General features: G+C 53.5%; 41 protein-coding genes and 1 pseudogene (1 of these 42 cut by a window edge). 32 read left to right on the plus strand and 10 right to left on the minus strand.

Annotation, left to right across the window (positions count from 1 at the left end):
* The first annotated feature begins 10 nt into the window (after nt 1-10).
* From WC772_08160 to WC772_08180, 5 genes are read left to right on the plus strand one after another with little or no spacing between them, the layout of a single operon-like run.
* The gene (locus WC772_08160) at nt 11-13153 is read left to right on the plus strand and encodes a DUF2341 domain-containing protein (GenBank protein MFA6170719.1); all 13143 of its coding nucleotides are present in this window, start codon (nt 11-13) and stop codon (nt 13151-13153) included.
* Between the two features lie 43 nt (nt 13154-13196).
* Nucleotides 13197-14330 (plus strand): hypothetical protein, encoded by a 1134-nt coding sequence (locus tag WC772_08165; GenBank protein ID MFA6170720.1) that lies wholly within the window; start codon nt 13197-13199, stop codon nt 14328-14330.
* Nucleotides 14327-15316 (plus strand): hypothetical protein, encoded by a 990-nt coding sequence (locus tag WC772_08170; protein MFA6170721.1) that lies wholly within the window; start codon nt 14327-14329, stop codon nt 15314-15316. Before WC772_08165 ends, WC772_08170 begins: the two co-directional genes overlap by 4 nt.
* Nucleotides 15313-16092 carry a hypothetical protein gene (locus WC772_08175; GenBank protein MFA6170722.1) on the plus strand — a complete coding sequence of 260 codons (780 nt, stop codon included), beginning with the start codon at nt 15313-15315 and terminating at the stop codon, nt 16090-16092. Before WC772_08170 ends, WC772_08175 begins: the two co-directional genes overlap by 4 nt.
* On the plus strand, nt 16085-17479 hold the full coding sequence (locus WC772_08180; protein MFA6170723.1) for an AAA family ATPase: 1395 nt from the start codon (nt 16085-16087) through the stop codon (nt 17477-17479). Before WC772_08175 ends, WC772_08180 begins: the two co-directional genes overlap by 8 nt.
* A 355-nt stretch (nt 17480-17834) precedes the next feature.
* Here WC772_08180 and WC772_08185 read toward each other — a convergent pair whose 3' ends face one another.
* Nucleotides 17835-18062 (minus strand): hypothetical protein, encoded by a 228-nt coding sequence (locus WC772_08185; protein ID MFA6170724.1) that lies wholly within the window; start codon nt 18060-18062, stop codon nt 17835-17837.
* Between the two features lie 506 nt (nt 18063-18568).
* On the opposite strand from WC772_08185, the gene WC772_08190 reads away from it, so the two are divergent.
* The 3 genes from WC772_08190 to WC772_08200 all read left to right on the plus strand — a co-directional run bounded on the left by WC772_08190 (nt 18569) and on the right by WC772_08200 (nt 21727).
* Nucleotides 18569-19849 (plus strand): hypothetical protein, encoded by a 1281-nt coding sequence (locus tag WC772_08190; GenBank protein MFA6170725.1) that lies wholly within the window; start codon nt 18569-18571, stop codon nt 19847-19849.
* A gap of 221 nt (nt 19850-20070) precedes the next feature.
* Nucleotides 20071-20973, plus strand: coding sequence for a hypothetical protein (locus WC772_08195; protein MFA6170726.1), 903 nt, complete (start codon nt 20071-20073; stop codon nt 20971-20973).
* Nucleotides 20974-21004: 31 nt separating this feature from the next.
* Nucleotides 21005-21727 carry an NUDIX domain-containing protein gene (locus WC772_08200; GenBank protein MFA6170727.1) on the plus strand — a complete coding sequence of 241 codons (723 nt, stop codon included), beginning with the start codon at nt 21005-21007 and terminating at the stop codon, nt 21725-21727.
* Here WC772_08200 and WC772_08205 read toward each other — a convergent pair.
* On the minus strand, nt 21680-21964 hold the full coding sequence (locus tag WC772_08205; protein MFA6170728.1) for a hypothetical protein: 285 nt from the start codon (nt 21962-21964) through the stop codon (nt 21680-21682). The genes WC772_08200 and WC772_08205 overlap by 48 nt on opposite strands.
* 154 nt (nt 21965-22118) lie before the next feature.
* Between WC772_08205 and WC772_08210 the strand changes: the two genes are divergently transcribed.
* The 9 genes and pseudogenes from WC772_08210 to WC772_08250 all read left to right on the plus strand — a co-directional run bounded on the left by WC772_08210 (nt 22119) and on the right by WC772_08250 (nt 33028).
* The gene (locus tag WC772_08210) at nt 22119-24104 is read left to right on the plus strand and encodes a protein phosphatase 2C domain-containing protein (GenBank protein ID MFA6170729.1); all 1986 of its coding nucleotides are present in this window, start codon (nt 22119-22121) and stop codon (nt 24102-24104) included.
* An 85-nt stretch (nt 24105-24189) separates the two neighbouring features.
* The gene (locus WC772_08215) at nt 24190-24834 is read left to right on the plus strand and encodes a redox-sensing transcriptional repressor Rex (protein ID MFA6170730.1); all 645 of its coding nucleotides are present in this window, start codon (nt 24190-24192) and stop codon (nt 24832-24834) included.
* Between the two features lie 292 nt (nt 24835-25126).
* Nucleotides 25127-26738, plus strand: a pseudogene (locus tag WC772_08220) (NADH-ubiquinone oxidoreductase-F iron-sulfur binding region domain-containing protein).
* 1 nt (nt 26739) lies between these two features.
* Nucleotides 26740-28512, plus strand: a complete 1773-nt coding sequence (locus tag WC772_08225; GenBank protein ID MFA6170731.1) for an NADH-dependent [FeFe] hydrogenase, group A6 — start codon at nt 26740-26742, stop codon at nt 28510-28512.
* Nucleotides 28513-28523: 11 nt separating this feature from the next.
* Nucleotides 28524-29009 (plus strand): NADH-quinone oxidoreductase subunit NuoE, encoded by a 486-nt coding sequence (nuoE, locus tag WC772_08230; protein ID MFA6170732.1) that lies wholly within the window; start codon nt 28524-28526, stop codon nt 29007-29009.
* On the plus strand, nt 29006-30385 hold the full coding sequence (gene hydG / locus WC772_08235) for a [FeFe] hydrogenase H-cluster radical SAM maturase HydG (GenBank protein ID MFA6170733.1): 1380 nt from the start codon (nt 29006-29008) through the stop codon (nt 30383-30385). The genes nuoE and hydG overlap by 4 nt, the downstream gene beginning before the upstream one ends.
* Complete coding sequence (gene hydE / locus WC772_08240; GenBank protein MFA6170734.1) at nt 30372-31355, plus strand: [FeFe] hydrogenase H-cluster radical SAM maturase HydE; 984 nt, start codon at nt 30372-30374, stop codon at nt 31353-31355. Before hydG ends, hydE begins: the two co-directional genes overlap by 14 nt.
* Nucleotides 31348-32565, plus strand: coding sequence for a [FeFe] hydrogenase H-cluster maturation GTPase HydF (hydF, locus tag WC772_08245; protein ID MFA6170735.1), 1218 nt, complete (start codon nt 31348-31350; stop codon nt 32563-32565). The genes hydE and hydF overlap by 8 nt, the downstream gene beginning before the upstream one ends.
* Before the next feature lie 178 nt (nt 32566-32743).
* Nucleotides 32744-33028 carry a DUF3467 domain-containing protein gene (locus WC772_08250; GenBank protein ID MFA6170736.1) on the plus strand — a complete coding sequence of 95 codons (285 nt, stop codon included), beginning with the start codon at nt 32744-32746 and terminating at the stop codon, nt 33026-33028.
* 82 nt (nt 33029-33110) lie between these two features.
* Here WC772_08250 and WC772_08255 read toward each other — a convergent pair whose 3' ends face one another.
* Nucleotides 33111-33533 carry a peptide chain release factor-like protein gene (locus WC772_08255; protein ID MFA6170737.1) on the minus strand — a complete coding sequence of 141 codons (423 nt, stop codon included), beginning with the start codon at nt 33531-33533 and terminating at the stop codon, nt 33111-33113.
* Nucleotides 33534-33641: 108 nt separating this feature from the next.
* Here WC772_08255 and dnaB point away from each other — a divergent pair, with 108 nt between their 5' ends.
* The 6 genes from dnaB to mltG all read left to right on the plus strand — a co-directional run bounded on the left by dnaB (nt 33642) and on the right by mltG (nt 41400).
* Nucleotides 33642-34982 (plus strand): replicative DNA helicase, encoded by a 1341-nt coding sequence (gene dnaB, locus WC772_08260; GenBank protein MFA6170738.1) that lies wholly within the window; start codon nt 33642-33644, stop codon nt 34980-34982.
* A gap of 149 nt (nt 34983-35131) precedes the next feature.
* Nucleotides 35132-36685, plus strand: a complete 1554-nt coding sequence (locus tag WC772_08265) for a hypothetical protein (GenBank protein MFA6170739.1) — start codon at nt 35132-35134, stop codon at nt 36683-36685.
* Nucleotides 36685-37299, plus strand: coding sequence for a dTMP kinase (gene tmk, locus WC772_08270; GenBank protein MFA6170740.1), 615 nt, complete (start codon nt 36685-36687; stop codon nt 37297-37299). Before WC772_08265 ends, tmk begins: the two co-directional genes overlap by 1 nt.
* Complete coding sequence (alaS, locus tag WC772_08275) at nt 37280-39979, plus strand: alanine--tRNA ligase (GenBank protein ID MFA6170741.1); 2700 nt, start codon at nt 37280-37282, stop codon at nt 39977-39979. The genes tmk and alaS overlap by 20 nt, the downstream gene beginning before the upstream one ends.
* Nucleotides 39976-40395 (plus strand): Holliday junction resolvase RuvX, encoded by a 420-nt coding sequence (gene ruvX, locus WC772_08280; GenBank protein MFA6170742.1) that lies wholly within the window; start codon nt 39976-39978, stop codon nt 40393-40395. The genes alaS and ruvX overlap by 4 nt, the downstream gene beginning before the upstream one ends.
* Before the next feature lie 6 nt (nt 40396-40401).
* Nucleotides 40402-41400, plus strand: coding sequence for an endolytic transglycosylase MltG (mltG, locus tag WC772_08285; protein MFA6170743.1), 999 nt, complete (start codon nt 40402-40404; stop codon nt 41398-41400).
* Nucleotides 41401-41427: 27 nt separating this feature from the next.
* Here mltG and WC772_08290 read toward each other — a convergent pair whose 3' ends face one another.
* From WC772_08290 to WC772_08310, 5 genes are all read right to left on the minus strand, one after another.
* The gene (locus WC772_08290; protein ID MFA6170744.1) at nt 41428-42255 is read right to left on the minus strand and encodes a hypothetical protein; all 828 of its coding nucleotides are present in this window, start codon (nt 42253-42255) and stop codon (nt 41428-41430) included.
* Between the two features lie 65 nt (nt 42256-42320).
* Nucleotides 42321-43055 carry a hypothetical protein gene (locus tag WC772_08295; GenBank protein ID MFA6170745.1) on the minus strand — a complete coding sequence of 245 codons (735 nt, stop codon included), beginning with the start codon at nt 43053-43055 and terminating at the stop codon, nt 42321-42323.
* Between the two features lie 100 nt (nt 43056-43155).
* Nucleotides 43156-44715 (minus strand): glutamine-hydrolyzing GMP synthase, encoded by a 1560-nt coding sequence (gene guaA / locus WC772_08300; protein MFA6170746.1) that lies wholly within the window; start codon nt 44713-44715, stop codon nt 43156-43158.
* Between the two features lie 129 nt (nt 44716-44844).
* Entirely contained in the window at nt 44845-46005 is a 1161-nt protein-coding gene (locus WC772_08305) for a GuaB3 family IMP dehydrogenase-related protein (GenBank protein MFA6170747.1), read from the minus strand.
* A 3-nt stretch (nt 46006-46008) separates the two neighbouring features.
* Entirely contained in the window at nt 46009-46305 is a 297-nt protein-coding gene (locus tag WC772_08310) for a YgiT-type zinc finger protein (protein ID MFA6170748.1), read from the minus strand.
* 100 nt (nt 46306-46405) lie between these two features.
* Here WC772_08310 and glyA point away from each other — a divergent pair, with 100 nt between their 5' ends.
* The 4 genes from glyA to WC772_08330 all read left to right on the plus strand — a co-directional run bounded on the left by glyA (nt 46406) and on the right by WC772_08330 (nt 50651).
* The gene (gene glyA, locus WC772_08315) at nt 46406-47653 is read left to right on the plus strand and encodes a serine hydroxymethyltransferase (protein MFA6170749.1); all 1248 of its coding nucleotides are present in this window, start codon (nt 46406-46408) and stop codon (nt 47651-47653) included.
* On the plus strand, nt 47653-48336 hold the full coding sequence (gene ftsE, locus WC772_08320; protein ID MFA6170750.1) for a cell division ATP-binding protein FtsE: 684 nt from the start codon (nt 47653-47655) through the stop codon (nt 48334-48336). Before glyA ends, ftsE begins: the two co-directional genes overlap by 1 nt.
* On the plus strand, nt 48326-49216 hold the full coding sequence (ftsX, locus tag WC772_08325) for a permease-like cell division protein FtsX (GenBank protein ID MFA6170751.1): 891 nt from the start codon (nt 48326-48328) through the stop codon (nt 49214-49216). The genes ftsE and ftsX overlap by 11 nt, the downstream gene beginning before the upstream one ends.
* 85 nt (nt 49217-49301) lie before the next feature.
* Complete coding sequence (locus WC772_08330) at nt 49302-50651, plus strand: peptidylprolyl isomerase (GenBank protein ID MFA6170752.1); 1350 nt, start codon at nt 49302-49304, stop codon at nt 50649-50651.
* Here WC772_08330 and WC772_08335 read toward each other — a convergent pair whose 3' ends face one another.
* Nucleotides 50652-52034, minus strand: a complete 1383-nt coding sequence (locus WC772_08335) for a phosphoglucomutase/phosphomannomutase family protein (GenBank protein ID MFA6170753.1) — start codon at nt 52032-52034, stop codon at nt 50652-50654. It lies immediately after the preceding gene.
* Entirely contained in the window at nt 52024-54036 is a 2013-nt protein-coding gene (locus WC772_08340; GenBank protein MFA6170754.1) for a penicillin-binding protein 1A, read from the minus strand. The genes WC772_08335 and WC772_08340 overlap by 11 nt, the downstream gene beginning before the upstream one ends.
* 131 nt (nt 54037-54167) lie before the next feature.
* Here WC772_08340 and aroQ point away from each other — a divergent pair, with 131 nt between their 5' ends.
* The 5 genes in view from aroQ to dxs are tightly spaced (at most 23 nt apart) and all read left to right on the plus strand, a layout consistent with a single transcriptional unit that may run on beyond the window.
* A complete protein-coding gene (gene aroQ, locus WC772_08345) occupies nt 54168-54602 on the plus strand; it encodes a type II 3-dehydroquinate dehydratase (GenBank protein MFA6170755.1) in 435 nt (144 codons plus the stop codon).
* Entirely contained in the window at nt 54599-55267 is a 669-nt protein-coding gene (locus tag WC772_08350; GenBank protein ID MFA6170756.1) for a M24 family metallopeptidase, read from the plus strand. The genes aroQ and WC772_08350 overlap by 4 nt, the downstream gene beginning before the upstream one ends.
* 23 nt (nt 55268-55290) lie before the next feature.
* On the plus strand, nt 55291-55992 hold the full coding sequence (gene ispD / locus WC772_08355) for a 2-C-methyl-D-erythritol 4-phosphate cytidylyltransferase (GenBank protein ID MFA6170757.1): 702 nt from the start codon (nt 55291-55293) through the stop codon (nt 55990-55992).
* Between the two features lies 1 nt (nt 55993).
* Complete coding sequence (locus tag WC772_08360; GenBank protein ID MFA6170758.1) at nt 55994-56467, plus strand: divergent PAP2 family protein; 474 nt, start codon at nt 55994-55996, stop codon at nt 56465-56467.
* Nucleotides 56448-57671, plus strand: the 5' portion of a protein-coding gene (gene dxs / locus WC772_08365) for a 1-deoxy-D-xylulose-5-phosphate synthase (protein ID MFA6170759.1). It continues 654 nt past the right edge of the window; the window shows 1224 of its 1878 coding nt (coding positions 1-1224); the start codon lies at nt 56448-56450; its stop codon lies off the right edge, out of view. The genes WC772_08360 and dxs overlap by 20 nt, the downstream gene beginning before the upstream one ends.

The raw sequence follows: 57671 nt of genomic DNA on the forward strand, positions 1-57671 counted from the left end.
GACGAAGCTCTTGAATTCACAGCTGATCGGCGGGGGAAAGGCGGCCAGCCGGGGGACCGCGGTCTTCTACGACGGGCAATTTGGGACTAACACCGGCGGCTTGATCAGCGGCTGTGATATTAACAATGGCACTTACGGAATCTATCTTTATTATATGACCTCCAACAGCAACGTGACGATCGAAAGCTCAACCATCAGGAGCAATTATTACCATGGGATCTGGCTCGATAGCTGGGGGCAGAGCGGCGGCGGGAAGCTGGTCGATATTCACAACAACGTGATCAGAGACAATAGTACCAGCAACGGTTACGCCGGAGTTTATCTCAATACTTACTACACCGGCAATCCGGTTAAGATAATTAACAATACCATTGTCTTGAATTATGTTGGGTTATATTCGGTTTCCGCCAATAATTCCATCAGTTCCTATAATAATATAATATCAAACAAGCCGGATGGTTCTACCCCTGCCACCGGCAGTTACGGCATTTATCGGACAAATGGAACAGTCAGCTCCACTTACGACGACATCTGGAATAATGTCACCAACTGGTCGCCGGCGACGATTTCCGGGGTCGGGACGATCTCGGCCGATCCGCTGTTTTATGATGTCGCCGGCAGTGATTTTCATTTGACCGGGACTTCCCCTTGTATCGGGACCGGTACCCCGGAAGGGACCGATATGGGAGCTTTTCCGTTTAATGCCCCTTCCATAATCCTTTATTCTCCCAACGGCGGCGAAACCTGGAACGGCTTGAATTATTACAATATAACCTGGGAAACGACCGGCGTGATCGACACCGTCGATCTCTATTATTCCATTGATAACGGGTCGTCCTATAGTTTAATCGCCTCCGGCGAAACAAACGACGGCCTTTATCAGTGGTCCGTTCCGCCCGTTTCCACGACCGAAGCTAAGGTTGAAGTCTTCGGCTTTGGCGCGGCGACGGTCAGCGACGAATCGGATGCCGTTTTTATCCTGACCACGCCGCTGGCTCCGTCGATCGGTTCGATCACGCCCAATATCGGAAATAATAACCAGGCCATCGGGGTGACGATCTATGGCGCCGATTTTGTGAACGGCGCAACCGTTAAATTAGTAAAAGACGGCCAAACCGATATCAATGCGACCGCGGTCAGTGTTGTCAGCGCCGCGCAAATCACCTGTAATTTCGATCTTAACGGTGCGGCGACCGGCGCCTGGACTCTCGTTGTCACCAATCCTGACACCCAGACCGGGACCGGCAGTTTCACTATTAAATACCCGCCGCCGACCGTTTCTTCACTTTCGCCTGATAATGGGCCGGTGGCCGGTGGGATAGGGGTGACGATTAGCGGCGCTAATTTTTTGCCGGGAACATACAGCCGGGCGATCGCCATTAATAATGGCGGGGCAACTTTAACTAACTATCAACTCCTGGTCACCATGGAGACGGATTCGCTGATTGCCGCCAACAAGATGCGCTCCGATCGCGGCGACATCCGCTTCCTGGCCGATGACGAAGCGGTCATTCCGTACTGGTTGGCAACGACGGAAACCGGCGTGTCCAGTTTCTGGGTCAAAGTGGCGTCGATCCCGGCCGGCAGCAGCACGATCCACGTCACGTACGGCGACCTATCGCTGGTCAGCCAGAGCAGCGCCGCCGATACTTTTGACTTTTATGACGATTTTGACTCCGGCGCTCTGGATACCACAACCAAATGGAACTATGACGAGTCGGGGCCGGCAACGGTCGAATCATACGACGGCAGCAATCGGTTGAAGGTTTATCAGCGGACCGCCCTGATCACCAAAACGAGATCCTGGTCGAGTTATATTTACGAAGGAGATATGAGGATAAATACCTTCAGTTATCCGGGGTTGATCTATAATTCCTATCAAACAAATTATTATTATGACGTCTACTGGAGCAACGGCGAAAGGTGGCGGCATTACGGCGGGATCGATTCGCGGGCGTCGGAAACCGGCTATGGTTGGACCCCGACAGGCAACACCTGGTATAACTTTAAGATCTTAAGCAATGGCAACGACGTTACGATCAACTACTATCTAAAATCTACCGGCGCTCTGCAGAAAACGGCCAGCTTTACCTTGAATTCAAGTTATAATTCCGGAGGGGTCGGCTTTATTATGTATGGCAGCGCGCTCGCTTATTTCGACAATATCCGCGTCCGCAAATACGCGGCGACCGAGCCGACTGCGGCTGTCTCGGAAACCGAAACCGGCGCCGGCGGGTTGTTAGCGGTTCGCTTTGGAACAGTTGAGGCGACCAACGTAAGCTATCTGAATTCTACGACAATGGTTGCCACTGCTCCGGCTCACTCTGCCGGAGTGGTCGAGGTTACGATAGTCAATGCGGACGGCCAGATAGCCACCAAAGAAAGCGCCTATACTTACAATCTTCCCCCGACAGTTAATTCGGTCGATCCGGCCATCGGGATCAACTACGGGACCCTGACCGGCGTCACAATCTTGGGAAATGATTTTGTTTCCGGAGCGACGGTCAAGCTGACCAAGTCCGGGCAGTCAGATATCAATGCGACCGACGTTTCCTTTGTGAGCTCTGCCCAGCTCACCTGTAACTTTGATTTGACCGGGGCGGCGGCCGGAGCCTGGACGGTTGTGGTGACCAACCCCGATTTACAAAGCGACAGTTTGCCGGGCGGTTTTACCGTTAAATATCCGCCGCCGACCGTTTCGGCGGTCTCGCCGGAATCAGGCAGGACCTTGGGTGGCACGGCGATCACGGTCAGCGGTCAATATTTTTTCGAGCCGTCCTATTCCCGGGCGGTCGCGATCAATAACAGCGGTTCGGAGCTGACCGATTTCCAGCTTCCGGTCACGTTGGAAACCGCTTCCCTGATCAGCGCCGGGAAGATGCTCTCGGACGGCGGCGATATCCGTTTTAAAGATTCAGATGGATTAACCGTTCTGGACTATTGGCTGGAGTCGGGGATCAATAGCGAAGCAACCCTTCTTTGGGTTAAAGTTCCGACCGTCCCGAACGGGAATAAGACGATCTACCTGACCTATGGTAATCCGGTCCTGACCTCGCAAAGCAATTTGAACAATGTCTTCCCGGTCCTGGCCGGATCGAGCAACCGAATGTGGCTGAAGGCAAATGACGGGACCGGGCAGACAGTCGACGGAACGGCAGTCAGCACTTGGACGGATAAAAGCGGCAATGACAATAATGCCGTCCAAGCCACCGGCTCCAAACAGCCGCTTTACAAAGTTAATATCCTTAACGGCCTGCCGGCAGTGCAATTTTCCGCCGCCACCTACCAAACGATGACCAACAGCACCAATTTTTCTCCCGCTTACACTTTAACTTACGTTTCCCGGCAGACCGGGGGGACTAATGACCGGGTCATCGCCAGCTTGAGCAACAATTGGCTGGCCGGTTATTATGGCGGGAATAAAGATCAATTCTATGCCGAGGGATGGGTCTATAATCCCTCGTCCGCGTCCGATACGAACTGGCATTTATATACCGCCCAGGGGACCGGTTCGTTGTCGACTATTTTCCATAACGGGACCTCCCTGGCCAGCAATGCCAACGGAGTGGCGGGCCCCAACGGGCTCTCGCTTAACGGCTATCAAGGGACCGCCCAATTCTCCAACGCGCAGATCACGGAATTACTGGTTTTTAATTCCGCTTTGTCCACCGACGACCGGCAGCAGGCGGAGCGGTATCTTAACAATAAGTATCGGCTTTACGGCACGGTCCCGACCGTCAGCGTCAGCGGGACCGAGACCGGACAGAGCGGCACGCTGGAGGTCAAGGTCGGCGGGCTGATAGCCGATGGAGTGACCTTTATCAGTTCAACCGAAATCCAGGCTACAACCCCGGCCCACGCGCTCGGAGCGGTTGCCGTTTCCGTGCAAAACCCGGACGGCCAGATCGGGACAAAAGAAAGCGGTTATACTTACACGGAATCGCTTGCCGTTGCCTTAAGAACACCCAACGGCGGGGAGAACTGGCTGGCCGGCGCCTGGCGGAACATCACCTGGGAAGCCAGCGGCACCCCGGAGAGCATTAACTTGTATTATTCGGTCAATAACGGCGGCAGTTACACTACGATCGTGACCGGGGAATCAAATGACGGGAGCTATGCCTGGTTCATCCCAAATATACCGACGACCGAAGCGAAGATCAAGATCGAAGCGGCCAAGTCGGGTGAGATCACGGCCGACGAATCGGCGGCCAAGTTTACCATTGGGCCGCCCTCTGATTATTACGTCGATCCGATCAATGGAAGCAATGCCTATAACGGGTTAACGGCCGAAGTTTTTGGCGCCGGCAACGGCCCGTGGAAAACACTTACCTGGGCGGCGACCCAGGCGGCGAGCGGGACCACGATCAAGGCCGCAGGCGGGACTTACAACGCCGCCGCCGGCGAATCGTTCCCGATCAATGTTCCGTCCAACCGGACCCTGAAGTCGATTGCGGCGCCCACGACTGCGGCGACGATCGACGCGGAGAATGCGGCGGCTAACGCAGTGGTCCTGCGGAGCCCGGCGACGCTGGACGGGTTCAGCATCAGGTCGGCCAATACCAATACTTCATACTATGCCGTGTATACAACGGCAGAGGGCGAAGTTAAAAATAATAAAATAACAGCCGCTTATAACGGGATTTGGCTCTATGGCTCGAACGGCCGAGCCAGCGGCAATACCATAAGCATCTCCGGCAATAATACGTACGGGATTCATTATGGCCACGACAGCGATGGCGATATTTTTCAAAACGCCACGATCACTGGCAACAATATTTCTATCAGCGGGACTGGGGCCAAGGGGATCGGCGCGGCAACTTATGGGATTGGCAGCGGTTGGTTCCCCGGCCTGAATTTGGCGCGAAATAATATCACCATGGAGGGGAATACCAGCACCGCGATCTATCTTTCTTTCGTGAACGGGGCGACCTGCGAAGGGAACACGATCACTTTAAAGAGCGGCGCGACTAGCAGTAACGGGATTAGTTCGGTCGTGGACTGGGCGAGCGGGACCTGTTTAATTAGCAGGAACACGATCGAAGCGCAGGGGAGCGGGAATTATAATTACGGGATATATTACTGCGGCAGCGACGTAGGATTTGTGGTCTCGATCGTTTCCAACGAGGTTTCCGGTCGGTTCGATACCGGCATTCGGCTGGCGAACGAATGGCACTCATATACGGTCAATGTTTTTAATAACACCGTTTCCGGCTTTATTAACTACGGTATTTACGGGTCGCAGGTGTTGACCATGGTGGTCAATATCAAGAATTGCATCGTTTGCGCCAATCCGACCCAGGAGACCAACGCAACCGGCAACGGCATCTATAAAGCCAGCGGAACGTTCACTGTCACTTATTCGGATGTCTACGGTAACGCGACCAATTACTATAACACGACCAGCGGTGTCGGAACGATCGCGGCGGTCGCCCAATTCGCTGATCCGGCCAACAATGATTTTCGCCTGCTCTCCAACTCGCCCTGTATCGGCGCCGGCACCCCGGAAGGAACAAATATGGGGTGTTATGGGGCGATTGCAGTGGCTCCGGCTACGGTAACGCTACGAACTCCCAACGGCGGCGAAACCTGGGAAGCCGGGACATCCCAAACCATAACCTGGGAAACGACCGGGACCGTCAGCTCGATCAATCTCTATTATTCGATCGATGGTGGTTCAACTTATACTTCGATCGTCACCAACGAAACTGATGACGGAACCTATTCCTGGCTGGTTCCCGACACGCCAACAACGGAAGCGAAGGTTAGAATTGAAGCAATCGGGGAAACGACCGCGACCGATGAGTCTGATTCGATCTTTACGATCGCTTCTCCGGCCTACCCGGCGAATGTCGTCTACGTCAATTCGGTCAGCGGCGACAACAGCCGGACGACCGCGGAAGCGAATAATCCGGCGACACCGTGGAAAACGATCACTAACGCCTCAACAATGTCGGCCAGCAGCTCAACTATCTACGTGGCGGCCGGAACCTACAACGCGGCGACCGGCGAATCCTTCCCGATCACCATAAACGGCGGACGTTATTTGATCGCCCAAGTAACCCGTCAGGCGACGATCGAGTGCGGCGCTAATGTGTACACGGTTGCCTTGGGCGCGAATTCCACGGTCGAAGGCTTCTCGATCAGGAATACCGGATCGGTCGCCTGCGTCAATCCGAATGGGGCGAACGCGACTTTTAAAAATTGCGATATCTTCAAGACGCTGAATTCCAATGTCTGCGTTTATTTCACGGCCAGCGGCGGTCGGCTGATCGACAACACGATCTATGGCGGCGATACGACTATATATTTCTCTGGAGCGGGGGTCAACGATTGTTATCTGGAGGGAAATACGATCACCAACGATTCTCACCTGTTCTACCTGAATTCCGGCGCGATCAGCGGCTTGTATCTAAAGAATAACATTATGACCATGCGCAATGGGGCTTCCGATTACGGCATATACTTGCCGAGCTCTTCGAATAATATGACCTTGGAGGGGAACACCCTCACTTCCGACTACGGCTTAGGGATGGCGGCCGCCTGTTCAAATTACAATATATTTAGCAATAAGTTTATTGCTTATGATGCTGCCGGGGTTTATGGCATTTACGCCAACGGCAACGGGTCAATTAGCTCTAATGAGGTCAGGGAATACCTGAACACCAGCTACGGCGGCATTGTTGTTGCGGCTGGCTCTGCGGTTGTTGACCACAACACTATAGTTAAAAATACGGTCGGCATCAGGGCGGGCGCCAATGCAACGATCAAGAACAATATCATCGCCAGCGGGGTAGGGCGTGCTTATCCGCTGACCAGTTACGGCATTTTACAAACAGCCGGTTCGGTTAGCTCCCGCTACAACACGTTCTACAACAACAGCTATCATTACTCGGGGACAGTCACTGATAAGGGCGGAGACGCGATCGCCGATCCATACTTTACCGGAGCGGCCGGTAATGAATATCAATTGTTCAATAACTCGTCCTGCCGCGCTGCCGCCGAGGATGGCGGCAACCGCGGGGCATATGCGGCGGTTGCTGGAAATATGACTGTCACCGCCGAATCATATGTCAGTCCGAACGGGAACGATGTGAGCGGGGTGGGGACATTGGTCAGCCCCTGGCGGACGATAGGTCGGGCGCTATCCTCCACCGAAGGGACGGTCTACGTTATGGCAGGGACTTACAATACCGAGACCTGGCCGATCGTGGTCGACGAACACAAAAAGGTCCGGGCGTATCTAACCGATGTCGCGACGATCGATTCCGGATCGAACGGGAATTATACAGTTATTATATATGCCGGATCCACGATCGAATCATTATATTTGAGAAATACTAACGGCAGCGTTAATACCGCGGTGGTTGTTTTGAACAGCACCGGTGCCCTGGCGCAAAATTGCAACATTTACAAGGCGCTGGATGCCAATGTCTGCGCTTTATTTGCTGCTAGCGGCGGTAAATTGATCGGCAATACTATTTATGGCGGCGACACGACAATCTATTTCTCCGGCGCCGGAATAAATGATTGCTATCTGGAAGGGAATATCATCACTAATGCTTCCCACTTGTTCTACTTGGGTACCGGGGCGATTAGCGGATTGTACTTAAAGAACAATATTATGACCATGACTAACGGGGCTTCCGATTACGGCATACACTTGCCGAGCTCTTCGAATAATATGACCTTGGAGGGGAATACCCTCACTTCCGACTACGGCTTAGGGATGGCGGCCGCCTGTTCAAATTACAATATATTTAGCAATAAGTTTATTGCCTATAATGCCGCCGGGGTATATGGCATTTACGCCAATGGCAACGGGTCAATTACTTCCAATGAAGTCAGAGGCTTTTATGACACCGGCAACGCCGGCATTGTTGTTGCCAGCGGGACGGTTGTCGCGGAGAAGAATACGATAGTCAAAAACTTTGTCGGTATGCGGCTGATCTCCGGCACGCTAAACGCAAAAAACAACATCATTGCTTCAGAGGTCGGCGGCTATTCCGCGACAGGCACGATTGGTTTGTATCGGACCGGCGGAACGCTGAATTCCTCCTATGACAATGATTATTCTAATGATACCAATTGGTCCGGTTGTGTTACGGGGGCGGGGACTAAATCGGCTGATGCAAAATTCCTGAATGCGACTGGTAACGATTACAACCTGATGTTTAATTCCCCCTGTATTGACGCCGGTGACCCGGCTTCAACGCCTGATCCTGACAGCTCCAGGGCGGATATGGGCGCTTATTATTTTAACCAAACAATTTCAGCCACGCCGGCGGTCTACGTTAAGCTGCCTAACGGTGGCGAAAGCCTGACCGGCAACTCCACTTACGAGATCACGTGGTATGCGACCAACGACGGCCGCGCGATCGACACTATCAAGCTGTATTACTCTGTTGATAACGGCGCAACTTACCCCAATTTGATCACGACCGAGGTTAATGACAGCTCCTATGTTTGGACGGTGCCCAATATTGCCACCACTGAAGTCAAGATTAGGATCGAAGCGGTTTCCGGTGAAGCGGTCGGGACGGCTGAGTCTGACAACAAATTCTCGATTACAGTCGGCCTGGCGGCCCCTCCGGTTATTGACTCAATTTCCCCCTCGAATGGACGGAATGATCAATCATTAATCGGGGTAGTGATTGGAGGGGGGGCTTTTTCCAGCGGGGCGACTGTCAAGCTGACAAAAAGCGGCGCGACGGACATTAACGCGACCGGGATTTCGGTTTCCGGCACTACGGAGATCACCTGTAATTTAGATCTGAACGGGGCGGCGGCCGGCAAATGGACGGTCACCGTCACTAACCCGGATACTCAATCGGGTTCTCTGGCTGGCGGTTTTACCGTCCTCTATCCTCCACCGATTGTTACGTCAGTTTCTCCGGAAAGCGGATCGACGGCCGGCGGGGACAGCGTAACCATTTACGGCAGCGGATTCTTGCCGAACGAATATACTCGGGAAGTAATAGTCGATAACACCGGCGGCTCGGCCCTGACCAATTATCAAGTTCTGGTAACCTTGGAGACCGCCTCACTGGTCGCTGGCGGTAAAATGCGTTCGGATTGCGGCGACGTCCGGTTTTATGACGCAGATAATGAAACGCTCCTTTCTTACTGGCTGGAGTCGGGGGCCGACAGCGCGTCGACCAGGTTCTGGGTTAAAGTCCCATCGATCGGCGGCAGTACCAATAAAACGATTTATCTTCATTACGGCGATCAAGCCGCCACATCCGAGAGCGATGGGGCGGCGACCTTCATGTATTATGATGATTTCAGCGACGGAAATTACAACGGCTGGACGGTCAGCAACACTTACGGTTCGGGCTCCAATGTCAGCGTGGCCGCTGGCTGGCTCGATCTGGTTTCCGTTGCCGGCAGCGTATATTATCTGGCTGCCGATTCCACCTCGGCCCTGAATGATTTTATTGCCGAAGCCGACGTTAAACCAGTGACCAATAATACCGTTAACGACATCGGTATGGCCTTCAGGGCTGCACCCGCGGCCGGTTCGGGGACTGGTTATACCGCTGGTTATGATCTTTGGGAATCGGGCGACACCGCGGTTATCGGCCGGCATGATGGCGGCACCAACTACACCCTGTTAAGCAGCGTGTCATTTACCAACGATAATTCCAAAACTTATAAATGGAAAATAGCCGCCGCCGATTCGAGCTTGAAGTTTTATGTGGATGACTCGCTTAAAAATAGCGTTACCGACGGCACTTATGCCAGCGGCAAGATTGGCTATGAAATGGATGGCAATTGGGGGACGCCCGGGACGGAAGTCAAAGTCGACAATGTCCGCGTCAGGAAATACGCGGCAGTTGAGCCGACGGCCGCTGTAGGTACGGAGAACAGCAACCTAATCAACGTTAAATTTGCCGCGTTATCGGCAACTAATATTAGTTATGTTAATTTGACCACTTTAACGGCGACTACGCCGGCCGGCGCTGCCGGTGTTGTCGCGGTGACGGTCGTCAATCCCGACGGCCAGGTCGGCACCAAAGAGAGCGGTTTCACATACCAGGTCCCCATTTCCGCCACTTTAATGACCCCCAACGGCGGTGAAACCTGGGAGGCCGGATCGACGCATAACATCACCTGGGAATCGACCGGTTCGCCGGGTTCATTTAATCTTTATTACACGACCAGTGAAGCGATTGGCTGGCAAACGATCTCGTCCGAAGTTTCGGGCGCGGCAACTTCATACGCCTGGCTGGCGCCGAATATTATCACGACCGAAGCCAGGGTCAGGATCGAAGCGGTTAGCGGAGAGACTTTCGTCACCGACGAATCGAACGCGGTGTTTTCGCTCGCCGATTTAACCGCGCCTTCCGCGCCGACCCTGGTGACGCCGGCTGACGGGGCGGTGATCAGCGGCGCTCTGACCCTGACCTGGGAGGCCGCGACGGACAACCTGTCGGGCATTGCCAGCTACGAAATCCATCTTGATACGACCCTCATCACCCAGGACGCGACAACCTCGTACGCCGCCGGTGTTTTAGCCGATGGCTTGCACGAGTGGGAAGTAAAGGCAAAAGATGGGGCGGGCAACTGGGGAAGCTACAGTGCCGCGCGAACATTTACGGTCGCGACGAATCCTACGGTCACGACCACTGCCGATTCCGGGGTCGGTTCGTTGCGCCAGGCGATCCTGGATGCTAATGCCAGGGCGGGGCGCGACATGATCGTCTTTAACATTCCCAGCGGAGAAGCGACGACCGAAGGCGGCGTGACTTTCTTTAGAATAGCGCCGCTGACGGTCCTGCCGACAATCACCGGAGACGGCGTTTACATTAACGGTGGTTCACAGACAAGCTATACCGGCGACACCAACGCCAGCGGGCCGGAGATCGAACTGCGCGGCCAGGGGACTGGCGGGATCAACGGTCTCGTTTTGGGAAGCGTTGGCAGTACGATCGAAGGGTTGGCGATCAATAACTTCCAATATGGTGTTTTTCTGAACGTGGTGGCCGGAATGCAAAACAATAAAATAAGCGGCTGTTACCTGGGCACAACAGTTACCGGTGAAGTGGCTAAAGCTAATAGTATAGGGATCTATTTTGGGAACGGCGCCAAATATAATATTATTGGCGGCACAACATCCGCCGAACGAAACATAATTTCCGGTAATACTCTCTACGGCGTGTATATCAACGGCGCTAATACAAACTCGAATGAAGTTACGGGCAACTATATCGGGCTGAACGCCGCCGGGTCTGCCGCAATTGCGAATGCTAACGGCGTGTTTATAAATTCCGGGGCGCGGTACAACGTCATAGCGGCAAACATTATCTCCGGTAATACGAGTAATGGCGTGTCTATTACTATTGCTGATACAAACTCCAACAAAGTCAAAGGGAACTATATCGGGCTTAATGCCGCCGGGACGGCCGCCATCGCTAACGGCAATGGGGTGTCTCTAGGTACCGGTGCGCAACATAATATCATCGGCACTGATGGCGACGGGGTGGCTGATACCGATGAACGTAATATCATTTCCGGCAATACGACTGGGGTTTATTTCAGCGGCACTAATACCAACTCTAACGAAGTCAAAGGCAATTATATTGGGCTCAACGCCGCTGGGACAGCCGCTGTGGCCAATTCCACCGGGGTGCTTTTAATTGACGCGGTCCAATACAACATCATTGGCACCGATGGTGATGGGGTGGCCGATGCTGATGAGCGCAATATTATTTCCGGAAATACTAATTACGGGGTTTATTTAAACGGCACTAATACCAATTCCAACGAAGTCAAAGGCAATTATATCGGGCTTAACCCTGACGGGACAGCCGCCGTCGCCAATAATACCGGGATATATTTATACGGCGGACCACAATATAATATCATCGGGACCGATGGGGACGGAGTGGCCGATGCCGCCGAACGAAATGCGATCTCCGGCAATACTAACGGCGTATATATGCGCAGTGTTACTACCAAGTTCAACAAAGTTATGGGGAATTATGTCGGTCTCAACGCCGCCGGGACCGGTGCCGTCGGTAATTCTGTCGGGATATATCTATACGTCGGACCGCAGTACAATATTATTGGCACCGACGGCAATGGAGTGGCCGATGCCGATGAGCGGAACATTATTTCCGGAAACAGTAGCCACGCCATTCAGCTTTACGGTACCGACACTAATTCCAACGAAGTCAAAGGCAACTATATCGGGCTCAATCCCGCCGGGACGGCTGCCGTTGCCAATGCCACCGGGATAGCAATTATGGGCGGTCAGTACAATATTGTTGGTACCAACAGTGACGGGGTGGCCGATGCTGATGAGCGCAATATTATTTCCGGTAATAATAATAATGGTGGAGTGTATATCGTCGGTAATTCAAATTTCAACAAAGTCAAAGGGAATTATATTGGTCTCAACGCCGCCGGGACGGCCGCCGTCGCCAATCTTGAAGGGATGTTAATAGCCGGTGGGGCGCAGTACAACATCATCGGCACTGACGGCGACGGGGTGGCTGATACTGACGAGCGAAACATTATTTCCGGTAATACTAGAAATGGAATATATGTTTACAATACTAATACTAATTCCAATGAAGTCATGGGCAACTATATTGGAGTTGCGCCAGGCGGGGCGGCGCTGGGCAATGGACAGCATGGCATTCGTCTAGCTACCGCTGCTTCATATAATGTTTTAGGCCCGCACAACCATATTGCCAATAACGGCACGGCGGCTTACCAGGGTATCCGCGTCGGCGCCGGATGTAATTATAACCTGATCACCCGGAATACGATGGAAGCCAATGTCGGCAAGGGGATCTCGCTGGAAGCCACCGGCAACAACGATATTCAAAAACCGGTGATCAGCTCGGCAAATTATTTGGCTGGGAATACCACTGTGACCGGGACCGCCGCCGCCGGGTCGGTCATAGAGATATTCAAAACCGAACCAACGCCCGGCGCGGACAACCAGGGTGAGGGAAAAGTTTATCTTGGCTCTACGGAAGCAAATGGGAGCGGAGCCTGGACCGTGGTTGTCAGCGGTCTTTCCCTTAGTGACAAGGTGACGGCAACCCAACACGACAGTTTGGGAGACACTTCGGAATTTGCGCTCAATTTTACGGTGGTTGCCGCCACAACGGCTAAACCTCAAATAATCATAATAAATGAATAAAATGCGTAAGCCATCGTTTAATGATATACTTTTCGGCATAATGGTGGGAAAAGGTAGAATCTTTCTGGCGTTGATAATTATCGGCTGTCTGTTGCTTTCAGAAAATAAAAGCCATTCGCAATATCAAATCACCGCGCGCGCGGTAAGCCTGGGATCCGCCGCGGGGATTTCAGCCTCTTATCGCGTCAGCGGCCTGGCCCGCTTTCTTTATCCGAGAATTCCCGCCGGCTCCGGGTTTTCGATCGGCGAAGGCTTTTTAAGAAGCGTTTACTTTGCCGGCGTAATTTTTAGGCCGATTGTGACCGGCATCATTCCCGATTCGGCGATCAGCGGGATGATTGTCAACATCACCAGCCTGTCGGGCGCTAATTTTCAAAGCGGCGCCGCCGTTAAATTGTCAAAAAGCGGGCATGACCTTGCCGCAACCGGCGTCACCGTCGTTAATTCCGGCAAGATTACCTGCGTCTTTGACCTGTCCGGGGCGACCGCCGGTTTTTGGGATTTGACCGTTACCAATCCCGACGGCCGGGCGGGAACTCTTCCCTCGGCGTTCAAAATATCTTATTCCGCTCCGACGGTAATTTCGATCGCGCCGGCAAGGGGGGTCAACGACCAGCAGTCTATCGATACGAAGATTACTGGCACGGCCTTCAGGTCCGGGCTGACGGTCCGCCTCTCCAAAACAGGCGAAACCGACATCAACGGCGAAGAAGTCGCCGCAACCTCCGCCGAAGAAATCAACTGTCGCTTTAATATTTTTAAAAAAGTGACGGGAATCTGGGACGTGAAAGTCATTAATGACGACGGCCAAAGCGGCCTGCTGGCCGCCGGCTTTAAAATCGAAGCGCCGGAAATTGAACTGACGGCGCCGGTGGAAACAAGGGTCGAACCCAATTCGCAAAATCCCTCTATTAAAATTGTTACCATCAAGTACAATTTAAGCAAGGATACCGATATCATCATCGATATCTTTAATATGCGCGGCGAAAAGATCTGGACGCGAACTTATCCGGCGGCTTCCTCGGGCGGCCAGGTCGGACAGAACGAAGTTGTTTGGAGCGGTATAACCGCTTTCAAATCGGTAGCCGGGGCCGGCGTTTATATTGTTTTCATTACCGCAAAAACGGAGGGCCGGGCTAAATTATTAAGCAAACTGAAATTAGGAATTTTAAAATGAAAACAATCGCAATCCCGCTGATTTGGCTGACAATCGCCGGTTCTTCTTTCGCGGCGACGATCGACGCGCAGACAACCGACGCGCTCCTCATCGGCGGCGGAGCGCGGCCGCTGGGTATGGGCCGGGCGTTTACCGCCGTGGTCGAAGACGCGGACGCCATTTTCATCAATCCGGCCGGGTTGGCCGGCCTAATGGCGCCTGAAGCCATGTCAATGTTTACCAATCTGCTCGGGGACATCTATTATTCGGAATTTTCCGGTATCATTCCTTCACGCTTCGGGACGTTCGGTCTCGGTTATGTAACCACCGGCGTAAACCAGGTTCTGATACCCATCGATCCGCCTGTCGTCACCGATTATTATGATAATCTCCTTATTGCCACCTATAGCGCTCCGCTGGCTTTGTTTTTCGATTACGGACGAGGGATATATTTCGGCCTTAACGCTAAAATTTTCAATCGCGGCTGGGTCGGCCTTTCGGACCAGTCCGCCACCGGATACAGCGCCGATTTTGGGCTTAAATACGTCGTTTCCCCATATTTAAGTTTTGGTTTCAATCGTCAAAATCTTTTGCCGGTCGATCTTGGCGGGGTCATAAAATATCGCAGCGGCGCGGAAGAAACGGTCGCGGGCATCAACAAGCTGGGGATCGCGATTCGGCCGAAGCCCTGGCGCAATGCTCTGCTACTGGCCGGCGACCTTGATATCCCCGCGCAAAGCGGCAGGGCGGTTACCGGCCACCTGGGCGCGGAATGGCAAATAAATAATTTTTTTATTGCCAGAACGGGGCTCGATCAGAGCCTCGATGCCTCAAGCCCGACGCTGACCAGCTGGAATCCGACCTTCGGGGTGTCCGTGCTCCTTTCCGGTTTTCGCGTTGATTACGCTTTTCATCCTTATTATAATAATCCTGATCTCGCGACAACCTATCTCTCCATTTCCTTCCGCGGTGAAAAATGGTCCGCGTTAACGGGAGAAACAATGTGACGAAAAAAATATTTTGCCTGCTTTTGGGCCTGCTTATTATTTCGCCGGCATTTTCAGCCGATAATTTTAACTTGCCGCAATCGAGCGCGCGGCCGAGGACCTATCTGCCCGGAGACCTGGTGCATCTTGTGGTCGGGGCCCCTGCCAACGTCGTTAAAGTTACGGCTTTAATGCCGGACGGAGAAACGCTGACGCTTGATTTTGAACGGCGCACTCATATCTGGCATGGGTTGTGGGAAGTGCCGTACGGTTTTAAAAAAGGGGGATACAGCGCCGGGCTGACAGCCACCGACGTGGAAGGCAAGACCTTTGAAGGCCAAACCAATTCTTTTTTCATCGGGGAACCGGCGCTGGTCACTCTGATCGGGCTGGAAATAACCAGAGAATCAGTCGTCCGGCCGCCTGCGCCGCCGGTGACAACGCTCCAAGAACTGCCGACCGTACGACCGGAACGGACGGTCCAAAAACCGCCGGCCGCGGCGAAAATAAAGCCGGCAAAAGCAAAGGCGCCCCAGCCAAAACGACAAATAAAAGCCAGGAAGCCCGCGGCCCCGGCCATACGGCCCAAACCGCCGGCCCTTAAAAAGGAGGACCTGCTGAAATTAAAGCTCAAGCTTTTCACCATGGCGCGGGTCCATCTGACCACCCAGCAATACGAGAAGGCAAAAGGGGACTTGCGGGAATTGTTGAGGCTCGATCCGAAAAACCGAGAAATCAAAGCGATGCTGGATCGGGTTGAAAAAGTGCTTAAAACCAAAGGAGGCGGCAATGACTAAACGAAGGGTCCTGATCTTATCTTTTATCTTTTTTATGATTTATTTTCAACTTATCTCTTTTGCCGCTAAACCCTCGGCTGTGGAACATTTCAATAAGGCTTCGGTGCAGTACATGTCCGGAAATTTTACGGACGCCTTGAAACAGCTGGAAGCCAGCCTGAAACTCGATCCAAAATATGAACCGGCCCTGGAATTAAAGCGCATTGTGTTGAAAGAAAGAGAAACCCTGCAGTTGATGCTTAAGCAAAAGCTTTCCGCCGGTAAAAATTTATACTATCACGGCGATTACGCGCAGGCCTTCAACTATTTTAATGAAGTTCTGATGATCTCGCCCGACAACCTCGAAGCCGCCTCATACCTCAAGCGGATCGAAGAAAAAGTCCGCGAAGAAAACCGGGCGGCCGAGCGGCGTTTCTGGATGTTTTTCGGCAGTTTGGCGATCGGCCTGGTCAGTCTGGCCTTCTTGCTCCGGCTGATATTCAAACCGATTATCGAGGCCGTTAGAAAAAGGATCTTTTATTCCCAAAACATCGGACACTGCTTTAACTGCCGGACAAAGATCTCGCCCAACACGGACCTTTGCCCGAATTGCGGCGCCTGGATCGGGTCAAAATTACGGGGAGAGATCTCCAAAGAACAAAAAATATGGTATCAGAAGACCGGCTGGCGCAAAAATCCTTTTACCCTGGACATTCATCCGGAATTGTTTACCGGCTATCGCGACGAGGTCAAACAGATCCTTGAAAAAGTGGCGGCAAAAAGCGGCCACATTCTGATCACCGGTCCGCTGGGTGTCGGTAAAACCACGCTTTTGCGCTGGTTGAGCAATTATCTGCGGCTTGAAGCGTATCCGATCTATATTCCCCGGCCGCCGCAATCGATCGTTCAAATCATCAAGGCCATATATTATAAACTCGGCGTAAATTCAACCGACTATGACATTTACAACCTCGATGCTTTAAGGAAAAAGCTGGGAAAAAGCCTGATCCTGCTGCTGGACGAAGCTCATGAATTCAGCGTTGAATTTGAGCGGCCGCTCCGGACCCTGGGCGATCTCGACGAAGTGAAACTGGTTATGGCCGGCCTGCCCGAAACCACCGAAAAGTTCAAAAATGAGATCAAGCCCCTTTATGAGCGCATTGTGCTGAACATCGGCCTGGAACGGCTGAACTTTGAAGATCTGAAAGCGCTGATAATCATCAGAATCGAAAATGCCGGCGGCAAAGGGATCCATCCCTTCACGGTCTCGGCTCTGGAAAAAATCCATGAGTTGTCGCAGGGCATTCCCAGATCGGCAATTAAGTTTTGCGACGCCGCCGTCACCAGAGCGATCGAGGTCGGCGAAGATAAAATTACACCCGAAATTGTCGAAGCGACAAAGAGGTGAAAAAAGTGAAAAAGACAATCATGTCCGTTGCCTGGGGAATATTATTGATCGGGATCGGCTGGGGAGCGGTCCCGGCCCAGATCGCCTATGAAGGCAGGATCACCGATTCCGGAGGCAGTCCCGTTGTCTCCTCCACGGCCTTAAAATTCAGTCTTTATGACGCCGAAACCGCCGGTAATTTGGTCTGGGGACCGGAGGAGCACGCGGTTGTGCCTGACAGCCAGGGAGTTTTTAGCGTTTTGCTCGGCACCTCTTCCGCGCTGAATCCCGCGCTCTTCAGCGGTCCGGTCCGCTATATTGAAATTTCCATCGCGGGCGAAATAATTTCTCCCCGCACGCCGATCGTTTCCGCTGCTTATGCTTTTCGTTCAGGCGTGGCGGAAACGGTCCTGGATAATTCGATCACCAGATCTTCGGCGGCGTCCGGCCAGTTTGTGAAACAAATCGTGGCCGGGTCGGGAGTTTCGGTTTCCGGAGACGAAGGGAGCGGGACCGGCATTGTTACGCTGACCGCCACCGGCACCGGCGGCGGGACCGTCAGCCAGGTCAATACCGGGACCGGTTTGTCAGGCGGGCCGATCACAACTACCGGTACAATTTCACTGGCGACGCCGGTAGCCGAAACCAGCGGCGGAACCGGCCAGACAGCTTATACGACCGGCGATATTATTTACGCGTCCGGAGCGAACACGCTTTCCAAGCTAACGATTGGCGCAAACGGACAAGTCTTACAAGTTAATAGCGGGCTTCCGGCTTGGGGAGCGGGCAGCGGCACCGGAACGGTTACCGAGGTCAATACCGGGAACGGCTTGACCGGCGGGCCGATCACAACCAGTGGCATTCTTTCCGTCGACGCCGGCACTACGGCCAATAAGATAGTTCAGCTCGACGCTTCAGCCAAACTGCCGGCCGTTGATGCGTCAGCCGTGACCGGATTAAACGCGTCTAATATTTCGAGCGGGACGTTAACGGAAGCCAGGGGTGGGACCAATCAGACTACTTACATTAAAGGAGATATTCTTTATTCCTCCAATACCAATACCATTTCTAAACTTTCGATCGGCACAACCGATCAGGTTTTAAAAGTTGATGCCGCCGGTGTTCCGGTCTGGGGGAGTGGAATCGTCGGACCGCAAGGTCCGACCGGTGAGGCCGGGCCTCAAGGAGAACAAGGCCTTCAAGGGCCGCAGGGGATTCAAGGAATCCAAGGTATCCAAGGAGCGACCGGCTCTCAAGGAGAGCAAGGAATTCAGGGAATTCAGGGAACCAAAGGAGATACTGGCGAGGCTGGTGCGACTGGCGCTACCGGTCCTCAAGGAGAGCAGGGCATTCAAGGAATCCAAGGTATCCAAGGAGCAACTGGCTCTACTGGTGCCACTGGACCAACCGGTGAAGCAGGAGCTACCGGCCCTCAAGGTGAGCAAGGTATCCAAGGCATTCAGGGAACTAAAGGAGATACTGGCGAGGCTGGTGCGACTGGCGCTACCGGTCCTCAAGGAGAACAAGGTATCCAGGGAATTCAAGGAGCAACTGGCTCTACTGGTGCGATTGGACCTACCGGTGAAGCAGGCGCTACCGGCCCTCAAGGAGAACAAGGTATTCAGGGGATCCAAGGAACTAAAGGCGACACTGGTGAAGCAGGAGCTACTGGCGCTACCGGTCCTCAAGGTGAACAGGGTATCCAGGGAATCCAGGGAATTCAAGGAGCGACTGGCTCTACTGGCGCTACCGGACCGACCGGTGAAGTTGGAGCGACTGGTCCTCAAGGTGAGCAAGGTATCCAAGGCATTCAGGGAACTAAAGGAGATACTGGCGAGGCTGGTGCGACTGGCGCTACCGGTCCTCAAGGAGAGCAGGGCATTCAAGGAATCCAAGGAATTCAAGGAGCAACTGGCGCTACTGGTGCCACCGGACCTACCGGCGAAGCAGGAGCTACTGGTCCTCAAGGAGAGCAAGGTCTTCAGGGAATTCAGGGAACTAAAGGAAATACTGGCGAAGCAGGAGCTACTGGCGCTACCGGTCCTCAAGGAGAACAAGGTATCCAGGGAATTCAAGGAGCAACTGGCTCTACTGGTGCGATTGGACCTACCGGTGAAGCAGGCGCTACCGGCGCTCAAGGAGAACAAGGTATTCAGGGGATCCAAGGAACTAAAGGCGACACTGGTGAAGCAGGAGCTACTGGCGCTACCGGTCCTCAAGGAGAACAAGGTATTCAGGGAATCCAGGGAATTCAAGGAGCAACTGGCTCTACTGGTGCCACTGGTCCAACCGGTGAAGCAGGAGCGACTGGCGCTCAAGGAGAGCAGGGCATTCAGGGAACTAAAGGAGATACTGGCGAGGCTGGAGCTGCCGCTGAAGTTGATAATCTGACTATTGTACGGAATGTAAATTCTTCACTCGAAGTCAAAGATTCCGGCATTGATTTAACGACCAAAGTTACCGGCTCCCTCCCTGATTCCAACTTAGCAACAATTACAACCGCTGGTAAAGTTTCCGGCAACGCCGTTACTTCCGGCACAATAGGGGGGACAACGGATATCAATACAACCGGAACTGTTACCGCCGCCGCTTTTTCAGGCGATGGGACGGGTTTGTCAAACATCACCGCCAGCGACAGCACAAAACTTCCGTTAGCCGGCGGGACCATGACCGGGACACTGACCAATTCGGCTAATGTGATCGTTAATGGGATTGTGAGAGCGGCCAGTTTTGAAGGCAGCGGCGGCGCCCTGACCGGCAATCTGTTCCTGACCAACGGCAACTTCTACTTGCAAACGGGCAACTTCTACCTGCAAACCTCCAGCAACGGTTCCGGCGTGGTTGTTAATGCTCAAACCAGCGGTTGGCCCGTGTATTCGCTTCGGATTGATGGAACTTTGAAAGGATTATTGGGAGCCGCCAGGAGCACTAATGACATTTTGACGGGAACCGCTGCCGGCGATCTGGTTTTGCGGGCCAATAATCAAAAGATCCTTTTTACGGCTGACAACGGCAATACTGCACATATGGCAATAGACACGGCCGGCCGCGTCGGTATCGGCACGACTACGGCCACTTCTAAATTAACCGTGGCCGGAACGGTCGAACTAACCGCCGGCAGTATCAAATTTCCGGACGGCTCAACGCTGACAACGGCGGCAAATCGTCATTTACGTTTTGTTGTAGTCGATCCCGCCGGCGTTTATGCCAAAGACAGCGAGTTCAGCATCTGGCCCCAAACTGACGCGGCCATAACCGTCACCCACCTGGAAGTAACCTGCGATACCGACCCGACAACGGAACCGGCCGGCAACATCAAATACGCCGACGCCTTTATCGGCCGCGCCAACCCGATTGTTATCAACGCTTTTGCCACGACCGGCGGAGTTTTATCGACCAGTGCCATAACCAATGCCGGCGTAGCCGCCGGCAAGTGCCTTTACGTTTCATTCGACGCGACCCCCGAAGCGGCCATGAAACAAATGTCTTTTGATATCACTTACCATTACAACTGAAATTTTCCCGGTTTTCCAGCTATATAGTCTTATGACTATCTTTGCCTCCGCGATCGGGAGAAAAACATCCAGTCTGATCGGTCACTTGCGCGCGGCTTATAACTGCGGGGATAATCTTCCCGGCCGGAAACAGTTCGACGGCCAGGTCCAGCGATTGGAAAATATTCTCCGACCGACGTGTTTTAGAGAAACGCTGCCGATCGTGGAATCGGCAGGGACGGAACTCGGCTACCAGGCGCCGCGGTGGTTCGTTCATTTGACCGGCTTAAGGCATCTTGTTTCCCGGGTTATTTTAATCGGCGACGCCGGGTTGCTGCTACAGCGCCGCAGCGGCGACCGGTTCGGGGTCAAAGGGACAGTCGACCTGACCGCCGGCGGGCATGTTTTAACCGGGGAAACGCCGCTGGAATCGGCTTATCGCGAAATGCAGGAAGAGATCGGGATCGGCCGGGAAAGTTTGATCGGCGGGGAACTGCGCCGGATCGGCAGGCCATATTTCGTTTCTTCCGCCAAGCCCGATGATTACACCCTCAACAAAGAAATAACGGTCTTATTCGGAGGACGGCTGCTCAACGGATCGACGAAATTCAGCTGTCAGAGAACGGAGGTTGAAGAGCTTTTTTTCAGCAGTCTGGAACAGGCCCAAGGCTTTATCGATCGGCAACTGGCCGCTTCCAGCCTTCGTTATTCACTGCCGATCTTAGAATCACTTCGCTTCGACGTACATTTCCCAAACCGCCCAAACGATCGATAGGGTCGCCAGGAAGAAAACGGTGTAGAGGAATTCTTTTGGAATGTCCATGAATGGAGCATACATGATCCCGGCATTGATCAGGAAATTGGAAATATCATAAAAAACGTAGATGACAAAAGTTAAAGAGATCAACCAACCGTAAAGTTTTTTCTTCTTGAGCGCCAGCATCAGGCCAAGAACAACCGCGACCATTTCCAGCATGATCGAAACTAAATGGAGAAAATAAGACAAATTCATAAAGGCCCCCTTCTTCTTCGAGAATGTCGGGGTAATAATAGCAACAATACGCCTTAATGACAAGGGTCTATTTACAGAGATATTTTGCGAAAATATGAAATTTTTAGTTGTTCTAAGCGATAATTAACCGGTAAGAGAAATTATAAGGAGAGGCATGGCTGAAACGATCAGGATCAATCATTTAAGCACGACGGGCTCTTTGCCCGCGACGGCTCAACCGGTCAGAAAAGACCTCTGTGTCTGCGCCAGGCTACAGCGTAATTGCGAACAGCTTAGGGGTTCAAAACGCAATCTTATCTTAGGGAGCGGACCGCAGGCCGATTTTTTATTGGATGGAACCCTTGCTGAACATCTGCTTTTCCGGTTCAATTATGAAGCTGAAGGGTGGGATGTCCGGAATGTTTCCGGAAAACCGGCGACCTTGATCCCGGCTATGAACGAAAAATATTCCTTTGCTCTTTCCGGTGAAAAGTGGTCCCCGATCGAGCGCGGCGATCTTCTCCGCCTGCCTAATGGGGATGAAATAACATTTGATTTAGTGCCGCCGGCCGGTCACCCCATGCCGGAGAGAGTTATGCTTTTAGGCGCCGAACGGAACCGGCCGGGCGAGCGGGTCGCTGCCCAACTGCGGATCGGCGATTATTTGCACCAAGGGGATGATTTCGCGCTGATCGATCGCCGGCCGATTGTTATTTGGGGAGAGCCGTTTGAGCTTTACGGTATTTTTGACGGGATCAGCGGCGGCCTTCCGGGGGGCGACGGGCGCAAAGCGTCGGAAGATGCCGCCAATTATTTCGCCGAATATTTCCAGCAAAATACTTTGCGTCTTAACTCGGCCGCCGCTGACTTGTCAAAACAAAGTCCCCTTGCTAAACGGGACGCGATGAGAGAGCTGGTCGAGGAGGCCTTTGAATATGTGGCTCAAGTGCTAAATTCTCAGGGGTATAATTGCGGGACGACCGCGGTGATCGTTTTAAGAAGCTTGACGCAAGGCAAGCTTAGTTATTGCGCTTCGGTCGGAGATAGCCGGGTCTATCAGCTAAAACCTGATGGCGCTTGTCTTCAATTAACCGAAGACGATACCATCGCTAACGTTATTAAACGGGAGTACAGAAAAAAGAACGGTAAAGAATATCCCAATCCGATCAATAACTTTGCGCTGGCCAAGCATTTGGGCGGGGGAGCGACAACTCCCGATTACTATTTGCCCTATAATTTTATTGAAGTAAAGCTCCAAGACATTGCCTATCTGATTCTGGTGACCGACGGCGTAATTGATCTGGCAAAGCTCGATCGTGAAGGACGGCGGGGTTTAGCGGCGCAAGAACCGCGGGCGGCCGCTAACTATCTGGTCGGCTATAATATCAGTAAAACTCCGGATTCATTTGACGATGCCGCCGCGCTGGTCGTTGAAGGCGGCGCCAGGCCGTGCTCCGAAACAAAGAGCCGGGCGGTAGCCAAAGAACCGGCGTTTAAACCAATCGTCTGCTCGTGTTTCACGACCCGGAACGGGGTTGACTATATTAACGCGAATAATCCGGAACGCTTGGATTATGGCGTCAATATTCCGGGGCAAAACGAGGGCGCGCGGGAAGTTATCGCTATCAGGCGCGATGAAGCGACCGAAGAATTCCTGGCCGAAATGACCAGGGCGATGGTGCCGAACAATAGTTTGGTACGAACGTTTTGGCAAAAGATAACCGGTCTTTTTGGCGGGGAACCGGCCAAGGCCATTGTTTCTCCGCAAAAACGGCTTTTTGCCCTGGTTCACGAATATTTTAATGAAGAATGGGACGATACGGAGACCGGCTGGCAAAGTTTCTGGCGGCGCGCGGAAGAAAGTTTTAAAGGAGAAAAATATTCTCTCGGTAATTTCCTTCAGGCTCATTCCGGCTGCGGTCGGCATCAGGCGGCGGCGCTTCAGCTTGCTTATCAGGAACTGGGCTATAACTCGCGGTTCAAGCGGGGACAAGTCAGCGGCCGGCGGCTAGCGTGGGTTGAGGTTGAAATAGACGGGCTTTGGTTTATTGCCGATCCTCAATCGGGCTTCTTTTTACGGCGGGATAGAGCCAGTAACTTGTATATTGAAGGCGAAAATATTGTCGAATTGCCGGCTAAAGGAACTATTCTGCCCCGATAATAATGTGATATTTATCACATATCGCTTGTCTTCTGTTGCATATATGTTATAATAATCACATTAGATGTGATGTAAGGAGCAACAGATGGCAGGAATGGTCACAAATAAAGCTTGTATTGTCCGCCTCTCGCGTTATAAAAACGCTTTGTACCGCTTAAAATCGCTTGGGTTTGTTAAAGTTTTCTCCGATAATCTGGCTGATGCGGCTGATGTGACTCCTTCCCAGGTTAGAAAAGATTTTTCGATCTTCGGGGTGACCGGCAATAAACGGGGCGGGTATGTGATCGACGACCTGATCGAGAGCCTCAACCGGATCCTGGGGAAAAATGTCACCCAAAACGTCATCATCATCGGCGCCGGCCACATCGGCGGCGCCCTTATGAATTACCAGGGTTTTGAAAAAGAGAACATCAAGATCCTGGCCGCGTTCGATATTGATCCGGCCAAACGGCAATCTACCGGGATCCCGATCTATCCACTGGAAGAGCTTGAACCATTTATTAAAAACAATAAAGTCAGGATCGGGATCGTTGCCGTGCCGGATGTCGCCGCGCCGCGGGTCATGGAGATCCTGGTCAATAACGGCGTGAAAGGGATCCTTAATTTCGCGCCGATCCGCTTAAAAGGTAAAGATGACACGGTGATCAGCAACGTTAACCTGGTGATGGAACTGGAAAACGTCATCTATTTCGTCAACGCGCAAGAGAAAACTTCAAAAGGAAGGGGATAAAATGGTCACACCGTTAGAGATCGTCAAGAAAAAGAAAGAAGAAGCCATCGATCGGATCATGAGCAAAGGATATCTTACCAAAAAGCGGGTCTATGTCGGCATGGCGACCTGCGAGATCGCGGCCGGGTCCAAAGACGCAATGGCTGTTTTCCAGGCAGCTAAAGACAAAGGGCTCAATATTTACATCAGCCAAAAAGGGTGCGCCGGCCGCTGCAACCTGGAACCGACGGTTGAAGTCGTGGAAGAAGGGAAAGCTCCGGTCAAATACGGCAAAGTTACCAAAGAGGTCGCCCAAAAGATCGTCGACCAGCATTTAAAGAAAGACGAGATCGTTAAAGAAGTGGTCATTAACTAAAATTAAGGAGAAAAACATGGCAGCGAAAAGGATCTATCCCAAAGAACATTTACATGACCGGTCGCAGCATATCTTCGGTGACGTTAATTTTTTCAGCAAACAAATGCGGATCACGCTCCGCAATTGCGGAATCATCGACCCGGAAAACGTCGATGATTATCTCTCCGTTCGCGGGTTCGAAGCGCTGGCCAAAGTTCTTACTGAAATGAAGCCGGCGGACGTGATCGCCGAGATCAAGAAGTCCGGCCTGCGCGGTCGCGGCGGCGCCGGTTTCCCGACCGGCCTCAAGTGGGAATTGACCGCTAAAGCGCCGGGGGACGAACGCTATGTTATATGTAACGCCGATGAAGGCGATCCGGGGGCCTTTATGGACCGGAGCACGATCGAAGGGGACCCTTTTACCGTGATCGAAGGGATGATCATCGGCGGCTACGCCGTCGGTTCCGGCAAAGGGATCGTTTATATCCGGGCGGAATACCCGCTAGCTATCAAACGGCTGGAAAAAGCGATCGAAGTTTCCCGCCGCGAAGGCTTCCTGGGCAAAAATATTTTGGGCTCGAATTTTTCTTATGACATTGAGATCCGCCTCGGCGCCGGCGCTTTTGTCTGCGGCGAAGAGACCGCCTTGATCCACTCGATCGAAGGGGCCCGCGGGATGCCCCGTCCCCGCCCGCCATTCCCGTCGGTCAGCGGTTTGTTCGACAAACCGACCCTGATCAATAACGTCGAGACCTGGGCCAACATCCCGGTCATTATCCTTGACGGCGCCGACTGGTTCAGCTCGATCGGGACCGCCAAGAGCAAAGGGACCAAGGTCTTCGCGCTGGCCGGCAAGATCAAAAACACCGGGCTGGTCGAAGTTCCGATGGGGACGACCCTCCGCCAGATCATCGACGATATCGGCGGCGGGATCCCGGGTGGGAAGAAGTTCAAGGCGATCCAGACCGGCGGGCCGTCCGGCGGTTGTCTCCCGGCCAACTATCTCGATACCGAGATCGATTATGAATCGCTGGCCGCGGCCGGTTCGATCATGGGTTCCGGCGGGATGATCGTTATCGATGAAGATTCCTGCATGGTCAATCTGGCCAAATTCTTTTTGGAATTTACCCAGGATGAATCGTGCGGCAAGTGCACCCCGTGCCGCGAAGGGACCAAACGGATGCTCGAGATCTTAACCCGCATCACCGAAGGGAAGGGAAAAGAGGGGGACATCGAAAAGCTGGAACGGTTGGGGAACATGATCAAGAAAGCCTCGCTTTGCGGGCTGGGACAGTCGGCCCCGAACCCGGTCTTGAGCACCCTCAAAAACTTCCGCGAAGAATACGTCGAACATATCAACGAAAAGAAATGCCGCGCCGGGGTCTGTATGTCGCTCATCACTTACGAGATCCAGGACAATTGCACCGGCTGTACCGCCTGCGCCAGGGTTTGCCCGACCCAGGCGATCGCCGGCGAGCCGAAACATCTCCATAAGATCGACCAGAAAAAATGCATTAAATGCGGGATCTGTTACAAAACCTGTAAATTCAAGGCAATAAAGAGAGGATAACATGAGCAAAATAACCATTCATATCAACAATCGGCCCTATGAAGTCGAAGACGGCCAGACGATCATGCAGGCGGCCGACAAAGTCGGGTTTCGGATTCCCCGGCTTTGCTACCATCCCAAGCTCTCGATCGAAGGGGCCTGCCGGGTCTGTATCGTCGAAGTCGAGGGGATGCGCAATTACATCGCTTCCTGCGCTTATCCGGTCGCTGACGGGATGAAGATCCACACCAGCACCGAAGCTTTGCGGATGGCCCGCCGCGACATCGTGGAACTGATCCTCGATAACCACCCGGAAGATTGCCACACCTGCGAACGGGACAGCAACTGCGAACTGCAGCGGCTGGCCTATTCGATGGGGATCCGCAAACGGCATTTTGAAGGGGAGAAAAAACATTATGAAAAGGACTTGTCTTCGACCTCGGTCGTTCGCAATCCCGACAAGTGCATCCTTTGCGGCCGCTGTGTCCGGGTCTGTTCCGAGATCCAGAAGGTCAACGCCCTGGGCCACGCCCACCGCGGCTTTAAAACCGTCGTTCAGCCGGCTTACGATCTGCCGTTCAAGGAATCGGTCTGCACCACCTGCGGGCAATGCATCAACGTTTGTCCGACCGCCGCTTTCCTGGAGAAACAGCAGACGACCGAAGTTTCCAGGAAAATAAACGATCCCAGCTACGTCAAGATCGCCCAGATCGCGCCGTCGGTGCGGGCGGCGATCGGCGAAGCCTTCGGGTTGGAAGCGGGCCGGGCGATGGAAAAAGAGACCACCGCCGCGCTCCGCCGCCTCGGTTTTGATTACGTTTTTGACACCCAGTTCTCGGCCGACCTGACGATCATGGAAGAAGGATCGGAGCTTTTGCAGCGCCTGCAGGGGAAAGGGAAGCTTCCCATGATCACTTCTTGTTCCAGCGCCTGGATGAAAGCGATGGAGCAATTTTATCCCGACCTGATCGACAACATCTCGACCGCTAAATCCCCGATGTCGATGATGGGGGCGCTGATCAAGACCTATTTTGCCGAAAAGAACAAGCTTGATCCAAAAAAGATCTTGAGCGTGGCGATCATGTGTTGTACCGCCAAGAAATATGAAGCCTCCCGGCCGGAACTGCTGGTCGAGGGGATGTCGGCGGTCGATTACGTGATCACGACCCGTGAAGCGGCCTGGATGATCAAATCGGCCGGTATTGATTTTGTTAATATCAAAGGTGAGGAATTTGACGAACCGATGGGGGCCTCAACAGGAGCCGGAGCGATCTTCGGCGCGACCGGCGGCGTAATGGAAGCGGCGCTGCGGACCGCTTATGAATTGTATACGAATGAGAAACTGGAGTCGGTCGATATTGCCCCGGCCCGCGGCATGCAGGGGATCAAAGAAGGGTCGGTCGTGATGAAAGGGAAAGAGGTCCGCTACGCCGTCGCGCATGGTCTGGGGAACGCCCACGAACTACTGCAGACGGTCCGCAAAGATCCCGAACGCTATCACTTTATCGAGATCATGGGGTGTCCCGGCGGTTGTATCGGCGGCGGCGGCCAGCCGTATGCCGGTTACAACACTATTCCGCTGGATGAGAAGCTGCTGCAAAAACGGGCGCAGGCGCTTTACGGGATCGACAAGAACAAGGCGATCCGCCGGAGCCACGAGAACCCCGATGTCCTCAAGCTCTACAAGGAATATCTGGGCGCGCCGTTGAGCGAAAAATCTCATCACCTGCTCCACACGCATTACGCCCCCAAGAAACCGCACGGCATCGTGCCGGACAAGATCAAGGCGGTCTAAGGAGAAGAAATATGACAGAAAAAACCAGCGTCCTAAAAAAATATATCGCTGAAACTAGGGGAAAAGAAAATCCCGAATCTTACCTGATCGCCGTTTTGCACAAAGCGCAGGAACTTTTCGGCTATCTCCCGGTCGAAGTGATGAACGTCGTTTCCGAAGAGATGAACATCCCGACCGCCCACATCTGGGGAGTCGCGACCTTCTACCATTTCTTCAGCCTGAAACCGAAGGGAAAACACGTCATTTCCGTTTGCCTGGGGACCGCTTGTTACGTCAAAGGAGCTGACGACATTCTCAAAAAACTGAAAGACGAATTAAAGATTAACGTCGGCGGCACGACCGAAGATAAACTGTTCACCCTCCAGGAAGCGCGGTGTCTCGGAGCTTGCGGCCTGGCTCCGGTCATCATGATCGACGATAAGATCTACGGCGATCTGACCGCGAAAAAAGTGGCCGAGATCATTAAAAACTACCGGAAGGCGGCGCAGCCAAAATGAAATATATTGATGAGCCATCGATCAACGGTTTACTGGCGGAAGCGAAAAGCGTTCCCGCCGCCGGGATCGAAGCGATCATCAATAAGTCGTTGAAACTGGAACGGCTCTCTCTCAAGGAGACCGCCGCGCTGCTATCGGTCGAAGATCCAGAGTTACTGGCCAAGATTTACCGGGCGGCGGCCGAAGTTAAAGATCGGATCTATGGCAAAAGAGTAGTTCTTTTTGCGCCGCTCTATATTAGTAACATCTGCGCTAACGGTTGTTTGTACTGCGCTTTTAAAGCGGATAATAAGCAGCTGGTCCGCAAAGCTTTGACCGCGGCGGAGATCAAAGAAGAGGTCGCAATCCTGCTTAGCAAAGGGCACAAACGGATCCTGCTGGTTGCCGGTGAATCGGCGCCGGCCGGCCGGAAACCGATCGATTATTACGTCGAAGCGGTCAAAGCGATCTATGACGTTAAGGTCGGGCCGCACAAGATCCGGCGGGTCAACATCAACTGCGCGCCGCTGGAAGTTGACGAGTTCCGCCGGTTGAAAGAGGCGGGGATCGGGACTTTTCAGATTTTCCAGGAAACCTATCACGAAGAGACTTACCGCCTTGTCCATCCTTTTGGTCCGAAGAGCGACCCGGACAACCGGATCGACTCTGTTGACCGGGCGATGACCGCCGGGATCGACGACGTCGGGATCGGCGTCCTTTACGGCTTGTACGATTATAAATTTGAAACGCTGGCTTTGCTTTCCCACATCGAGCATTTGGAAAAGAAATTTAACGTCGGACCGCACACGATCTCGGTCCCCAGAATCGAACCGGCGCTCGGCTCCGACCTTTCAACCCATGTTCCGCATCCGCTGACCGACGAGCAATTCAAAAAAGTGGTTGCCGTTCTGCGGCTGGCGGTCCCATACACCGGGCTTATTTTATCGACCAGAGAAACGGCGGAAATGCGGGACGAGTTGTTCAATCTTGGCATTTCCCAGGTCAGCGCTGAATCAAAGACCGCGCCAGGCGGTTACGGCGAAAAGGACCCCAACGCCCAATTTGTCCTCAATGACCACCGGAGCCTGGACGAAGTGATCGCTTCGCTTCTTGACCGGGGTTTTATTCCCAGCTTTTGCGCCGCCTGTTACCGGAGCGACCGGACAGGGGAAGCGTTCATGAACCTGGCCAAACCGGGGACGATCAAAGGGAAGTGCAGTCTTAACGCCCTGATCACTCTGAAGGAGTATCTTGATGACTTTGCCTCGACCAGGGTCCGCCAGGACGGTTACAAGCTGATCGACCGGATCAAGGACAACCTCGACGAATCGGACTGCTCCAAGCTGTCTAAGTTCTTCGCTTCGATCGAGGATGGGGTCCGTGATGAATACGTCTGAACTGATCTACTGGTTATCACCCGGCGATCAGGACGAACTCTTTCGGCGGGCCGACGCGGTCCGCCGCCAATACATGGGGGAGGGGGTCTTGCTCCGCGGGATCGTCGAGTTCTCCAACTATTGCGATAAAACCTGCCAATACTGCGGCCTTCAACACGCTAACGCCGGACTCAAACGCTTCCGGATGACCCGCGAAGAGATTATTGAGAGCGTCGCCGAAGTCGCCGCCCACCAGATCAAGACCGTGGTCTTGCAATCGGGTGAAGATCCGGCCCTTGACCCGAAATGGCTGGCCGAGATCATCTCTTTGATCACTACCCGTTTTGATATGGCGATCACTTTGTCGGTTGGCGAGCGGCCGCGTGCCGATTATGAATTATGGAAAAAAGCGGGGGCCGATCGCTATCTTTTGAAGATCGAGACGACCAACCCGGCGTTATACGAAAAGATCCATCCCGGGATGAGCTTGGAGAACCGGCTCCGCTGTCTGCGGGAGCTCAAAGAACTTGGTTATCAAACCGGATCGGGGATGATCATCGGGCTCCCCGGCCAGACCCTGGCCGATATCGCCCATGATATCGAATATTTCCGTGACGAGAATTTCGACATGATCGGGATCGGTCCGTTTATTCCTCATCCGGAGACTTCTTTGGCCGGACAACCGGCCGGTGATCCGGAGCTGACCATCAGGGCAATCGCTCTGACCCGTCTTGAAACTAAAAATACCAATCTTCCGGGAACGACCGCGTTGGGAAGCCTGGGAAAAGATTACCGGCTTGACGCTTTAAAAGCGGGGGCGAATGTTCTGATGCCAAACTTTACCGCTAACGGTTACAAAAACCTTTACGACCTCTACCCAAACCGTCGCTGTGTCAACGAACAGCGGGGGGAATGCGTCGGCTGTATGGAGAAAAAGGTCGCGCTAGTCGGTCGAACTTTAGATTTTTCCAGGGGAAACAGAAATGTATAAAACACCGGCCAGCGGCCGCTTGCACATCGGGATCTTTGGCCGGCGCAACACCGGCAAGTCGAGCTTGATCAACGCTCTGACCAACCAAAAACTGGCGATCGTTTCCGACGTCGCCGGAACGACGACCGACCCGGTTTCCAAAGCGATGGAGATCCTGCCGCTTGGGCCTTGTCTTTTGATCGATACCGCCGGGATCGATGACGTCGGCGCGCTGGGAGAAGAACGGGTCAAGAAAACCCTGAAAGTTTTACAAAAAACCGATCTCGCTATCCTGGTCGTTGAACCGGGAAGCCGATTAAGCGAATATGAAACCGGTTTGCTTAGAACTTTCCGGGAGAAAAAGCTCCCCTTTATCGTAGTGATCAATAAAAGCGATCTGCCGCTCGAGCCAACGGTCTTAAATGATCTAAACGCTCTGCCGGTCCTTAAGGTCAGTTCCGTGACCAAAGCGGGGATCGAGGAGTTGAAAGAGAAGATCATGGCGGTCGCGCCGGCCAACTGGTCGCCGGTTCCATTGGTTCGCGATATTGTTAAGCCAAAACAAGTTGTGGTCCTGGTTTGTCCGATCGACGTTTCCATGCCGCAGGGGCGTTTGATCCTCCCTGAAGTCCAGGTCTTGCGCGATGTGATGGATGCCGACGCGTCCGGTTATATGACCAAAGATACGGAACTGGAAGCAGTCCTCGATTCCCTAAAGAAACAACCCGATCTGGTCGTAACCGATTCGCAGGCTTTCTCGTTTGTGAGCAAAGTTGTGCCGGTTAGCGTGCCGCTGACCTCTTTTTCCATTGTCTTTGCCCGCCACCGGGGAGACCTGAACGCTTATCTGGCCGGAGCGGCGGCGCTGAAAAAACTGCAAGACGGCGACCGGGTTTTAGTCGCCGAAGCCTGCACTCACCATGTTCAACCGGTCGATATCGGCCGGGTCAAGATCCCGAAGTGGTTGCAAGAGTACACCGGGAAAAGCCTGCAGTTTGAAACGGTCGCGGGGGGTGATTTTCCTGATGACCTGTCGCCATATAAATTAGTGATCTCTTGCGGCGGCTGTATGATCAACCGGCGGGAGATGCTCAACCGGATCGACCGGGCGAAGCGGCAGGGGGTGCCGATTACCAATTACGGGGTCCTGATCGCCGAGATCAACGGGATCCTTGATCGGGTTATCGCGCCGTTTAGGAACGGTTTGGTCGAGATCAAAGATGTTTGTTAAAGCGCTTATTCTGGAAACCAGCGACAATATCGTCGCGGTTTCCAGAAACATATTTGCTATTATTATTGATATTTTTGTAACCGCGAAGTTTATTCGCAGGTTACAAAAATGTAAAAAAATCGCTATTTTTCAACCATCGTTATTGGAGGTATGTTAAAATAAGCACGAGGTGGTAAATATGACAGACAAAGAAATTCAGATTGCTATTAATGACCAAATTGCCGGAGGGACTTACAGTAACATTGCGGTGATCGCCCATAACGAGAACGAGTTTATTTTTGATTTTATTTTTGCTCACCCGCCAAAAGGACAGGTTAACGCGAGAGTGATAATGTCACCCGCCCATGCCCGGCGCCTGCTTAAAGCGCTTGAAGAAAATATTAAGATGTACGAAACAAAAGTCGGTAAGATCAAAGAGGGGCCGGAACCGCCGCCGTTCGGAATCAAACTGTCCAATAATTAACCGCGGTAAGCCCGCGCACTGAATAAGTCCAGCGTGCTCGCGCCGACGTAGCGGACTCAATACCGCGCACTGAAGTGCGCGGTTAAAAGAATTCTTTAAAATCGATTTTACGAGTCTTCTTTTTCTGACCGGTCATTTTCTTAATCTCAAGCATTTTTTCTTTGGCCCGCCGGGAGCGCTTTCTTTTTTGCCGCCGGATCTTTTCGATCGCCTGTTGACGAGCGCTTTTCAGGCCAAGGATCTTTTCCTCGACTTTATCGGCCAGGAGTTTCCAAGCCCGGTAGCGGTTCATGGATTGCGATCGTTCCTGGGTCATCTTAACTTCGATCCCGGTCGGCTGGTGTTTCAGGTAAACCCCGCTGGAAACTTTATTGACGTTCTGCCCGCCCGGGCCGCCGGAACGAATGAAACGCTCTTCAACGTCCGCCTCGTTGATGCCCAACTGGGCCAAACGTTGTTTGAGCGCGGTTTCTTTTTCCATTGAGACCGAGAAATACCTGTCCATGCCAGAATTATACACTAATTAAAATCGTAAGACCTGGGGAGTTTAAAGCTGTAAGCTTGCCCCCGTAGCCTAGCATCGCTCCCCCTCCTGTGCTAAAATTACGGGGTTATGGCAGAGGAACGAATACCCCCACAGAACTTAACCGCCGAGCAATCCGTGCTTGGCTCCATGCTGCTCGATAAGAACGCCGTTTTTCGCGCGGCGGAATCTTTGACCCCCGACAGTTTTTACCGCGACGCTCACCGTTATATTTTTGAAGCGATCCTGATCCTCTTCGACAAAGGGGAGCCGGTCGATCTGGTGACCGTGACCGAGACCCTGCGCAAATCGGGCAAGCTCGACGCGGTCGGCGGCTCGATCTACATTGCCGACCTGATCAATTCTGTCCCGACCGCCGCCAATATCGACCATTACTCGAAGATCGTCGAAGAGAAATACATCCTCCGCCGGCTGATCGAATCGGGGACCAACATGGTGGCCGACGCTTTTTCCGACCCTCATCATATTGACGACGTCCTCGATAACGCCGAAAAGATGATCTTCGACATCGCCATGCGCCATTCGCGCGAAGGCTTTCACAAGATCGACGCGGTCATCAAGAACGTCCTCGATAAGATCGACAGCCTTTACGGTAAGAACCAATCGATCACCGGGGTCCCGACCGGTTACGCCGATCTAGATAATATGACCGCCGGTTTCCAAAATTCGGAATTAATCATCATCGCCGCCCGGCCGTCGGTCGGTAAGACCGCGTTCGCCCTGAATATCGCCCAGGACGTTGCCATCCGGAGCAAGATCCCGGTGGCGATCTTCTCGCTGGAAATGAGCAAGGAATCGCTGGCCCAAAGAATGCTCTGCGCCGAAGCGGAGATCGAACAGCAAAAACTTAAGACCGCGACCCTTTCTGACACCGGCTGGAAAAAACTGACCCGGGCCTTGGGCAGGCTCTCCGAAGCGCCGATCTTCATCGACGACAGCGCCTCCATGAGCTCCACCGAGATCCGGGCCAAGGCCCGCCGCCTGAAACTGGAGCGGGGACTCGGCCTGATCATCATTGATTACCTCCAACTGATGCGGGGGAACAAGTCCCGCGTTGAGAACCGGGTCCAGGAAATTTCCGAGATCGCCCGGTCGCTCAAGGTCATGGCCCGCGAATTGGAATGCCCGGTCGTCGCGCTTTCCCAGCTCTCCCGCGCCGTGGAACAGCGGCCCGACCGGATCCCGCGTTTGTCCGACCTGCGCGAATCGGGGGAAATCGAACAAACGGCCGATCTGGTCATGTTCATCCATCGCGACGATTATTACAATCCGCAATCGGAGCGGGGGAATGTCGCCGAGATCATCATCGCCAAACAGCGAAATGGTCCCGTCGGCCAGATCGAACTGGTCTTCCGCAAAGAGATCGCCAAATTCGCCAGCAAAGAATCAAGATACGAGGAAGTTGCTTAGTGAAGGATCTTTTTGCTTTTTCCAGGAAACACGCGACTAAACGTCGCGGTTTCCTAGTTTCAGTAACCGAGGCGACTTCGACGAGCTCAGTCGAGTCGTTTAGCCTACGGTTACTGATAACGATTCTTCCTTCATTTGTCATTTTTAATTTGTCATTTTTAATTTGTCCGGCAATCGCCCTCCAAAATGAGTTCATCGTCGACGCCGATAACATTTCTTACGCCAAGGAACAGCAAAAAGTGGAAGCCAGCGGTTCGGTCGAGGTCAGCTATAAGGACATCAGGATAACCGGCAATCGGCTTTTATACGATGTCTCCGCGGAAACGGTGGCCATGCAGGGGTCGGTCGAAGTCTTTTATCAAGATACTTATGTTCGGGCGGGGAAGCTTTTTTATTGGGCGAGCCGGGAGGCAATCGACGCCGACGACGGATTTTATTTCCAATATGAAGGGATCAGCATCGAAGGCCGCTCTCTCGCTTACGAGCTTAAAAGCAAAGCCGGGAAGGCCAAAGAGATAAAATTCAACTTTCAGGAAGTTGACCTGACCGGAAGTGAAATGTCCTTCAACCCCGATACTTTTGACTTGCGCAGCGCTTCCTTTACCACTTGCGACTTTCAATTTCCTCATTATCACGTCACCGCCGGGGAAATCCTGTTTTACCCTCGCAGCAAATGGCTGGTCGCTTACTGGGGTTACTTCTGGCTGGCGAATATTCCGATCGTGCCGATGCCGACCTATATTTACGATCTAAGCGCGCAGGAAAAGGGGAACCGGAACTTGCCTCCTTTCCCGCAGGTCGGGTCCAACGGCGAAGATGGTTCTTACCTTAATGAAACTCTGGCCTGGCACCTGAACAGGAACTTTTCCGGCACTTATTCGCTTGGCTACGCCGAACGTAAAGGGCTCCTGCTCGGCTTGAACGTTAATTACATGATTAACGACGCCAACAAGGGAAATTTACGCCTGGGAAGCAGCGGCTTGGACGGCGAGTCGGGCGGGATCACGCATACATTTTCATTCGGTGAGGTCGTCCCCCGCAAAAGCTTTGTTCTTTTCAGCCAGCCGGTTGACTATCGTTATTCTTTGGAAACGACCGTTTCCCATCGTGAACGAGTTAATTACCAACGGGTCAGTTTTCTGCCGAACGTCCGCTTCTTTTCCCGAAGCCAGGAAATTTTCAGGCAAGAAGCGAAAATCGACCTCGATCTGACAACCGGGGTTATCGACGAAGAGAACAATCAGCGGCTTGGCCGGAACGGGATCAACCTGAAACTGTTCGGCGATTTTACCGAGAGCCCGATCGGATTCATTATCCCAGCCCTCAATTTCGAAGGGAACTACTACGCCGACGGAACAAAATGGGAAAAACCGGCCTTTGGCCTTGAGATAATTAAAAAGATCAATCCGCTGGTCGAAGTGGAAGCGGGCTACGCCCATTATTTATACGTTAACGGGACCAGTCCCTTTAATTACGAGCGCTATCGTTTCCGACCGGCCGATAGGGGGCGAGCAAGTCTCACCTTTGATCTTGACCGGATCGCCGCCCGGGTTGCCGGTTCTTATTTTCTCGATAACTGGACGGCCGAAGACCTGGATTACACTTTATTTTTTAAATTTCATTGTTATAATTTAGAAGTGACCTATCGTTCGATCAGGCGGGAATTTCTGCTCGGATTCAGTCTGGCCGCGAGGAATAATTAATGTTCATCACTTTTGAGGGACCGGAAGGGTGCGGCAAGTCGACCCATTCCAAACTTTTAAAGAACTACCTCGAAGAGAAAGGTTATTCGATCATTTCGACCCGGGAACCGGGCGGGACCGAGCTTGGCCAAAAGATCAGGGACTTATTGCTGGAAAAGAGCGGTCCGATCAACCAGCTGGCCGAGGCCAGCCTCTTCTTTGCCGACCGGGCCCAGCATGTCGGCACGGTCGTTTTGCCGGCGCTTAAAGAAAATAAGATCGTGATCTGCGACCGCTATATCGATTCGACCATCGCTTACCAGCTCGGCGGCCGGGGCTTGCCGGAAGACCTGATCCGCTTCATGAACATGGAAACAACCCAGGGCGCGGTCCCGGACCTGACTTTTCTCCTTGATATCCCGCCGGCAGTCGGCCTGGAACGGGCCAAGAGCAAAGGGGCGGCCGACCGGTTCGAGCGGGAAGGGCCGCCTTTCCACGACCGGGTCCGGGCCAAATATCTGGAGATCGCGGCCAGCGACCCGGAACGGGTAAAATTATTCGCGTTTGAAAACCTGCCGATCGAAAAGGTCCAGGCAAAGATAAGGAGTATCGTTGATGAAAAGCTCGGAAATTAGAGAAAAATACCTGAAGTTCTTTGAAAGCCGGGGACACCATGTCCTGCCGGGCTCATCGCTTCTGCCGACCGACCCGACGGTTTTACTGACCCTGGCCGGCATGCTCCAGTTCAAACCGATCTTTCTCGGCCATGAAAAAGCCAAATATCCGCGGGCGGCAACGGTCCAAAAATGCATCCGGACCCTCGATATCGACCGGGTCGGCAAGACCCCGCGCCACCACACCTTTTTTGAAATGCTCGGCAATTTTTCGTTCGGCGATTATTTCAAGAAGGAAGCGATCCAGTTCGCCTGGGAACTGCTGACCAAGGAATTCCAGATCCCGATCACCCGGCTCCGGATCGCGATCTTCGAGAAAGACGACGAAGCGTTCGAGATCTGGCGCCACGGCATCGGCTTGCCGGAATCGATCATCCACCGCCTCGGTGAAGACAATAATTTCTGGGCGGCCGGACCGACGGGGCCGTGCGGCCCCTGTTCCGAGATCTATTACGACCTCGGCCCGGAGAAGGGGTGCGGCAAGGAAGCTTGCGCTCCCGGCTGCGACTGCGACCGCTTTTTGGAGATTTGGAACCTGGTTTTTATCCAGTACAACCGGAACGAAAAAGGGGAACTGATCCCCTTAAAGAACCGGGGGATCGATACCGGGATGGGCCTGGAGCGGATCGCTTCGGTCCTGCAGGGAACGGACGATAATTTCGAGACCGATCTTTTTATCCCCTTGATCAAACGGATCGAAGGGCTGGCCGATGCGGCCGCGGCGCCGATCTCCAAACGGATCATTGCCGATCACGCCAGAGCGGTCACCAATTTGATCGCTGACGGCGTCTATCCGTCCAATGTCGGCCGGGGCTATATCCTCCGCCGGTTGATCCGCCGGGCGGTCAGCCACGGCAAGCGGATCGGGATCGAACATTCTTTCCTGACCGGATTGGCCGGGGAAGTGATCGCCAGCCTGGGAGAGATCTATCCGGTCCTCAAAGAAAAAGAAACGACGATCATGGAGATAATAAAGGAAGAAGAAGACAATTTTTTTACCACTTTAAGTTCCGGGCTTATTTGGTTTGAAGAGTTGACCGGTAAACTACCGGCCGGCGGCCAACTGGCCGGAGCGGACGCCTTCAAACTTCACGACACCTATGGTTTTCCGATCGACCTGACAGTCGAGCTGGCGGCGGAGAAAAAGCTGGCCGTCGACCTGGCCGGTTTTGAAAAAGAGATGACCGCCCAAAAGGAGCGGGCCCGTAAAAGCGGCCTGGGTAGCGACAAGAAGATCGACCTTAATTCGCTGGACCTTAGCCATCTGAAGCCGACCCAATTCGTCGGCTACGAGAAAAACGAAGAGGAGAGCAAAGTCGCGGCGGTCTTTCCCGACCAAAAACTGGTCGTGCTGGAAAAGACCCCGTTCTACGGCGAAAGCGGCGGACAGGTCGGCGACGCCGGGGTCCTTACTTTCGACGGCAAAGAACTGTTGGTCAGGGGAGCGATCGTCACCCCGCAAAAAGTTATTCTTCACCTGGTCGATGATCTCAAAGGATTAAAAGAGCATGCCAGGGTCAAAGCCCGGATCGATATTTCCAAACGTCTGGCGACCGCGACGCACCACACCGCCACTCATTTACTGCACAAAGCCCTGCGCGAGGTCCTGGGGGAGCATGTCAAACAGGCCGGCTCTTACGTCGGACCGGACAAGCTCCGTTTTGACTTTTCCCACTTCAAAGCGCTGACCGACGACGAGCGGATTAAAGTCGAACAGCTCGTCAACCAAAAGATCAAAGAAAAGCTCAAGGTCGAGGTCTTAAAGAAAAATTACAAAGAAGCGGTCGCCCTGGGAGCGATGGCTTTGTTCGGCGAGAAATACGGGGATGTAGTCCGAGTCCTCAAGATCGGCAACTACAGCCTGGAACTCTGCGGCGGGACCCACCTCTCTTCGACCGGCGACATCCTTTTCTTTAAAATTGTTTCCGAAGGGGCGCTCGGTTCCGGGGTCCGCCGGATCGAAGCGATCGCCGGGCAAGCGGCCAAGATCTTTATCGTTTTCAAAGCCAAGGCGATGTACAGCGAAGTCGATGCCCTGGTCGAAAAATACCGGGCGCTCCAGCATAAGAAAGTCGCTTTAGGCGGGCATGAGGCGATGGAATCAAACATCTTTGAGATCGAGCCGACCGAACTGGAGCGGCTGGGAAAAGCGGTCGACTGCCAGGAGCTAAAAGCCGTCGATCAATTCCTCTACCACCTGGCCGGCCGGGTCGACTGGATCAAAGAGCGGATCTTGAAGATCGAAAAAGAGATCAAAGCGCTGGAAGAACAAAAAGCCGGACAGGAATCGGTGACGCTGGCCGCGGCCGCCGTTGAAATTAAGGGACACAAGGTTGTGCTTAAAGAGTTCCAGGATTATTCCATGGAGACCCTGCGTTTGTTCGCCGATTCGCTCCAGAACACGCTCAAATCGGTAGTGATCCTGCTCGCTTCGGCCAACAACGGCAAGCTGATCTACCTGATCGCCGTCACTCCCGACCTGGTCAGCCAGGGGTTATCCGCCAAGAAGATTGCTGAAGTCTTTGCTTCCGTGATTGGCGGTAAAGGCGGCGGCAAAGAGACCAAGGCGGAAGGGGGGGGAAAAGAGGCTGGGAAGATCCCCGAAGCTTTGGCCAAAGTCAGCGAGTATCTCGCCTCATGAACCGGATCATGGCCTTCGACTTCGGTGAAAAACGGATCGGGATCGCCGTTTCCGACCTGCTCGGCTTAACCGCCCAACCGGTGACCGCGATCGTTCGCCGCTCCATTGAGCTTGACCTGGAGGCGATCGCCAAACTGATCGCCGACTACGGCAACGTCAGCGAACTGCTGATCGGCCTGCCGAAAACTTTGAAAGGGGAGATTGGCCCCGCCGCGCAAAAAGCGCAGGAATTTGCCGGGTTGCTTAAAGACCGCTTTCAGCTTAAAATAACCCTCTGGGACGAACGAATGACGACCGCCGCCGCGACCAAATTTCTGATCAGCGCCGGGGTTTCCCGGGCTGATCGGAAAAAAGTTATCGATAAAAGCGCCGCGGCCGGGATCCTGCAAAGTTATCTGGACAGCTTAAAAAAATAAATATTGATGAAAGACAATCTAATCCTAACGATCATTACTTGTTTGATCCTCGGTTTTGTCCTGCTCTTGCAGCCGGCGAACCCTTTCGATCATCGGGAAAGGCTGGTCACAATTCCTCCGGGAAGTTCGGCCAAACAGATCAAAATTATCCTCGCCCAAAAAGAGCTCTTGCCGCCGCGGAGCAATTTTCTGATCCTGCTCCGGGGGATAGGACTTCAGGACAAGATCAAAGCGGGTGATTATCTCCTCTCGCCGTCAATGTTCCTGCCGGAAATAGTTATCAAGCTGGTCAATAATGAAACCGTGCCGCCAAAACAGATCCGGGTCGTCTTTCCGGAAGGGACTTCGATCTATAAAATGGGAGAAATCTTGAAGAAAGCCCGGTACCTGCATTGGCGTCAATTTCAAAACCTGGTCAATGAAGGGATTACCGCCGAGCGGCGGGCCAACCATTATAAATTCTTCCGCTATATCTCCAGTGAATCGCTGGAGGGCTACCTTTTCCCCGACACGTATGACTTTTTCCCCGACGCCGGCCTCGACCAGGTCGTGGAAACGATGCTCCGCCGCTATGAGGAGGTCGTCCTCACTTTCTGGAACAAAAACAAATCGGCCACCAAGCTCTCTCTTCATGAAGTGATGACCCTGGCCTCGATCGTCGAAAAAGAAGCGAAGGCCCCCCAAGAGCGGCCGATCATCGCCTCGGTCTTTTACAACCGCCTGAAGATCGGCATGCCGCTGGCGGCCGACCCGACCGTCAAATACGCGCTGGAGAACCCGTCGAAAAAAGTCTTTTTCAACCAGTTGAACGTTGATTCTCCCTATAATACTTATAAGAGGAAAGGGTTGCCGCCGGGACCGATCTGCAACCCCGGACTGGAATCGGTCAAAGCGGTCCTCTTTCCGGCCAAAACCGATTATTTATTCTTCGTCGCCCAACCGGATGGGAGCCACAAATTCACTAAAAACTTCGAGGAACATAAGAAGGCGAGAGGGAAAAAATAGATTTAACCGCGGAATTAATTCCGCGGTTCAGTTCGTTACCAGGAAGTATTGGTTATAAAGCCGGCGATTACAGCTATTGAAGGTTGGGTTAGCGCTTGATTGGTACTGACGCAGACGAAATAAGTAATCCGCGACCGCCGGCGGTAAATTCGAGAGCAGGTTTTGCAAACGGTTCCGGTCGATAAGATCGATTTCCAGGTAGCGGTGGTTAAGCAGCCGGTCGTATTTCCGGCCGAGGCTTCCTTGGGCAGTGGTCCGGTCGACATCATTATGCCGGATCCCGCTGTAAGTCGCAACCTTTCGCCCCTTAGCAATCAAAGGAGCGACTTTATCATCAAGCCGATCGCCGTAAAGGCGGACGGTCAACGGCCTTAAACCGGCAGATTTTCCTTCCGCGATAATATCCGATCGATTAAGGTCACTGGTCGACGGACCGCCGGCATGGACCCTGATCCCCAACATTTTTGCCTTGTTCAAAAGATCCTGCAAGCCGCTAAAACTACAGAGTCGGCAGAAAGAGAAAAGCCGGGGGGTGGTATTTGCGTTGATCATTAAACCGGGGGTTGAATAAAAGAGGTTAAGCTCATCTTCAACAGCCTGGTCTTGGGTCAAATGTTCAAGGACTAGATCGGTAACCCCATAATTAGCCAGGATAGGCAACAGATCGACGGCGAACATCTTTAAGGTTGGACTGGAATTGGAGGCGCAATCCCAATGAAGCTCGCCAAAAGAGATAAGTTGCGGATTAATGGTCCTAAGCGATCGCTGAAGGACTTGCGCCGGATCGGAATTGACCCTGGCGGAGCAAGCGCCAGCCAGCGAGACTTGGCCAAGTAAGGAAATTGATAACCCCATAAAAGACGAACCCTCCGATATTCTACTATCGGAGGGTCCGTCTTAATATTTCAAACGATTTGCGCTTATTTCTGCGGAATTATTCCTCCATGCGACTCTCTGGTAGAGGGAGGAACATACCCTGGTTGAGGACCGGTTGGTTTAGCTTCAACTTCCCCGTTACCGCCGTCATAGGTGCGGACCGGATGACCCAGCGGAATAATGCCGGCCGGACCGGATGTAAAATTAAAATCCGCATGGCTTAATTGCAGGCCATGGAGATCAATAGCGGCGGCAGTTGGATCGGGGGCCGCTGTTCGGTCAGACAACCGTCCGCGGTTTAAAGCGGCTTTGACGGCCGGATCATCAGGATTCCCGCCCCCAAGCGTTCTAACGCCGGAACCGGTCGAGTGCGCCGCGGCGGTCGGATCAGGCTGGCCGCTGCCTGGTTCACTAAGCAAACCGATCATCCCAAAACTTGCAACGCTGTCTCTTAATTCCTTAATAGCGGCTTCCCTTTGCGCTTTAACTTCAGGGGAGTTATTGCGGATAATGTCGCCCGCCGTTTTATTCGCTTTGGAATTTTCGACATTTACCGGCGTAACCGTAATGAGCATTTTGCCGTTGACCTCACCGGCAACCCAAACACTGGCGTTCGGATAACGGGAGGTAACATTGGTCAAGATCTGTTCTTTTGCTTTATCATCGGCTCCCGGCGGAATTGTTATGGTTAATAGTTTCGATCCATCTGGAAAAGGGCGGATATTTTCTGGACGGCTGGAAGACGCGGGGACAGAAACTGGTTTAACAGGCGGTGTCATATTATGGATCCTCCTTGTAGCGCCCCCTTATGAGGGATCGCACATAGTCTTATCGTAAAAAAAGAGTGGGGACTTGCGTCAACTTAGCGTAAAGAGGGGTTTATTCCCACTCGATGGTGGAGGGGGGCTTGGAGGAGATATCATAGACAACCCGATTGATCTCTTTGGTCTCGTTGATGATCCGGTTGGAGATGATTTCCAGGAGTTCGTAGGGGAGGCGGGCCCAATCGGCAGTCATGGCGTCTTTGGAGGTCACCGCCCGGATCGCGATAGTATTAAGGTACGTCCGTTTATCACCCATAACCCCAACGGTCCGGATAGGAAGAAGGACGCCGAAAGATTGCCATAATTCCTTATAAAGACCGGCTTTTTTAACTTCGGAAACGATAATATCATCAACTTCCTGGAGGATCTTGACCCTTTCCGGGGTGACTTCGCCAATAATCCTGATCGCCAGACCAGGGCCGGGGAAAGGCTGGCGGCTGATAATATCATCTGGAATCCCAAGCTCGCGGCCTAAGGCCCGGACCTCATCCTTAAAAAGGAGTCGGAGCGGTTCGATCAACTTGAAGCCCATCTTTTCCGGTAAACCGCCGACATTATGATGGGTTTTGATCTTTTTGGCGACTTTACCGGTTGTCGAGCCGGGGACTGCGCTTTCAATAACGTCGGGATAAAGGGTCCCTTGCGCCAGGTAAGGGATCTGGCCAAGCTTCTTGGCTTCTTCTTCAAAGGTCCTGATAAAGTTTTCGCCGATGATCATCCGTTTTTGTTCCGGATCGATAACTCCCTTAAGCCGGTCAAAAAAACGAATGGCCGCGTTGATATTATGGAAATTAACTTTAAAACGATTAACAAAAAGGTCGTCGATCTTTTTCGCTTCGTTCTTCCGCATAAAACCCTGGTCGATGAACATGCAGACCAATTGATCGCCGATCGCTTTATGCATAAGGGCGGCAACGGTCGTTGAGTCGACCCCGCCGGAAAGGGCAAGCAAGACTTTTTCCTTGCCGACCTTTTCGCGGATTAATTTGACCTGATCATCGATAAAATTAGCGGTCGTCCAGGTCGGCTGACAGCCGCAGACAACGTAAGCGAAGTTCTTGATGATCTCGATCCCTTTGGGGGTGTGGACGACTTCCGGATGGAACTGAACGCCGTAAATTTTCTTTTGCGGGTCGCCAACAGCGGCGTATTTGGTGTTATCGGTATGGGCCAATTGTTTGAAGCCGGTCGGCAGCGCCATAACGGTGTCGCCATGGCTCATCCAGCACTGCATTTGCGTGTCGAGTCCGGCAAAGATGTTTGATTGATCGTCGATCGTCAGGTCGGCCTTGCCGTATTCTCGTTTCTTTCCTTGCTTAACTTCGCCGCCAAGTTCCTTGGCCAGGAGCTGCATGCCGTAGCAGATCCCGAGGATCGGAATACCTGATTGCCAGAGCTTGGGATCGGCTTTCGGCGCGTCTTCTTCGTAGACCGAAGCGGGGCCGCCGGAAATAATGATCCCTTTGACTTCTTTTTTGAGCAATTCTTCGGCCGAAATATCGTGGGGGAAAACTTCGCAGTAAACGTTGCCTTCGCGGACGCGCCGGGCGATCAGCATGGAGTATTGGGCGCCAAAATCGAGGACCGCGATCAGATCGTGTTTTTTACTCGCCATGCCACAGTATATCACAAAAGAATTAAAATTTTCAACACGGAAACCGGACAAATCTGCCTCCTCTGTCTTCTGTCCCCGAAAAAGAGCTTACAGCTTAAAGCTGTAAGCTCTAAGCTGAACGCTTTCCCCTTATTTATACATCCCCAGCTGCTGGGCTTTCTGGTAAACTTTCCCCTCGGTCAGGATCGAAGGGGCGATGACAACTTCCACTTGCTGCATTTCCTTAATGTTGGCCGCGCCTAAAGTTCCCATCGAGGTCCGCAGCGCGCCGACGAAGTTCATCGAACCGTCATCGAACCTGGCCGGTCCGTGGAGGATCTCTTTGAGCGGGCCGATCGTGCCGACCCGGATGCGCGAACCGCGCGGCAGGGTCGGGGACGGGGTCGCCATTCCCCAGTGGAAACCGCCGCCAGGAGCTTCGGCCGCTTTGGCGATCGGGGAGCCGATCATCACGGCGTCCGCGCCGCAGGCGATCGCTTTACAAATATCGCCGCCGACCGCCATACCGCCGTCGGCAATGATCGGAACGTAGACGTTGTTTTCCTTGAAGTAAGAGTCTCTGGCGGCGGCGCAATCGGCGATCGAGGTCGCCATCGGCACGCCGACGCCCAGGACGCCGCGGGAAGTGCAGGCCGCGCCCGGGCCAATGCCGACGAGGACGCCGGCCACGCCGGTCCCCATCAGGGTCAGGGCGACTTCATAGGTCACGCAATTGCCGACCAAGACCGGCACTTTCATCATCGCGCAGAATTCCTTAAGGTCGAGGATCTTAGAACCGGTCGATTTGTGTTTGGTGGAAAGAACTGTCGATTGGACGACGAAGATATCGACGCCGGCGTCGCGGGCGATCTGGCCGAATTCCAGGGCGTCCTGCGGAATGGAGGAGACGGCGGCAATCCCGCCGAGCGCCTTGATCTCTTTGATCCGTTTGGCGATCAATTCTTTCTTGATCGGTTCGAGATAGATCTTCTGCATCAACTCGACATATTTGTCTTTTTCGACCGCGGCGATCTCTTTAAGGAGCTTTTCCGCGTCGAGGTATCTGGTCCAGACCCCCTGCAGATTGAGGACGCCGAGGCCGCCGTTTTTACTCATCAAGGCGGCAGTCTTCGGGCTGATCACGCCGTCCATGGCGGAAGCGATGATCGGCATTTCGAACTTCTTTCCGCCGATGGTGACGGAGACATCCGTGTCCTCCGGGTTGATGGTAACGATCGAGGGGACCAGGGAAATCTCATCAAAACCGTAAACGCGCCGGGTTTTTTTCGCCTTGCCTAAAGAGATGTCCATTTTTTACTCCTTTTTGCCTTTTTTCACTTTTTTTTCTTTCGCTCGCCGCTTAGCGGCTTCGATCATATTTTCAAATTCTTCCAGGATCGGTTCCGGGATCCAGTTCTCACCGCAGTTTTGACAAACGTAGGCGGGGACCCCTTCCATCATATAGAGTTTGCCGCCTTGATAATCTTCGAGGTTGACCTTTTCAAACTTCAACCGGCCGCCGCAAGCCTGGCATTCGCTTGGCGCGTTTTCTTCATTGTCGTCAATAGCGGGTCTAAGATCGTTGTCTTTATTTTTGTTTTTTTCTGCCATTTAGGTTTGAGAAATTATACAAGAAAAGGGGGTCAGGCGCAAGCATAATTGCCCGCCAACTTTCTTTATGATATACTCGCTTTACGAGAGGAGAACCGCCATGCATTTTAATATCGACAATATCCGCCAAAATGATCCGGAAGTCGCCGCCGCGCTCGACAAAGAATTTGACCGCCAGCAAACCAAACTGGAGATGATCGCCTCCGAAAACTTTACTTCCCGCGCCGTCATGGAAGCGTGCGGTTCGGTCATGACCAACAAGTACGCCGAAGGATATCCAGGCAAACGCTATTACGGCGGCTGTCAGTTTGTCGATCTCACCGAAACTCTCGCCATCAATCGGGCGAAGGAACTTTTCGGCGCCGACCATGCCAACGTCCAACCGCATTCCGGCTCCCAGGCTAATTTTGCCGCTTACTTCGCCCTGATCAAACCGGGCGATACCGTTATGGGGCTCGACCTGTCGCATGGCGGGCATTTGACTCACGGCTCGCCGGTCAATGTCTCCGGAATGTACTTCCACTTTGTCTCTTACGGCGTCAGGCAGGACAACGAAACGATCGATTTTGACGCTCTCCGGGCGGCCGCTAGGGAACACAAACCCAAACTAATCGTCACGGGGGCCACCGCCTATCCAAGGATCATCGATTTTGTGAAGTTCCGCGAAATCTGTGACGAAGTCGGGGCCATCCTGATGGTCGACATTGCCCATATCGCCGGCCTGGTCGCCGCCGGGATCCATCCGTCGCCTGTCCCGATGGCGGAAGTCGTGACTTCAACCACCCACAAGACCCTGCGCGGCCCGCGCGCCGGGCTTATTCTGTGTAAAGAAGCCTATGCCAAAGCGATCGATAAAGCGGTTTTTCCCGGCATCCAAGGGGGGCCATTAGAGCATGTTATCGCCGGCAAAGCGGTCTGCTTCAAGGAAGCGCTGACTCCGGCTTTCAAAACCTACCAACAGCAGATCGTCAACAACGCCAAGGCCTTGGCGGAAGGGCTGACCCAGGGGGGGCTGCGGCTCGTTTCCGGCGGGACCGACAACCATCTTGTCCTGGTCGACCTCCGGCCGTTTAAGGTTACCGGCAAGGTCGCCGAACTCGCCCTCGACGAAGTTGGGATCACCGTCAATAAGAACACCATTCCGTTCGACCCGGAAAAGCCATTCGTCACCTCCGGGATCAGGATCGGCACCCCGGCCCTGACCACCCGCGGGATGAAAGAACCGGCCATGACCCTGATCGCCGAACTGATCTGTAAAACATTGAAAAATCCAAGCGATCAACAAGTCAAGAGCGAAGTCGAGCATAAAGTAGCCGAACTTTGCCGGCAGTTTCCGCTGTACAGCTAATGATTGAACTGATAAACGTAACCAAAACATTTACGAATGGGATTCATGCCTTAAACAGCATCTCTCTCCATATCGGCAAAGAAGAGTTTGTTTTCCTGGTCGGCTCGTCCGGAGCCGGGAAGACCACCCTGATGAAACTTCTCTACCGGGATGAACTCCCGACCTCCGGCAAGGTTATTGTCGATCGGATCAACGTCACCGAACTCGATGCCAGCCAGATTCCGTATCTCCGGCGCAACATCGGCATCGTCTTTCAGGACTTCAAACTTCTCCCAAAACGGACCGTTTACGAGAATGTCGCTTTTGCCCTCCGGGTGACCGGAGCGCTCCGTTCGACCATTCGCCGCAAAACGATGCAGGCGTTGGAACTGGTGGGGTTACTGCGCCGGGTCAATTCTTTTCCCGACGAGCTCTCCGGCGGCGAAAAACAGCGGGCTTGCATTGCCCGGGCGATCGTTAATAATCCGCCGATCCTCCTGGCCGATGAGCCGACCGGCAACCTTGATCCGGCGACTTCCTGGGATATTCTCCAACTGCTCGATAAGATCAATAAACGAAATACCACCGTGGTGGTTTCAACCCACAATAAGAACATTGTCGATGAAATGAAAAAACGGGTCGTCGAACTGGAGGGAGGCCGCCTGGTCCGCGACCAGCAGTTAGGGATGTATAATGTTAAGTAGTTTAGAGTTTTTTATCGTTGAGGCGTTTCGTTCCCTCCGTCGTTCGGCGTTGATGAGTTTTGTCGCCATCGCCACGATCATTGTTTCGCTGACGATCTTCGGTTTTTTCTTGCTTTTGGTTCTGAATATGGGCAATATTGTCGGCGGGATCGCTTCCCGGATGGACCTGGTCGCCTACATATACAAAGATCTTTCGCTTGACGATGCCGGCGCCGTTCAGGTCAAAATGGCCAATATCCAGGGGGTTGAGAAGGTCGACTTTATTTCCAAAGCGGAGGCCTGGAAGAATTTTAGGGATGAATTCAGCAATAAATTAAGTTTAAATGAGGTTGTTTATGATAATCCTCTGCCGCACACTTTTTCGATCAGGGTCAGGAATGCCGATCTTTTGCCGATAATTGCCAAAGAGATCTCGGCAATCGATGTCGTTGATGAGGTCCGCTATAATGGTAAACTAATCCAACAGGTTAAATCGCTTATCAGCGCGGTCAGGGTCGGGGGGACGGCGCTAGTGATAATGCTCTCCTTTGCCACACTGCTAATAGTGGTCAACACGATCCGGCTAACTGTAATTGCCCGCGAAACCGATATTTACATCATGAAATTAGTCGGCGCGACCGATAATTTCGTGAAGTGGCCTTTTATCATTGAAGGGATAATCATCGGGGTGATTGGCGGAGTCAGCTCCCTCCTGATCCTAAAACTTTCTTATGAAGCGGTCGTTTCCCGCATTTTACAAGCGCTCCCGTTCCTCCCGCTGGTGACCGATTATGCCTTATTGATGGCAATCTATTCGACCATGTTCTTCGGCGGGATCGCCCTCGGCATGATCGGCGGCTATATTTCCGTCTCGCGCGTTCTGAAGAATGAGATGCAGTAGGGTTTAATTAACCAGCGGCTAAACGCCGCGGTTAAAATAATAGTATAACCGCGACGTTCAGTCGCGGGAGAAAGAGGAGATTGATATGTTAACATGGTTCAGAAAAAACACTAAAAGCATCATGATCGCGGTCGCGGTTCTGTTTATCGGTTCGATGTTCTATGGTTTGGGCTATCAAAAGTTCAGCGGGGAAGATTCGCCCCAGAAACCATCCGGTCTGGCCAAAGTCAACGGCGAGGAGATTTCCCTGGCCCGCTATAGAGAGCTTATGAATCGGCTCGCTCAAGGGGCCGGCAAGCAGATCGGCCCCCGCGATCTGCCGTACCTTGAGAGCATGGCCCTGGCCCAGGCGATCGACTTCACCTTAATGCTTCAGGGAGCGCGGAAAAAGGTAAGCGTCGGCGGCAACGAGATCGACTCGGTCCTCGACAATATAACGGCGCAAAATAAACTGCCGAATCGCGGCGAGCTGGAAAAAGCGATCAAGCGCTCCGGTTTCACCATGGGGCAATTCCGCGATTTCATTCGTGACGACGTCATGGTTCAGAAGGTACAGATGAAGCTGCGGGAAGGGGTCTCCGTCACTCCGGACGATCTCCGCGAGATCCGCGCTTCCCACATCCTGGTGAAGACCGAGAATGACGCTAAATTCGTCCTCGAAAAGCTTAAAAAAGGAGAGGATTTCGCCAAACTCGCCAAACAATTTTCCATTGATCCCGGAACCGCCCCTAAAGACGGGGACCTCGGCTACTTTACCACCGGGATGATGGTGAAGCCCTTTGAGCAGGCCGCTTTCTCCCTCAAGAACGGGGAAGTCAGCGGGATCGTCCAAACTCCCTTCGGCTATCACCTGATCAAAGTCAGCGATTCCCGCCTCCGCAAGATCGCGCCGGTCGCCGGCAAAACGATCGACGAAGTCCTGCTCCAGCAAAAACAAGAAAGCGCTTTCCGGCAGTGGCACGGCGAACTCCAGCAGAAAGCGAAAGTGGAGATCGAAGAACCGTCGCTGCAGGCGCACGCTTTCCGCAACCAGGGGAAAATGGCCGAAGCGATCGCCGAGTACAAAAAAGCGATCGGTTTCAACCCGGCCAACGCTTATCTTCATGTTTTCCTGGGCGATACGTATCTGACCATGGGACAAGAGAAGCTCGCGCTTTCCTCATATGAAGACGCCATCCGCGTTGAGGGCGGGAACCCGGAACTTTATCTGATCCTCGGTTCAACTTATGACAAGCTCGGTAAAAAAACGGAAGCGGGAGAACAGTTTAAGAAAGCCTCGCTGATCGCCGGTGACAATAAACAGCTCCACGAAAATCTCCTCAAACTTTTCCAAAGCCTCAAACGGCCGGCCGACGTCGCCCGCGAAAAAGCGGAACTCGCCCGGATCGCGAAAAAAGAAAAGTTCGAGAAAGAGCTGTCAGCGCCGACGAAGTAATTAAGCGGCTAATTTAACCCCGGCGGAGAGTAAAAGTTCAACTTCCTCCGGAGTGCGGCCTTCAGAATAGATCCTAAGCAGCGGTTCGGTCCCGGACGCGCGGAAGAGGATCCAGGCCTTATTTTCAAAAGTAAATTTTAAGCCGTCCAGCGTCTCCACTTTAGCGATCTTTTTACCGGCAAAATCGGTCGGCGGAGTTTTTTTCAAACCTTCAACGATTGCCGGACCAACGGTCGTGTGAATATCTTTCCGGTTGTAATAATAGTAGCCGTACTTTTTCATCAGGCCGTCCACGATCTGAAGAAGGGTTTTCCGTTCTTTGGCCATCAGCTCCAGGAGCATCAGCCCGGCTAAAATGCCGTCCCGTTCCGGAATAAACCCCTGGATCCCCATGCCGCCGCTCTCTTCGCCCCCCAAAATAACCGGGCCTTCGAGCATCTCTTTGGCAATATATTTGAAGCCGATCGGCCGGACGTCGAGCCGGAGCTTGTATTCGGCACACATCGAGTCGACAAGGTTGCTGATATTGAAAGTTTTGACCACCGCGCCGCTGAAATGCCGGTTCTCGTAAAGATGTTTGAGCAACAGGGAGAAAATGTTGTGCGTATTAACGTAGGTCCCGCTTTGGTCGATCGCGGCGATCCGGTCGGCGTCGCCGTCGAGGACAATGCAAGCGGTCAGTCCCGAATGCTTTAACCCGTAAGCTTTCACGAACTCCATGGAGCTTTGGAGATTGACGGCCAAAGGTTCCGGATTGATCCCGCCAAAGGTCGTGTCCCGGTTGCCGCGAATCTCGACGACCTTGACCCCCAGTCGCTGAAAATAACCGGCTCCGCTGCCGTGCATCGGATCGACAATCACCCGCAGGCCGGCGGCGTTGATTTTTTCGATGTCGACCAGCTCTTTAAGTTTTTCAAAGTAAGCCGGATCGGGATCGAATTCGGTGAAGTTGGCGGAGGAGGGGAGGATTGAAAGTTTCGCGGAAAGGTTCGCCTCAACTCCCTTGGTCGTTTCCGGAAAAGCGGAGCCGCCGAACCCTTCTTTGATCTTGAAGCCATTGTAATCGGGCGGGTTATGCGAAGCGGTGATCATGATCCCGGCGCCGAGTCCCTGACTTTTTACGGCATAGGAGAGGACCGGCGAAGGAACGGCATGATTGGTCAGAAAAGCCTTGATCCCGGCGCCGGAAACGACTTCGGCGGCGACCCGGGCAAAGTTTTCGGAATTTAAACGATTGTCATAGCCAACCGCGACCCCTGCGGCGGCCAACCCTTTTTGCTGAAGAAAGTTAACGAGGGCCTGGGTCACCAGGCGGACGTTGTCCTCGGTAAAATCGTCGGCCATCTTGGCCCGCCAGCCGTCGGTGCCGAACTTAATTGCCACCTTGAACATCCTCGGGAGCAAGATCGCCTTCCGGCGCGCTTTCCAAAGCAGGTTGGACCTCTTCCGGAGCCGGATCCCCTTCGGGCGCGGACCCTTCTTTCGAGCCTTCGGCGTTGATCCGCTGTTCCAAGATCACGGTTTCGGTCTGCAACCCTTGCGGCCGCGGGAAATCGAGGACCGGCAAGCCTTGCAGGGCGACGGTATTGTAGGCTTTCCAGATCCGGGGGCAGACGCCGACTTCGGCAACCCCTTTCATCGGCGTGTTGTCATCGTTGCCGACCCAAATACCGGTAACAAGCTGCGGCACGAAACCGATGAACCAGGCATCTTTGAAGTCCTGCGAAGTTCCGGTCTTGGCGGCGGCCGGCCGGCCGATATTCGCCCGAAAACCGGTCCCGCGGGTGATGACGCCGCGCATCATGTCGGTCATGATCGCCGCGACGTTGGAATCCAAGACCCGTTTTTCCAGGATCTGGTTCTTATATAATGGAACGCCGTCCCGGCTTTCGATCCTGATGATCGAGGCCGGCTCGACCCGGACCCCATTGTTAGCCAAGACGCCGTAAGCGGAGGTCATTTCCAAGACGGTCACTTCCGAAGCCCCGAGGGCGAGAGAGAGGGCCGGTTCCAGGTTGCTGGTGATCCCCATCTTCTGGGCGACGTTAACGGCGTTCGGGATCCCGACCATCTCCAGCAGTTTGATCGACGGAATATTGAGCGATTTTTCCAGAGCATAACGCATCGTTACCGCGCCGTTATATTTACCGTCAAAGTTTTTCGGGTCCCAGGTCCCTTTGGGGTTCCATTTGTTGACCCAGACCTTAAAAGTAGTCGGAGCATCCAAAATGACGGCGTTCGGCATGATCCCTTGTTCGATCGCCGCGAGGTAGACGAACGGTTTGAAAGAGGAGCCTGGTTGGCGTTTGGCCTGGGTCGCCCGGTTGAACTTGCTCTCGATAAAATCGGCGCCGCCGACGAGCGCTTTAATGTAACCGGTCGCCGGATCGATCGAGACCAGCGCCCCCTGGCTGAACTTATATTTCGGCCCTTCGTTCTTGATGAACTCGGTCACCGCTTTTTCGGCGGCGAACTGCATCTTGGTGTCGAGGGTGGTGTAAACCCGCAGGCCGCCGTGGTAGACCATGTCTTCGCCATAGAGGTCGGTCAATTCCCGCAGGACATAACTAATAAAGTAAGGGGCGATCTCTCCCCGCATCTTCAGGTTTTGCGGATAGAACTCAAGTTGTTCCGCCGCCGCCAGCTTGGCCTCTTTTTCTTCGACAATTTTCTGACCGATCAGCTTGTTTAAGATGTCGATCTGGCGGAGCTTGGCCCCTTTTAAGTTCCGGTAGGGGGAGTAGAGCTCCGGCCCGTGAATGATCCCGGCGATCATCGCCGATTCCGCCAGGGTTAATTCCGAGGCGTGCTTATTGAAGTAGAGCATCGCCGCCGATTCGATCCCGTAGGAATTATGGCCCAGATAGACCTGGTTGAGGTACATCTCGAGGATCTCTTCCTTGGTATAGCGCCGTTCCATCTGGACCGCCAGGATCGCTTCGGCCAGTTTGCGGGTGATGACTTTTTTCTTGGTTAAGAATAAATTCTTGGCCAGCTGTTGGGTCAGGGTGCTGCCGCCCTCCACGACCCGGCCGTAGGCGAAATTTTTCACCGCCGCCCGGGCGATCCCCATAAAATCGAGGCCATGGTGCTTATAAAAGTTAGGGTCTTCGGTGGCGATAACCGCCTTAATAAAGTAAGGGGAGATCCGCGATAAGGGAACGACCTGGCGATTCTCTTCCTGATGGAAGCGGGCCAGGATCTTTTCGTCGGCGGAATAAAGGATGGTGCTTTCGCTCGGCACGTAAGAGCTGATCAATTCCACGTTGGGGAGCTGCTGCAGGACCTGAAAGGTAACGCCGGCCGTCCCGGCTATAATAATGAAGAGAACGACCAGGATCGTTCTGCCGACGGGAACATTGAAACCAAACAGTTTTACCGACATATGCGAATAAAGTATAGCATGTTTTCAATTGCTTGATAAGCTGGGTACGGTGTGTTATATTTTAGTCGGAACAAGTGGCGAAACCTGCGACAATATCGTCGCGGTTTCGCTCTAATTAAGGAGTAAATACTATGAAAATATTAGTCATCCACGGGCCCAATCTTTCCCTGTTAGGGGAGCGAGAGGTCAACGTTTACGGCAAGCTGACTCTCGAGGAGATCAACGCCAAGCTCCAGGAATTGGCCAAAACGGAAGGAGCCGAACTGGAGATCGCCCAAATGGACAGCGAAGGGGAGATCGTCGAAAAGATCGGCGCCGCCCGCAAGAACTTCCAGGCAATTTTGATCAACCCCGGAGCCTATACCCATTACAGCATCGCCATCCGTGACGCCGTTTCGTCGGTCGAAATCCCGACGGTCGAAGTCCATCTTTCCAACATCTATGCCCGCGAAGAGTTCCGCCAGAAATCGGTCATCGCGCCGGTCGCCGCCGGTCAGATCTCCGGCTTCGGGCTCAACAGCTACCTGCTGGGGCTCCGCGCCGCTATCGCCGTCGCCAAAAAATGAACCCCCGCCAGCGTCAAGCGGTCCGGATCGCGGACGAGGTGATGGCCGGTCTCCGGATCAGGGCGGGCCAGACCGAAGAGGAAATCGCCGCCTGGATCGTCCATGAAATCAGGTCGCGCGGCGCTGAACCATCCTTTAAAGTCATTGTCGCCTCCGGGATCCGTTCGATCGATCCTCACGCCAAACCGTCCAAAAATAAGATTAAAAAAGGGGAACAGGTGATGGTCGACCTGGGGGCGAAATACAAAGGGTACTGCTCCGACATCACCAGAATGTTCTTCGTCGGCCGGCCGACCAAAAAATATCTTCACTATTTCAACATCGTAAAAACCGCCCAGCGCCTGGCGATCAAAGCGGTCCGGGCCGGCGTCGACTGCCGGGAAATCGATCTGACCGCCCGGGAATATATTAAAAGGCATTGTTACAAAGCCTGTCATCTTTCAGAAAAAGAGTGTCCCGGCGAATGCTTCATTCACACCACCGGCCACGGCGTCGGCCGGAAGATCCACCAGTTTCCGCGCCTCTCGCTGAAAAGCCGGGCCAAACTTAAAGCGGGGATGGTCGTCACCGTCGAACCGGGCATTTATATTAAAGGTTTCGGCGGGATCAGGATCGAGGATATGGTTTTAGTGACCAAAGAGGGACAGCAAATCTTAACCAGGTAATATTATGTGTTAAAATGTGCCATATGAAGAAGATCGCCATTATCGTCGCCGGCGGACGGGGAAAACGGATGGGGCAGGACAAGCAGTTCCTGCCGATCGCCGGCCGTCCGATGCTTGGCTGGACCGCCGCCGCCTTTGACAAAGCCAAAATCATCGATGGGATTATCCTGGTCGTCGCCCGGCACAACCTGGCCAAAGCCCGGAAGATCCGGAGCAAAAAGATAATCGCGGTCGTGGCAAGCGGCCCGGAACGCCAGGATTCGGTCCAAAACGGTCTGAAGGCCCTGCCGGAATCGGCCGAGATCGTCCTGATCCACGACGGCGCCCGGCCGGCGGTCAGCGAAGCGATAATCTCCGCCTCGGTCAAAGCGGCCCAGCGCCACGGGGCCGCGGTCGTTGGGGTACCGGTGAAAGACACGATAAAAAGGGTTTTACCCCCTCTGTCCTCCGGACATCTCCCCCTTATCAAGGGGGAGAATGAGAGGGGGTTTGTAAAAGCAACCTTAGATCGTCGAGAGCTCTGGGCGGCGCAAACCCCGCAAACTTTTCAGGCTTCCTTAATCTTGAACGCGTATGCTAAAATTAGAGGGTTGTGCACCGATGACGCCATGGTCGTCGAACTGGCCGGACTTCCGGTCGTCATGGTCATGGGAAGTTATCAGAACATCAAGGTTACAACCCCGGAAGATCTGGACTACATTGCCAAGGTCCTGAAAAGGAGATAAAGTGGATTACATAATTAACTGGACAATCGCCTTGTTAAATAATTTTTCGTTCATCGCGGTCTGTGTTTCCTGGTTTGTCGCCCAGTCGCTCAAGGTTTTTTTCTACTGGTATAAGGACGGCTCTTTCAGCCTCTGGCATTTTTTCGAAGCGGGGGGGATGCCGTCGGCCCACTCGGCCTCGGTCACCGCGCTGACCTTGTCGGTCGCCCTGACCCAGGGGTTCAGTTCGCCGCTCTTCACCATCTCGCTGGTCTACGCCCTGATCGTCATGTATGACGCCACCGGGGTCCGTCGCGCCGCCGGCAAACAGGCGGAGATCCTCAACCGGGTCGTCGACGATATCTACGCCAACGGCCGGGTCAAGGTCGAAAAGCTCAAAGAAATCCTCGGTCATGAACCGACCGAAGTTTTCGCCGGCGCCGGGCTGGCGATCGTCCTGACGATCGGCACATATTATGTCTACTTTGCTCGATAAGCTCAAGCTCCCCGACGCGCTCCGGGAGCTTTCCACCAAACAGCTCGAAGAGCTCTCGCAGGAGATCCGGCGGAAGATCATCGACGTGACCTCGCAGACCGGCGGCCACGTCGCCTCCAGTCTCGGCGCGGTCGAGATCGCCGTCTCCCTCCACGCCGCTTTCAAATCTCCCCGCGACAAGATCATCTGGGATGTCGGCCATCAGGCCTACGCCCACAAGATTTTGACCGGCCGGCTGGACCAATTCGCGACCCTGCGGCAGGCCGGCGGCCTGTCCGGTTTTCCAAACGTCGCCGAAAGCGAGCACGATCCCTTTACCGTCGGCCACGCTTCAACTTCTATTTCCCAGGCGCTCGGCCTGGCCCACGCCCGCGAGCTGGCGGGGGAGAGCCATCGGATCGTCGCGGTCATCGGCGACGGTTCGCTTTCCGGCGGGCTCGCCTACGAAGCGATCAACAACGCTTCGACCCTCAAGAGCAACCTGATCGTCATCCTCAACGACAACGAAATGTCGATCTCCAAGAATGTCGGCGCTCTTTCCAATTACCTGACCCAAGTCTCGACCAGCGGCGCTTATCTTGAACTGCGCAACCGGATTGAAAGCATCGTCAAAAAGATCCCGCGGGTCGGCGTGTCGCTCTTCGAAGCCGCCAAGACCCTCAAAGACCGGACCAAGCACATCGTCGTCAGCTTCAAGGTCGACGTCATTTTTGAACAGCTCGGCTTCAAATATTTCGGGCCGATCGACGGCCACAATATCCCGCTGATCATCAGCACCCTCCAGCACGCCAAGGATATTCAGGGGCCGGTCCTGATCCACGTCATCACTAAAAAAGGGAAGGGGTACCCCCCGGCGGAAAAAGAGCCGACCCGTTTCCACGGGACCGGACCGTTCGACATCAACACCGGCGCGGCCGTTAAAACAACCGGGAATCCAAGCTACACCGCGGTTTTCGGCCGGACCTTGACCACGCTGGCCGACCGGGATCAAAAGATAATCGGAATAACCGCCGCGATGATCGACGGGACCGGGATGGAAGAGTTCTGCCAGAAACATCCCAAACGTTTTTACGATGTTGGGATCGCCGAAGAGCACGCCGTCACTTTTGCCGGCGGCCTGGCCAAAGGGGGCTACAAGCCGTTCGTCGCTATTTACTCGACCTTTCTCCAGCGCGCTTACGATGAGATCGTCCACGACGTCTGC

The organism is Candidatus Margulisiibacteriota bacterium (assembly GCA_041661965.1).
GTDB lineage: Bacteria > Margulisbacteria > WOR-1 > O2-12-FULL-45-9 > XYB2-FULL-48-7 > XYB2-FULL-45-9.

Coding starts and splice junctions, on each gene's coding strand:
- WC772_08170 (MFA6170721.1), top strand. CDS start 14,327: ATGAAAACAATCGCAATCCCGCTGATTTGGCTGACAATCGCCGGTTCT.
- WC772_08180 (MFA6170723.1), top strand. CDS start 16,085: ATGACTAAACGAAGGGTCCTGATCTTATCTTTTATCTTTTTTATGATT.
- WC772_08190 (MFA6170725.1), top strand. CDS start 18,569: ATGCCGCCGGTGTTCCGGTCTGGGGGAGTGGAATCGTCGGACCGCAAG.
- WC772_08200 (MFA6170727.1), top strand. CDS start 21,005: ATGACTATCTTTGCCTCCGCGATCGGGAGAAAAACATCCAGTCTGATC.
- WC772_08205 (MFA6170728.1), bottom strand. CDS start 21,964: ATGAATTTGTCTTATTTTCTCCATTTAGTTTCGATCATGCTGGAAATG.
- WC772_08210 (MFA6170729.1), top strand. CDS start 22,119: ATGGCTGAAACGATCAGGATCAATCATTTAAGCACGACGGGCTCTTTG.
- WC772_08215 (MFA6170730.1), top strand. CDS start 24,190: ATGGCAGGAATGGTCACAAATAAAGCTTGTATTGTCCGCCTCTCGCGT.
- WC772_08225 (MFA6170731.1), top strand. CDS start 26,740: ATGAGCAAAATAACCATTCATATCAACAATCGGCCCTATGAAGTCGAA.
- nuoE (MFA6170732.1), top strand. CDS start 28,524: ATGACAGAAAAAACCAGCGTCCTAAAAAAATATATCGCTGAAACTAGG.
- hydG (MFA6170733.1), top strand. CDS start 29,006: ATGAAATATATTGATGAGCCATCGATCAACGGTTTACTGGCGGAAGCG.
- hydE (MFA6170734.1), top strand. CDS start 30,372: ATGAATACGTCTGAACTGATCTACTGGTTATCACCCGGCGATCAGGAC.
- hydF (MFA6170735.1), top strand. CDS start 31,348: ATGTATAAAACACCGGCCAGCGGCCGCTTGCACATCGGGATCTTTGGC.
- WC772_08250 (MFA6170736.1), top strand. CDS start 32,744: ATGACAGACAAAGAAATTCAGATTGCTATTAATGACCAAATTGCCGGA.
- WC772_08255 (MFA6170737.1), bottom strand. CDS start 33,533: ATGGACAGGTATTTCTCGGTCTCAATGGAAAAAGAAACCGCGCTCAAA.
- dnaB (MFA6170738.1), top strand. CDS start 33,642: ATGGCAGAGGAACGAATACCCCCACAGAACTTAACCGCCGAGCAATCC.
- tmk (MFA6170740.1), top strand. CDS start 36,685: ATGTTCATCACTTTTGAGGGACCGGAAGGGTGCGGCAAGTCGACCCAT.
- alaS (MFA6170741.1), top strand. CDS start 37,280: ATGAAAAGCTCGGAAATTAGAGAAAAATACCTGAAGTTCTTTGAAAGC.
- ruvX (MFA6170742.1), top strand. CDS start 39,976: ATGAACCGGATCATGGCCTTCGACTTCGGTGAAAAACGGATCGGGATC.
- mltG (MFA6170743.1), top strand. CDS start 40,402: ATGAAAGACAATCTAATCCTAACGATCATTACTTGTTTGATCCTCGGT.
- WC772_08290 (MFA6170744.1), bottom strand. CDS start 42,255: ATGGGGTTATCAATTTCCTTACTTGGCCAAGTCTCGCTGGCTGGCGCT.
- WC772_08295 (MFA6170745.1), bottom strand. CDS start 43,055: ATGACACCGCCTGTTAAACCAGTTTCTGTCCCCGCGTCTTCCAGCCGT.
- guaA (MFA6170746.1), bottom strand. CDS start 44,715: ATGGCGAGTAAAAAACACGATCTGATCGCGGTCCTCGATTTTGGCGCC.
- WC772_08305 (MFA6170747.1), bottom strand. CDS start 46,005: ATGGACATCTCTTTAGGCAAGGCGAAAAAAACCCGGCGCGTTTACGGT.
- WC772_08310 (MFA6170748.1), bottom strand. CDS start 46,305: ATGGCAGAAAAAAACAAAAATAAAGACAACGATCTTAGACCCGCTATT.
- glyA (MFA6170749.1), top strand. CDS start 46,406: ATGCATTTTAATATCGACAATATCCGCCAAAATGATCCGGAAGTCGCC.
- ftsE (MFA6170750.1), top strand. CDS start 47,653: ATGATTGAACTGATAAACGTAACCAAAACATTTACGAATGGGATTCAT.
- ftsX (MFA6170751.1), top strand. CDS start 48,326: ATGTTAAGTAGTTTAGAGTTTTTTATCGTTGAGGCGTTTCGTTCCCTC.
- WC772_08330 (MFA6170752.1), top strand. CDS start 49,302: ATGTTAACATGGTTCAGAAAAAACACTAAAAGCATCATGATCGCGGTC.
- WC772_08340 (MFA6170754.1), bottom strand. CDS start 54,036: ATGTCGGTAAAACTGTTTGGTTTCAATGTTCCCGTCGGCAGAACGATC.
- aroQ (MFA6170755.1), top strand. CDS start 54,168: ATGAAAATATTAGTCATCCACGGGCCCAATCTTTCCCTGTTAGGGGAG.
- WC772_08350 (MFA6170756.1), top strand. CDS start 54,599: ATGAACCCCCGCCAGCGTCAAGCGGTCCGGATCGCGGACGAGGTGATG.
- ispD (MFA6170757.1), top strand. CDS start 55,291: ATGAAGAAGATCGCCATTATCGTCGCCGGCGGACGGGGAAAACGGATG.